We start from the raw sequence: 57,671 nt of genomic DNA on the forward strand, positions 1-57,671 counted from the left end.
ATTTTGTGATCTTTCCAGTACTGATTTGGCTTTGTTATGCCATTCGGAAATTTGATTTAGGTACAGAAGTTGTTCCCAACTTGGCTTTTGGTACTTTATGGGTCAGTTTCTTGGCAGTTCTGGCTTTATCACTTTGTGGTGTTTACCGCTTTATTGTCCGTACCTTCAATGAAGCTTTTATTGTAAAGCTTGCCATGGCGACAGTGTTTACTGTTATGGGGCTATATGCAATGGCATATTTTACCCCTGCATTTATTCCTACATCTATTCCAATGATGTTTGGTTTTATGATGTTCGCTTGGATCTGGTTTAGCCGTGGGATTATTCGTGCCATTGTAAAATCTCATTTACAGTCAGATATTCCGCGTAAACGCGTGGCAATTTATGGAGCAGGCAATGCAGGGCAGCAGGTTGCAGCTACGCTTTATCGTTCTGATGAGCATTTTCCGGTATTTTTTATTGATGATGACATTTCTTTATCAGGTCAAATGATTGGGGGATTAAAAGTTTATCACCCTTCACATGCTTTAAATTTACTTGCTAAACAAAAGATTGATGAAATCTTGATTGCCTTGCCGTCAGTCAATCGTATCCGCAAAAGTGAAATTGTTAAGTTTCTAGAACCTGCGCATCTTAAAATTACTGAAATTCCAGGTCTGACCAAATTGGTTGATGGTGAAATCCGTATTTCAGATATTCAAGAAATTGACATTATTGATTTATTAGGCCGTGATCCCGTTCCCCCTATTCCGGAACTTTTAGCGAAAAATATTCAGAATAAAGTGGTTATGGTCACGGGTGCAGGCGGTTCGATTGGTTCAGAACTTTGCCGTCAAATTATTAAAAACCAACCTAAAAAATTAGTAATTTACGAGCTTACAGAATTTGCTCTATATAGTATCGATAAAGAACTCCATTTAAATACTGCAATTGAAATTGTTCCTATTCTTGGTACGGTGCTCGACCAGGCAAAATTAGAGCGTATTATTGAACAATATCAGGTTCAAACTATTTATCATGCAGCAGCTTATAAACATGTACCTTTAGTTGAGTGTAATCCACTTGCTGGATTAAAAAATAATGCCGTAGGTACTGCTTTTAGTTTAAATGCAGCTGTAAAGAAGGGCGTTGAAACCTTCGTTTTGATTTCGACTGACAAAGCTGTACGTCCAACCAATGTCATGGGTGCCTCAAAACGTATGGCAGAACTATATTGTCAAGCCATGGCAGAAGCACAGAACCAGACACAGGTCAGTATTGTTCGTTTTGGTAATGTACTGGGTTCATCAGGCTCAGTGGTACCATTGTTTAAACAGCAGATTGCCAAAGGTGGTCCAATTACTGTCACTCATCCAGATGTTACTCGTTATTTTATGACTATTCCAGAAGCTTCGCAGTTGGTGATTCAGGCAGGCGCATTGGGTAAAGGGGGTGATGTCTTCTTGCTGGATATGGGAGAGCCGGTTCGTATTCAAGATCTTGCACGGCAAATGATTTCTTTAAGTGGATTAACAGTCCGTGAGTCAGGTACACAAAATGGTGATATTGAAATTCAGTATGCTGGTTTGCGTCCTGGAGAAAAACTGTATGAAGAATTACTGATTGATCAGGAAGATACTGAAATTACACAACATAGCCGTATTTTAAGGTCTTTTGAAAAACATCATTCCTTGGATGAACTATTACCTATATTTGACCGTTTGAATAATTTAACTGCTATCCAAGAAGATGTAGATTGGGCATTACAGCATTTAGAACAGTATGTTGATGGCTATCAGCGTGGAAAAGAAATTAAAGTAAATTAAAATCAAGTTGTTGGATTGCATTACTGAGTTGACGGTTAAAACTGCTGCTAATTTACTAGGAATATAGCCGTATTTTGCAGCACGATTTTATATACGCTTCGTCAACTCAGTATGTGTAGGCTAATCAAAATAGTTCAAATTATTATAAATGGTCATCACGGAAAATGAGCTTACTTATATCAACTAAATTTACAAAGAGTTAGGCCTTGCTGCATTGTAGCAAATTGTACTAAAGCATTATTACATTCTTTGCTTCCCTCCTATAAAAAGTATTTATGAAACTATAATTAGAAAAATTCTATTATTAAAGAATGGTTACAGATAGACAGTGGGAGAGATAAATTAGTTTGAAGTTCTTAAGTGGAATCCTGAAGTCTTAACATGTAAATTGTGCTATCTTATTAAATACCCAGAAAAAATAATCGAATGGGTTGTGACGCTTTTTAAAAATGCTCAGAGTTAATTTGAGACAAATAAAGTCAATTTAAAACTTTAAGAGATAATAGGGATTTCTTAAAAAATGAAAAGGTTAGTTGATATTAGTATATCGCTTATTGCACTTATTATTCTTTCTCCTGTTTTTTTAATAGTTGCATATAAAGTTCGAAAAAATCTCGGCTCGCCTATCTTTTTTTTTCAAGAACGGCCTGGAAAGGATGGAAAATTATTTAAGATTATCAAGTTCCGTTCCATGAAAGATGCGGTAGATAAAGAGGGTAATCTGTTACCAGATGACCAAAGAATTACCCCATTTGGACATAAGTTAAGATGTTCGACTCTCGATGAAATGCCTCAACTTATCAATGTGATAAAAGGTGATATGTGTATAGTTGGACCAAGACCACAATTATGTGAGTTTATGGAACATTATACACCCCATCAAATGCGTCGTCATGAAGTTAAGCCGGGTATGACAGGATTGGCTCAAGTGAGTGGACGTAATAACCTGTCTTGGGAAGAAAAGTTTAACTTAGATGTAGAATATGTAGATACTCAATCAATTTTTTTAGATTTTAAAATTATGTTTAAAACATTACTTGTGATGCTAAAAAGAGAGGGAATCAATGCGCCAGATCAGGTTGTTGGAGCAAGCCGGTTTTCACGTTCAGAATCTACAGATACAAAATCTTCTTCAATTCGTTAATTTTTTATAAAAGTAGTTATATGATGATCAAAAAAGCCATTCTCCCAGTTGCTGGTCTGGGAACCCGTTTTTTACCTGCCAGTAAATCTATTCCTAAAGAAATGGTGACAGTGGTCGATCGTCCAGCTATTGAATATGTGATACGTGAGGCTGTCGCGGCAGGTATAGAGCAAATCATCCTGGTGACCCATTCATCCAAAGCGTCGATTGAAAATTATTTTGATCGTAACTTTGAACTGGAAACAACGCTTGAAAATAAAAAGAAATTTGACTTATTAAAAGAAATTACAGAAATCTTACCTCCCCATGTTAGCGTGGTAAGTGTTCGGCAGCCGCAACCCTTGGGCTTAGGTCATGCAGTACTTTGTGCCAAAGATGTTATTGGTCATGACGATTTTGCCGTTTTGCTTCCCGATGTATTGGTTAAAGATAAAGATCCGATTAATGACTTAAGTTTGATGATTCAACGTTTTAACGCATCTCAAACTTCACAAATCATGGTGGAAGCGGTGCCTGAGCATCTGGTCGATCAATATGGCATTGTCGATGTGGTTGCATCACCTGCAGAAGGCGAAAGTATAGTGATGCAAGGGATTGTAGAAAAGCCTGCAGTGGGTACGGCGCCATCCAATCTTTCTGTCGTGGGGCGCTATGTATTGCCGGCCAAGATTATGCAGCTTTTGGCAACAACACCTAAAGGTGCAGGGAATGAAATTCAGTTGACCGATGCAATTGCAGAATTACAAAAAACGGAAGTGGTTGAAGCCTATCGAATGAAAGGTCAAACCTTTGATTGTGGTAGCAAATTGGGTTATCTCAAAGCAGTGTTACATTATGGAGTAGATCATCCTAAATTGGGTGAAGATTTTAAAGCACTCATTCAGGAACTTAAATTATAAGGCGAGAAAATAATGAAAGTTGCAGTATTTGGACAAACCCTTTATTCAGGTGTCCTGTCAGCATTACTGGCCGAATGTGGCCATCAGGTATATTGGTGTGATTTTCTAAAAAACCGTACTTTAGAGCATGCTTATGCCCAAGATGATGCAGTCAAACAATTGCTGGATAAACAGGAAAAAATTGGCTTTTTAAAATACTGTCACCTAAATGATATTGCCTTGGATACAGATGCCTATTTCTTTAGTTTTAATCCGGCTGAAGAAAATTCAGGTATAGAAATATTAAAAGAAATCGGCCAGCGTCAGATTATTCATCCCAAACTGATGATTAATGCTTCTACGCTAGGCTTGCATGGGACTGACAAATTTCAGAAATATTTACCTGAAGATGATTGGGTTTATTTACCTGACATTATTCAGGAGGGCGATGCTTTAGCCAGCTTTACCCAAGCCAAGCAGCTGATAGTGGGTACTACCCAGGCAACGGTTCAGCTGAAAGTAAAAGAGTTATTGCGTCCTTTATTTCCACTTCAACACAATTATTTGTTTATGCCGATTTTGGATGCTGAATTTACCAAGCTCAGCATTTCAGGCATGTTAGCAACACGTATTAGCTATATCAATGACTTAGCCGTAGTTGCGGAAAAATTAGGAATTGACATAGAACAGGTGCGGCAGGGCATGGGAGCCGATAGCCGTATCGGATTGTCTTATTTAAAGCCCGGAGCAGGTTTTGGGGGAGAAAACTTCTCTCATGACATTCTCACCTTGGCCAACACGGTTTCCGGTACAGGGACTAAAAGCCAGCTATTGGCACAGGTTTGGGAGATCAATGAGCAACAAAAAGAGCTGCTGTTTAGAAAGCTGTGGAATTACTATCATGGCGATTTAAAAGGTAAAACAGTAGCAATTTGGGGTGCTTCTTTTAAGGAAAATACTGCGCGGATTCAACAATCACCGATTCATACCATGCTTAAAGCCTTATGGGCGCAAGGGGTAACAGTCAAATTGCATGATCCGCAGGCATTGGCAGAAATTGAAAAAGTCTATGGGCATCGTGAGGATTTGATTTATTGTACTGACCAATACGAGGCCGTTAATGGCGCACATGCCTTATGCCTGTTAACTGCTTGGAAACAATATTGGAGTCCCGATTACCCGAATTTATTAAAAATAATGCAGCATCCACTGATTTTAGATGGTCGAAATATTTATGATCCAGACTATGTCAAAGCACAGGGATTTGCCTATATGGGGGTAGGGCGTTAATGATGAACCAAGCACAACCTTATCAAGTAGAAGAAATTGATACAGTTTTGACCAAGCTGTTGAACTTAAAAAATAAATTTGAGAATCAGCATTTAACCGATTTTTTTGCAGAAGATCATGACCGTTTTCAAAAATTTTCTGTAAATTTAGAAACCATTGTCTTTGATTTTAGCAAGCACCGGGTCAATCAGACTGTACTTGACCATTTGGTGGATTGGGCCAACGCACAAGAGCTCAAGCCTTGGATTAAACGGCTGTTTTCTACTGAAGCTATTAACTATACCGAACAGCGTGCCGCGATGCATTGGGCCTTACGTTTGCCTGCACGGGATCAACAGCATGCTGAGGTTGCAGCGCAAGTACATGAGCAACTTCAGCGCATGTATGCCTTGGTGGAAAAAATCCATGCCGGTCAATTTCGTGGTGCTACCGGGGAAGTGATCCAGGATGTGGTCAATATTGGCGTTGGGGGATCAGATCTTGGGCCATTGATGGTCAGTCATGCCTTATCCGACTTTAAAAAACAGACCACCAAACCTTTAAATGTACATTTTGTATCGACCATGGATGGCAGTCAGCTTTCAGAATTGCTGCATCAGCTGCGTCCTGAGACTACTTTATTTATTATCTCATCCAAGTCTTTTGGTACCATTGATACCTTATCCAATGCGCAAACCGTGCGTTTATGGCTAGAAAAAGCATTAGGTCAGTATCCGCATATTCTCAAGCATCATTTTATTGGGGTATCGACCAAACCCGAGAAAATGACCGAATGGGGAATTGCATCTGAAAATCAATTATTGCTTTGGGATTGGGTCGGCGGGCGTTATTCGCTCTGGTCATGTATCGGCCTGCCCATAGCACTCAGTATTGGGGTTGAAGGCTTTAAGCAGCTGCTTGCAGGGGCTTATATCATGGATCAACATTTCCAGAATGCCCCTTTTACACAAAATATACCGGTGTTAATGGGCTTGCTGGGTGCCTGGAATAACAACTTTTTAGATATCCAGACCCATGCCATTTTGCCTTATGACGGTCGTTTAAAATACTTTGCTTCGTATTTACAACAATTGGAAATGGAATCGAATGGTAAATCGATTCAGCGCAACAATGAAAAAGTTCAACTTGATAGCTGTCCGATTGTGTGGGGAGAGGTTGGACCCAATGCCCAGCATGCTTTCTATCAGTTATTGCATCAAGGCACACAAGCCGTAAGCTGTGATTTTATTGCACCAGTGCAACGTTATAATGCCCAGCAATTTACTTATGTAGACAATGCAGATGCCTTGATTGAGCAGCATCATCTGGCTTTGTCAAACTGTCTGGCACAGTCACGGTTACTCGCTTTTGGCAATCAGGCATTGGATCAGACCGAACTCAAGGATCTACCTACCTATAAACAATATGCAGGCAATCAGCCTAGCACTACCATTTTATTAAAAGAGCTGACACCGTATAGTCTCGGCATGTTAATTGCCATATATGAACATAAAGTGTTTGTACAGTCTGTGCTATGGAATATCAATCCCTTTGACCAATGGGGTGTGGAAAAAGGCAAGGAAATTGCCAATCAGCTCCTCCCGATTTTAAGTGGCAATAGCCAGGATATTTCAAATTTAGATGCCTCGACTCAAGGCTTAATAGATATCTTATTAGGAAAAACCCATGGCTAAAATTTTAGTAACCGGTGGTGCAGGCTATATTGGCTCACATACTTGTGTGGAACTGCTAAATTCAGGACATGAAGTCATTGTTCTGGATAATCTGTGCAATAGTTCGGAAGAATCTTTAAATCGTGTGCAACAGATCAGCGGAAAATCCCTCACTTTTGTACAAGGTGATATTCGTGATGCACAGGTTTTGGATCGGGTTTTTCAGCAGCATCAGATTGACGCCGTGATTCATTTTGCCGGTTTAAAAGCGGTAGGCGAAAGCCAGCAAATTCCACTGGCTTATTTTGACAATAATATTTCCGGCTCTATTCAACTGGTACAGGCCATGCAGCGCGCAGGAGTATTTAATTTAGTCTTCAGTTCATCGGCCACAGTATATGATGAGGCGAATGTATCGCCTTTAAATGAAAGTATGCCGACTGGTATGCCGACGAATAACTATGGTTATACCAAACTGATTGTTGAACAGCTTCTACAAAAGTTGTCGATTGCAGATGAACGCTGGTCGATTGCATTACTGCGTTATTTCAACCCGGTCGGTGCACATAAGAGTGGTTGTATTGGAGAAGATCCGCAAGGTATTCCAAATAACCTGATGCCTTTTGTCACTCAAGTTGCAGTGGGTCGCCGGGAAAAACTGGCGATCTTCGGCAATGATTATAATACGGTCGATGGTACAGGTGTACGCGATTATATCCATGTGGTCGATTTGGCGAATGCGCATTTGTGTGCCTTGAATAACCGTCTTGTGGCAAAAGGTTGTCGTGCCTGGAATATTGGCACAGGTCAGGGTTCCTCTGTTTTAGAAGTGGTGAAAACTTTTGAACGGGTCAATCATGTGCCGGTTGCTTATAGCATTGAGCCACGCCGTGAAGGAGATGTGGCGATTTCATTTGCAGATAATAGCCGTGCTGTGGAAGAGTTAGGCTGGAAACCTCACTATACTCTGGAAGATATGCTGGCGGATAGTTGGAACTGGCAAAAGCAAAATCCGCAAGGATTTAAGTAACACGGAATAATGAATGGATAGGTGTATTTGATGATCTTAAAATTAATTTTAAGTGATTTATATCGATATACAGGCAATCAAAAACTAAGTTCCTTGGTTAAAAATTATTTTTTTAATCGAGGATTTAATTTTTCTGTCTGGCTCAGAATTGCCAGTTCTAAAACCTGGTTCGCAAAGATTGCCTATCCTATTTTTTATTATAAAAAGAAAAAGTATGGCATTGATATTCACGCCAATACAAAAATTGGGTTTGGCTTATATATCGGTCATGGCGGACCACTGGTGGTCAGCCCAACGGCAACAATAGGCAATAATGTAAATTTATCGCAATATAGCACGATCGGTGCAAATTTAGGTCCAGCAGCGATTATTGGCGATAATGTCTATATCGGGCCGAATGTGTGTATTATTGAAAATGTAAAAATTGGCAATAATGTAACCATCGGTGCGGGTAGTGTGGTGACCAAAGATATACCTGAAAATGCAACAGCTGCGGGTAATTATGCCAAGGTACTCAATTTTGATCAGCCAGGAAAATTTGTGAATAAAAGATACAAAATTTGAATGACTGATTTTAAAATTACCTCTGTCTAGCTAATATTAAAAAAGCTTTATGTATCTGATGAATAGAAGAGCAATTTTAGCTTTAAACATAAAGATTATTTGCTCATTTTTGGAAATAAAAAGAGCTCAATTTGAGCTCTTTTTATAAAAATGGCAATGTACAAGCATTTGCCCTTTTATTCTTAATTATTGCTTTGAATTAACTGAGTCAATTCATCTACATACTTTTGTATCGGTTTAGGATTTTTGTCCGCATGACTTTCAATATTCAAGCGCATTAACGGTTCGGTATTGGAAGCGCGTACGTTTAAACGCCAAACGTCAAAATCCAGGCTCACGCCGTCTGTTTGATCAATAACCGGATTTTGATCGGCAAAGTGATCAAAAATCTTTTGAATAGTTGTTTGGGTATTTGCCACTTTGAAGTTGATTTCGCCTGAACATGGGAATTTTGCGATCATTTCTTCTACAAGCGTAGAAAGCGGCTTCTTGGTTTCTGACAATACAGACACCGCCAACAGCCACGGGATCATGCCGCTATCGCAATAGGCAAAGTCACGGAAATAATGGTGTGCACTCATTTCTCCGCCATATACCGCATTATGCTCACGCATTTTTTCTTTAATGAAAGAATGACCTGATTTAGATTGGATCGCTTCACCTTGATATTGCTCAATAATGTCAAAGGTATTCCATACCAGACGAGGGTCATGGACAATTTTCTCACCCGATTGTTTCAGCAAGAAAGCTTGAGCCAATAGACCCACAATATAATAGCCCTCAATAAACTGGCCTTTTTCATCAAACAGGAAGCAACGGTCAAAATCACCATCCCAGGCAAGACCCATGTCAGCACCATGTTCAATAACTGCATTACGCGTGCTGTCACGATTTTCGACGAGCAGTGGGTTGGGAATACCGTTCGGGAACGTACCATCGGCTTCATGGTGAATTTTAATAAATTCTACCGGTACATTCAGAACTTTGAATTTTTCTTCAATTGCATCGATCACATGACCTGCTGCACCATTACCGGCATTCACTACCAATTTCATTGGTGTGATTTGTGATGGTTCGATGTAAGTCATGAGGTGATCTACAAATTCAGGCAAGATATTATATTTTTCGGTTGTGCCTTTTTGCTCAACGTCTTTAAAGACACCTGATTCTGCCAAAAGCTGAATCTCTTTTAGCCCTGTATCTGCACTAATGGGACGTGCATTTTCACGCACTAGTTTCATCCCGTTATAGTCCATCGGGTTGTGGCTGGCTGTGACTTCTATACCGCCTTGAACGTCCAGGTGGAATGCACCAAAATAAACTTCTTCTGTGCCGGTCATGCCAAGGTCAAGTACGTTAACACCGGCATCATTTAAACCACGAATAGTTGCTTGTTTTAGGCCTTCACTACTTAGACGAATATCACAACCTATGACTATAGTCTTGGGTTGATAGATTTGACCATACGCCCGACCAATTTTATAGGCGATATCTTCATTTAATTCTTCACCCAATTTTCCACGAATGTCATAAGCTTTAAAACAAGTAAGTGTCATGGTTTTTTACTCTTTCCTTTACAAGAAAAAGGCCGGTTGCCCAGCCTTATATCAAAATTTATTATTCAACCGTTACCGATTTTGCCAAGTTACGCGGCTGATCGACATCCGTTCCACGTAAGACTGCTACATGGTAAGACAGCAGTTGCACAGGAATACTGTAAACAATTGGAGCAAGGAGCGGGCTAATACCTGGGATATGAACTACATGTTGACGCTCTTTGCCTTTAATGCCGCTGTTTTCATCGGCAAAGACGAACAGCTCACCACCTCGAGCCTGAACTTCTTCCATATTGGATTTTAGCTTGTCCAGCATGTCATCTTGCGGAGCAAGAATTACCACTGGCATGTCATTGTCTACTAATGCTAATGGACCATGTTTCAGTTCACCTGCCGCATAACCTTCGGCATGAATATATGAAATTTCTTTCAGTTTCAATGCACCTTCAAGGGCAATTGGGAACTCGGTACCACGACCTAAAAACAGGCAGTGCTGCTTTTCTACAAACAATTCAGATAAACGTAAAATGTCTTTATCGTGTTGCAAAGTATCTAAAATGACTTTAGGGGTATGCCATAAATCAGTGGTAATGGCTGTGATTTGTTCAGCTGAAATGGTTTGCTTGACCTGACCAATTTTGAGTACTAACAGCATGAGGGCTGCAAGCTGAGTGGTAAATGCTTTGGTTGAAGCCACACCAATCTCAGGTCCTGCCAAAGTTAACAGGCTGTGATTCGTTTCACGCACCATTGAAGAAGTGGCCACATTACAAATAGTCATGGTTGTAATGTTTAAATTTTTTGCAACAGCACGCTTTTGTGTGTCACGCAGCGCAGCCAAGGTATCGGCGGTTTCACCAGATTGAGAAATACACACATACAGGGTGTTATTCACAATCACTGGCGTGCGGTAACGGAATTCGCTGGCAATTTCGACTTGGCAAGGCAGGTCAATCAGTTGCTCAAACCAGTATTTTGCAATCATGCCGGCATGGTAACTGGTCCCGCAGGCAATAATTTGCACTTGCTGAATATTTTCAAAATCCGCAACTGCATTCTTTAAGAAATCTTCGCGTAAATCATTTCCATTTAATGCTTGGGAAATAGTTTGTTGAATCGCTTCAGGTTGCTCATAAATTTCTTTCAGCATGTAGTGCTTATATTCACCTTTAGACGCATTGCTGACTGTTGCATCCAGTTCTTTGACTGGACGATTCACCAATTGCCCATCCACAAATACTTCAATGCTATTGCGTGTTAAACGTGCAATATCACCTTCTTCTAGGTAAATAAAACGGTTGGTAATTGGAAGCAGTGCCAATTGATCCGAACTGATAAAGTTCTCGCCAATACCTACGCCAATGACCAAAGGAGAACCTTCCCGCACAGTAATCAGTTCATCAGGATGATCTGTATGTACGATGCCCAGAGCATATGCACCTTTGAGCTGAGGAACAACCTGTTGAACCGCTTCTAGAAGGCTGGAAGTAGATTTCAATGCATCATTGACCAGATGCGCAACAACTTCGGTATCTGTTTGTGAAGTAAACACATAGCCTAGAGCTTCAAGATCATCTTTCAGCTCTTGGTAGTTTTCAATAATGCCGTTGTGAACTACAGCAACCGTACCTGAAATATGCGGATGGGCATTATTTTCAGTCGGTTTACCATGCGTTGCCCAGCGGGTATGCGCAATCCCCAGTGAACCTTCGATATTCGACTCATTCACTGCCTGTTCCAGATTGATCACTTTACCCACACGACGTTCGCGTAAGACATGACCGCCATTGATCAGCGCAACACCAGCTGAATCGTAGCCACGGTATTCAAGGCGCTTTAAGCCTTCAATTAAAATATTGGTAATATTACGTTCTGCAACGCCACCGACAATTCCGCACATAGTTATAATCCTCTTATTTTTTCAATTTTTGGGGGCGTTGATAGTTTTCTTTAGCCACTTGTTTTGAGCGCTCAAAGGCCAAACTATTTTCTGCTACATCGCGTGTGATGACTGAGCCAGCACCTACAGTTGCGCCATTGCCTATACTGACCGGAGCAACCAGTGAACTATTCGAGCCGATAAAGGCTGAGTCACCAATAATGGTTTTAAATTTATTCGCACCATCATAATTGCAGGTAATGGTACCGGCACCAATATTTGAACCTGCGCCAACTTCGGCATCACCTAAATAAGTAAAGTGATTGGCCTTAGAGCCGAGTCCAATAATAGAGTTTTTCACTTCAACAAAGTTGCCAATATGGACTTCATTGGCCAATTTCGCACCTGGACGTAAACGGGCAAATGGGCCAATTTGCGTATCTTCACCGACAATCGCATTATCGAAAATACTGTAAGGCTGAACCTTAGTACCTGCTGCAATTTTGGTATTCTTAATGACGCAACCTGCACCAATTTCGACATTATTGCCAAGTTCACAATTGCCTTCAATGATCACGTTAATGTCAATACGGACATCTTGACCAACCACCAAGTTACCACGTAAGTCGAAACGGCTTGGATCAATTAAATGTACGCCTTGCTGCATCAGTTTTTTGGCCTGATAGGCCTGGAATTCACGTTCTAAAGCAGCAAGCTGAACACGGTCATTTACACCTTCAACTTCAAAGGCACGTTCCGGTTCAACAGAAGCCACTTCCAGACCATCTGCAATGGCCATTGCTACGATGTCAGTCAGGTAGTATTCGCCTTGGGCATTATTGTTGCTCAAACGTGGCAACCATTGATGCAGTTTGGCATTGCTGACACAGTAAATACCGGTATTGATTTCCTGAATTTGACGCTGTGTATCGTTGGCATCTTTATGCTCAACAATGGCTTGAATTTTATTGTTTTCGCGCACAATACGGCCATAACCAGTCGCATCGGCTAAGGTTAAGGTCACCAGACCAATTCCTGTTTCACGTGAAACAGCGAGCAGCTTTTCTAAGGTTTCTTGGCTAATACAAGGCACATCACCCGAAAGGATCAGTGAAACGCCATCGCTAGGAAGCACAGGTAATGTTACTTTTACTGCGTGTCCAGTTCCAAGCTGTTCAGCCTGTTCAACCCATTGCACATTTTCTTGTGCAAAGGCTTGCTGAACTAAATCACCGCCATGCCCAAAAATGGTAATGATGTTTTGTGCATTTAATTTTTTTGCTGTTTCAATGACATGACCGAGTAGGGGACGTCCTGCGAGCGGCTGCAATACCTTGGGTAAGCTCGAACGCATTCGAGTTCCTTTACCTGCAGCAAGAATAATCACAGAAGTTGACATAATACACCTTAAAAACTTAGCTTAAGCCATTGAAATGTTGAGGTACACGAGAATACAGATTGCGGCCCAAATGCCGGCAATAATATCGTCAAACATAATGCCGAAACCGCCACCGACTTGACGGTCGATAACACGAATAGGCCAGGGTTTCCAGACATCGAATAAGCGAAACAGGGCAAATCCAACCAGCACCCAAAGCCAGCTCATTTGTGCGAAGTAAATCAGCGGCAGAAAGGTAATCGATTGTCCTGCAAATTCGTCCCAAACAATACGGCCATCGTCATGTACACCCATGACTTTAGCGGTTTGTCCACAAATATAAATGCCTATAAGTGACATTAAAACCATGGCAATAATAGAGTTGGTAAAGCCAATTGCAAGCCAGGCAGGAATAAACAGTAATGCAAAGGCTGAACCAAAAGTGCCTGGTGCTTTGGGTAACAATCCAGAACCAAATCCGACACCGCAAAAAACGATAAAGCGGTTGTACCAGGACATGTCTTTAAGGTGAATCGCAGGTTTATGCAAAGTGTTGATATCCATAAAAATGTAGCGAATGATCTACGCCATTCTGCACAAAAGTTAATTCAGGTTGCTGAGCAATTTGCCCAATCTTACTAATGTTGACATCTAATTGTTGTAGCAAAAGCTTTTCATAATTTTGCGGGCTTATTGTAAAGCATAACTCATAGTCATCGCCACCCGCGAGAGCATATTGCCATTGCTGTTCTTGTTGTAATTTTTTTAAAGCAGCATCAATTGGTAGCTGGTCTAAATCCAAAATTGCACCGACATGTGATGCTTTAAGAATATGCCCTAGGTCTTGGGCTAAACCATCAGACACATCAATCATGCTGGATGCCAAGCCTTTTAACTTTTGACCAAGCTGGCAACGTGGCGTTGGATAATCCAGACGCTTTTGTAGCAGATGACCTAAATTGTGCAAAGCAAATGCCGCATCACCGACTGTGCCAGAGACGCAGACATAATCGCCGACTTGTGCGCCTGAACGTGTAACGGCTTTGCCCGTTTCAACCCAGCCAAGCGCTGTGACAGAAATGGTCAGATGAGGACTTTGCGTGGTGTCCCCACCAATTAAACTCACACCAAATTGATCGCAACAATCATATAAACCCTGACTAAAGCCTTTAAGCCAGTCATGATCAATTTGGGGTAAGCTCAATGCGAGTAGAATACTGTGCGGTTTTGCACCCATTGCAGCAATATCAGATAAATTGACAGCCACAGATTTCCAGCCGATGGCATGTGGATCGGTTTCTAAAGGAAAATGGCGTCCAGCAACCAGTGTATCGGCACAGATGACCAGTTGTTGCTGTGGAGGAGGGGTGAGCAAGGCTGAGTCGTCACCGACACCTAAATCGACAGACGCAGAAGTCTGACGATTGAAATAGGTGTCAATAATCGAAAACTCAGCCATACAACAAATCTACTGAAAAATTAGTCGGCTTGTTGCTTTTCTGCTGCACGTAAGCTGGTTGCTAAACGGTCCAATACACCGTTGATGTATTTATGGCTGTCTGCACCGCCAAAATGTTTAGCAAGCTCAATCGATTCATCTAGAACCACGCGATATGGAATTTCAAGATGTTCTTTCAATTCATACGCACCAAGACGAAGCGTTGCGAGTTCAACGCCATCAAGCGCATCAATTTCGCGATCAAGCACAGGGATTAAGAGCGCATCCAATGCTTCATGATTGGCAACCACTTGAGTCAACAATTCATGATAATAGCCGAGATCCACTTTGTGCATGGCATTTTCCACACGTGTACGTGCTTCAATCTCATGTACCGGATTGTGGCTCATCTGCCATTCATAAATTCCTTGTACAGCAAAGCGACGTGCTTTACGTTTTGCTGCATAAGTTGCTTGAAGTGTTTGCGACATAGCGTTAAATAGCCTTTAACAAGTTAACCATTTCAATTGCAGTAAGGGCAGCTTCACCACCTTTATTACCTGCTTTTGTACCCGAGCGTTCAATCGCTTGTTCAATACTATCCGTAGTCAATACACCATTAATTACTGGTAAGCCAGTGTCCAGACCAACCACGCCTAAACCTTTGGCACATTCACCAGCAACAAAATCGAAGTGAGGCGTGCTACCACGAATCACGGCGCCAAGTGCAATAATTGCATCAAAACCATTTGAAGCTGCCAATTTTTTAGCAACCACAGGAAGTTCCCAGGCGCCAGGTGCGTGAACAACAGTGATATTATCCTCTGATACACCATGACGTTTCAATGTATCAATTGCACCTTCTAATAGATGTTCGACAACAAAACTATTAAAACGACCCACTAAAATCGCGTAACGGCCTTCGCTCGCGAGATGTAACATACCTTCAATACGGCGAACTGCCATAGCAACCTCGATTATTTCTCTGTTGTTTGATGTGCGGTGATGTATTCCACCACTTCTAAATTAAAACCTGATAATGCATTAAAACGTAATGGCGAGCTGAGTAATTTCATTTTCTCAACCCCTAAATCACGTAAAATCTGTGCACCTACACCAATGGTCTGATACTGCTGAGACAGCGCAGCACTTGATTTGGTTGGTTTTGGTGTAGTTAAACTTTCCAGCGCAGGGCCAAGATCCTGTAAATGACGTTGACCAATCCAGACCAGTACACCACGATCACTGTTGGCAATCTCTTTCAATGCACGGTCTAAGTTCCATGCAGGCTCGCCATCTTGCTTATTCAGTTTAAGCAAGTCACGTGCCGGATTAAAGCCATGAACGCGAACGGTGGTTACGCCGTCTTTCGGTTGACCTTTCACTAAAGCTAAATGAATGTCTGGATTGCCAATTTCGCGGTAACGATATAAATCAAATGTACCGTATTCAGTATTTAGAGTTTGTTGATCAATACGTTCAACCGTTTGTTCATTGGTCATGCGGTAGTGGATCAGATCCGCAATGGTACCGATTTTTAAACCATGTTTTTCGGCGAAAACTTCAAGATCAGGACGGCGCGCCATGGTGCCATCTTCATTAATAATTTCACAGATCACCGATGCTGGTTCAAGACCAGCCAAACGTGAAAGGTCACAACCTGCTTCAGTATGACCGGCACGGTGCAATACGCCACCTGGCTGTGCCATCAGCGGGAAAATATGACCCGGTTGCACAATGTCTGCAGGTTTGGCATGCGCTGCCACGGCTGTTTGAATCGTATGGGCACGTTCAGCAGGTGAAATTCCGGTAGAAATTCCTTTCGCAGCTTCAATCGAAAGCGTGAAGTTAGTACCGTGCTGGGCGCCGTTGGCATCCACCATCAAGGGTAAATTGAGTTGCTGGCAACGCTCTTTACTTAAAGTCAGGCAGACCAAACCACGTGCATGGGTGATCATAAAGTTGATGTCTTCTGGACGCACGTGTGTCGCAGCAATAACTAAATCACCTTCATTTTCACGATCTTCATCATCCATCAGGATGACCATTTTTCCTGCACGGATATCTGCTACGAGCTCTTCAACGGTATTGAGCGGCATCTACCTTCACCTTCTTTTTGTCTCAAATGACATTTTGCTTGCATTGATTGTTGCATAGTCTACCGTTTTTTTACGATGTTTGCCTATGCTTATTGGTTTCCATTCCCGGTTCATTGTTATACACAGTGCCTGAACACTTGAAAAGAGGACTTTATTTTAAAAAGCAGTGATTATGCTGAATCTTTAAGCAGTTGAAATACATAAATAATGACAAGCTTATGCAAAATGATGCTGATTTACAGGCTGGCAAACGCGACTGGTATAAAAAAAGCCCCCATCTTTCGATGAGGGCTTTTTTGAATCTGGAGCGGGAAAGGAGACTCGAACTCCCGACCCCAACCTTGGCAAGGTTATGCTCTACCAACTGAGCTATTCCCGCGGAGTCTATAAAGTTTTTTAAATGAAAAAACTAAATGAAAAAATTTTGAGCGGGAAAGGAGACTCGAACTCCCGACCCCAACCTTGGCAAGGTTATGCTCTACCAACTGAGCTATTCCCGCATGCCGTGTATAATACAGTATGCAAAAATAGGGTCAATAACTTTGTGAAAAAACTTGTATCAATTGCATAAAATAAAACCATTTTGTTCAAGTATGCTGCTTTTATAAACAATATTGAGATTTAAAAAGAAGTTTTTATTTTGAAATAGATCAATGATGGGTTGGGCAGGCACAACGATTGAAGCGGAACACGGTATACTGAAGCCAGAAAAGTAGTTATTTGAATTTGGAGTATCTTCATGAATTTAGAACAACAGTTGATTCAACGCCTGCAAGAGTTATCACCCGTTCATTTGGAAGTAGTGAATGAGTCTTCGGGTCATGGGGGCTATTTCCCGGGCAAAGAATCGCATTTTAAAGTAATTGTAGTGAGCGACATTTTTCAAGGCTTGCGTTTAGTGCAGCGTCATCAAAAAATTTATGCAGCAGCCGGGGATTTGCTTGCGCCCAGCCGTATTCATGCACTGGCTATTCATGCTTTTGAGCCATCGGAATGGCAAGGACAAGCCACGCCAAGCCCTGAATGTGCCCATGCACCAAAAGCTGAATAATAAGGAATCTTAGACAATGGATATGCAGCTGACAGTCAAAATTGTGCATATGATTGCTGTGACCCTGTTGATTGGGGCCATCATCGCACGCGGTTTGACTTTATTTGTTGGGGTGAAAGACAATCAGCCGAATCCGGCTATGCGGACACTTTTGGTCGCATGGCAGCATCTTGCGATGACCATCATTATTCTGACCGGATTGACCTCATTGGTGATCAAGAATTTTGAAGTCCAAACGTGGTTTTATGCCAAGATCATTCTGTTTCTGGTGTTATTTTCTTCCTTGATCAAGGCCTATAAAAAAGATGACCGTATTTTATTGGTCCAACGTCGCGCGGGTTTAATGATTGCAGTTGTTGCTTTGATTGCCATTATTGGGTTGGTAATGATTAAGCCGAATTTTGGCTAATTGTTAGACATGATTGTTCTAGACATCAGGCGTGTAGGGTAAACTGCAATATATAAATAACTATAAATGATAGGGGATTTTAATGCTGATACGTGTGATTTTTAATCAAAAAGGTGGGGTAGGCAAGTCCAGTATTGCAGTTAATTTGGCTGCGATTAGCGCACATCAAGGTTTGAAAACCTTGCTGATTGATCTCGATCCGCAAGCCAATTCCAGTCAATATCTTCTGGGAGATGATGCGACCTATACGGCGGATAAACCTGCGCTGGAACCCAATATTGAAAACTATTTTGAAGAAGTGCTGGGTGCAACCCAAAGTAAAGGACTGTTAGGCAATGCCATTGGTTCGATTTTAAAGAACCGGGATAAAGGTTTGGAGCGCTATGTACATCAATCTCCTTTTAAAAATCTGGATGTGATTCCTGCAAGTCCGACGTTGGGTGCACTGGCACATGCTTTAGAGTCAAAACACAAGATTTATAAATTACGTGATGCCTTGCAACAACTGGAAGGGCGGTATGATCGGGTGTATATCGATACACCACCAGCTTTTAACTTCTTTACCTTAGCGGCGCTGATTGCAGCCAGTCGCGTGCTGATTCCTTTTGATTGTGACGTATTTTCAAAGCGTGCATTACAGACCCTGATTGAAAATGTCATTGAAACCCAAGATGATCATAATGATCGTCTGGAAATTGAAGGGATTGTGGTCAATCAGTTTCAGGCACAGGCCAAATTACCGCGCGAAGTGGTACAACAGCTAAAAGATGAAAGCTTGCCTGTGTTGGACAGTATGTTGCCGCCGTCAATTTTAATGAAGGAATCGCATCTTAAGAATCAGCCCCTCATTCATTTGGCAACGGATCATAAATTGACGCAAGCCTATCAATCGTTGTTCAATGAAATTGAGCATATATAAGTATCGAGATTTCTCATGAAAACGATTTATCTAAGCCTCCTTCTGGGAAGTACGTTTTTATTGGCTGCATGTGCCACTACGGTGAAACCGAGTTATGTTTCTCCAACCCAATATCAAGCGCTCAATTGTCAGCAACTGCAAAGTGAATATAACCGTATTCAGCAATATATCGATAATGGTGTGCAGGCACCAAAACGCACTGGCGTCGGTGTGGGTGTTGGTGTTGGCGGTGGTTGGGGCAGTCATGGTGGTTGGGGAATTGGTCCGAGTGTTTCTGTGAATATGGGACAATCTGCAAATACCAAAAAAACTGAATTATCACGTCTATTGGGTGAACAGGAAGCTGTAGTTCAGGCGGCACAATTTAAGAGTTGCCCAATTATTGTTCGTAATAAAGTTCAATAATTCATCAATTTATCACCCGGTTATTGCTCTAAAATTAATAGCCGGGTGATAAAATCTTAGCAAAATGTTTCAAGATAAATAATTTTAATATCAATTAGTTATTGTTTTTTGATGTGATCTTTAAACGCATCAGGTGATGCTTTTTATCAATGTAATACTTGTTACTTTTCATCAGTTTCATATAAGGTGTGCCCCTGTTTAATGGTGATGTCAGGTATGTATGATTGAGAGTTGGCTTTTTGTATTGGCAGTGATTGCGGTGCTGATGATTCCGGGTCCAACCAATGCATTAATTGCAAGCTCGGCACATCAACAAGGCATTGCCAAAACTAGCCTGTTTATTCCGGCAAAATTGCTTGGCTATTTTTACACGATTAATTTATGGGCATTGCTGATTCATTTATGCAGTCCGGTTTGGCCGAATTTTATTCATATCCTGCATGTTTGCAGCGCTATTTATGTCGGCTGGCTGGCCTTCAATTTATGGAAAACTTCCGATTTAGAAAAGCATAATCAACATCATCGTTCGATCCGACCGCGGCAACTGTTCTTTTCTACTTTTAAAAATCCTAAAGCCTTATTATTTGCTGCGGGTATTTTACCGATTGAAACCTGGAGTAATCCCGCCAATTTTGTTTTGGTCTTTGCGCTGTTCAGTCTGGTGCTGTTGCCTGCGGTGGTGTTCTGGATGTTTTTTGGGCGGGCAATTTTGTCGGGTCAGTCCAGACAAATAAAAGCCGATCTCTTATATAAAGGATCGGCCATGTTGCTGATTATGTGTATGTTGCCTGTGGTGGTGCGATTTTTTTAATTTGTATTCGTTCTAAAGCCCAGTTGTTTAAGGGGTCTTTTTCAACTTTTGCCGAATAAAACCAATAATGCCCGGCAAGACACTGATAATAATGATACCAAAAATCAAATGGGTAAAATTGTCTTTAACAATCGGCATATTGCCAAATAAATAGCCCAAAGTAATAAATGAACCAACCCAGCATATTGCGCCAATCAGGTTATAGCTCAAAAAGAATTTGTAATTCATACTGCCGGCACCCGCTACAAAGGGAGCAAAGGTACGCGCAAAAGGCACAAAGCGCGCAAAAATAATGGTTTTACCACCATGTTTTTCAAAGAACTTTTGCGTATACATTAAATGCTGTTTATTAATAAAACGTGATTCGATTTCAAATACACGCGGTCCAATGAATTTACCAATATGATAATTCAGGGTGTCACCCAGTACGGCCGCAGTAAATAGCAAGATGACCAGTACATAAGGATTCATTGCACCTGTGGATGCTGCTAAGGCCCCAGCTGCAAACAGCAAACTGTCCCCCGGCAGAAATGGCATCACCACCAAACCGGTTTCGACAAAAATAATTAAAAACAGAATGGCATAAATCCATACGCCGTAATTGGTGATAAATTCGAGCAGATGGGCATCAACATGTAAGATAAAATCAAGCAGTTCCATGGCGCTACAGACAGCAAAAATGTGCTGAAATCCTAGCAGTCCGGGGCATGAAAGTCAGTACCAAAAAGAAAATTAATTGCGTTTTCATCCTTCTCTTTTTCCGCAATGATTTATCTTACAAATTATTTTTTGCTCCTGATAAAACAGACTTAGGATGAACAGGTCATTAAAATAAAAAATAACAGGTGACCTCATGTTTAATCCGAATGCTTTTATAAAAAATCTGGCGCAAGGTGCGCAGACCGTGCTTTTATTGCGCTGGTTGCGCGTGTATTGATGGCCTATATTTTTCTGATGTCTGGCTGGATGAAGATCAATGCCTATGCTGCAACTGCCGGATATATGGAATCGATGGGTGTCCCCGGAATGCTGTTACCTTTAACCATTTTGGTTGATTTTGGTGGTGGTTTGGCTTTGTTGTTCGGTTTTCAGGCGCGTTTGGCCGCATTTGGTCTAGCCGGATTTAGTTTAATCACTGCTTTGCTGTTCCATGGTGGGGCTGAAGATGCGATTAACTTTATGAAAAACATGGCCATGACCGGCGGACTATTGTTTATGATGTTGCATGGTGCAGGAAAATTCAGTGTAGATAACATGCTTGAGAAATCCTCAGTGTAATTGAGCAAATAGCAGGATCATCTCAGCGCCGTTATTTCATTTTTGTAATGATATAAAGGCTGCGTATAAATTGCCCGAACTTTGTTTTAATAAAGCTTGATGAAGCGATCCTGGTAGAGTCAATGATGAAGCAAATATTCTCTTTATCTCTAGTTCAATCGAGATTGACGTGGATGATGATTTTTGCAAACCGATGGGCTTAAAAGCCGGGGATCAGGTAAAAGTGATGGGTGAGGTCGATGCCCAGCGTGGTAAATCAAGCAACATCGATGTCGTTAAAATCGAAAAAATGGCAAATCGAAATGATAAATGAATGTGGTACAACTAGGAGTGAGCATCAAACTGATTGTCCTCAATTTACCTATATACAGGTAGTTAAAATAAAAAAATGGCAACATAAACAAAGCATCCGACAAGGTATTTTGTTATGCCAGAAATATAATGCAATCAACGAATTGAAAGCCTTGTGCGAATAGTGTGCTTAATGCGCCGAAAAATGATAGAATGCAGCGCTTATTTCGTTTGCTTTGCATAGTTGTTTGTCATGACTACCAATACTCAAATCACTGAAGACCGCATCCTGATCTTGGATTTCGGTTCTCAATACAGTCAGCTTATTGCACGTCGTGTACGTGAAGCTGGTGTATATTCTGAAATGTATGCCTATGACATGTCTGAAGAAGACATTCGCGCATTTAAACCAAACGGTATCATCTTGTCGGGTGGTCCGGAAAGTGTTCATGAAGAAGGTAGTCCACGCGCACCTGAAGTTGTATTCAACTTGGGCGTACCTGTACTGGGTATTTGCTACGGCTTGCAAACCATGTCAGAACAGCTTGGCGGTAAAGTAGAGCCAGGTACCGTGCATGAATTTGGTTATGCTGCAGTAGATGTTTTAGTGCGTGACCAGCTTCTTGGTGATTTAAACGATGGTGAAAACAAACTGAATGTTTGGATGAGCCATGGCGATAAAGTAAGCGCAATTCCAGAAGGTTTCCAGGTTACTGCAAGTACGCCAAGCTGTCCATTTGCAGCGGTAAGCGATGAAAAACGTCGTTTTTACGGTGTACAGTTCCATCCTGAAGTAACCCATACTGCAAAAGGTGCCGAGTTATTATCTAACTTTGTACACGGTATTTGTGGTTGCCGTAATCTTTGGAACTCTGAAAATATTATCGACCTACGTGTTGAACAGTTACGTGAACAAATTGGCGACCAGAAAGTTCTTTTAGGTCTTTCAGGTGGTGTCGATTCATCTGTAGTCGCTGCTTTGCTGCATAAAGCAATTGGCGACCAGTTGACTTGCGTATTCGTTGACAACGGCTTGCTACGTTTAAACGAAGGCGAGCAAGTGATGAACATGTTTGCAAAAAACATGGGTATTCGCGTGATTCGTGCCGATGCTGAAGATCGTTTCTTATCTGCACTTGCAGGTGAAGTTGACCCTGAGAAAAAACGTAAAATCATTGGTCGTGAATTCATTGAAGTATTTGCTGAAGAAGCACGTAAGCTTGATGGCGTAAACTTCCTTGCTCAAGGAACAATTTACCCGGACGTGATTGAATCCGCTGCGACCAAAAATGGTAAAGCACATGTGATTAAATCACATCACAACGTGGGTGGTTTACCGGAAGATTTAGCCTTTGAACTGGTTGAACCAATCCGTGACTTGTTTAAAGATGAAGTACGCCGTTTAGGTACCACTTTAGGTTTGCCACACGAGATGCTTTATCGTCATCCATTCCCGGGTCCAGGTTTGGGCGTGCGTATTTTGGGTGAAGTGAAAAAAGAATATGCTGACATCCTTCGTTTAGCTGATGACATTTTCATGCAGGAACTTCGTGCCAGCGGTTGGTATGACAAAACTGCTCAAGCCTTCGCTGTATTTCAGCCAGTTAAATCTGTGGGTGTAGTGGGTGATGGCCGTCGTTATGCATGGGTGATTGCACTTCGTGCAGTTGAAACCGTTGACTTCATGACAGCACGTTTTGCGCATCTTCCATATGAATTAGTAGACAAGATTTCGACTCGTATCATGAACGAAATTAAAGATGTTTCACGTGTAGTTTATGACGTGTCATCTAAGCCACCAGCGACAATTGAATGGGAATAACTTTCAGCATAGCTGAAAGTCTTGCGAGGTTCACCTCTCAGGGTTTCACGAAGCACTGCTTCGTGCCAGTTTTACGCCAAGCGCTGTGCGCGCGGCAGTGAGGGATTTCACAAAGTGAAACTTTTTGCCAGTTTTATGTCAAGCGCTGTGCGTGCGGCAGTTTAGTGAAAACTAAACCTCTCAATTAAAAAGGACGCTTCGGTGTCCTTTTTTATTTTTATAAATTAATTTTTTAAAGCATAGAAATAAACATTTTGAATGATTGAATTTGGCTTGGGTGTTCAAGTGGAGCGTAGTTTTCATATTTATAAAATCGACCAAGACCGTTTCGATGAAGATAATTTTTAATTATTGATGTGTATAAATCGCCACCTGATTGCGTCCATTTTTTTTGGCTTCATAGAGTGCAATATCGGCATTTTTGATCAGCAGGTTTAAATCATTTTGATTAGGCTGCAGTTGAGATACCCCAATCGATACACTGAAATTAAAGAAGAACTTATCTTTAATACAAATTTGATGTTTTTCAATTTTTCGGCACAAACGGTTGGCAATGCTAATTGCATCTTCTAAGGTGGTATTCGGCAGTAAAGCAATAAATTCCTCTCCGCCAAAACGGGCCAACACATCAGTATAGCGCATCTCCCGACGGGCAATATCCGCCAGTACCCGCAGCACTTCATCACCGACATCATGTCCATAGGTATCATTAATATTCTTAAAAAAGTCGATATCAAACATCAATAAGCAGGTCAAATTATATTTTGACCATTGCTGGATGCTATGTTCGGCAAGCTGCATAAATTGCCGACGGTTATTGAGCTGGGTCAATTCATCGGTATGTGCCAGTTTGCTTAAGGTGTAATAATTCCAGTCATTCAGTAAAACCCGCAAAAAATTGCGTTTTGAATTTATAGTGTTATTCCAGCTGATATACATACTGAGTAATAAGACCGGTGTGTAAATGAGTGAAAATAAGATCAGTTCCTGAACACTGGCTAACCTGAGTATGCCGTTAAAAATCACCACGCTAATCAGCAAAGAAGTAAAAAGTGAATTGCGAAAAACCACCTGTACGCATAAATTACCCAATAAAATAAAAATGATACTGGCGTATAGGTAAGTGTCCACGAGGGGACTTTGCGACAAGTACAACAGCTCAAGCCATATTGCTGCTGCCGCTGCAACATAGATCGGCAGCAGGCTATCCAGAATTTTAATACTCTTGCAGTAGCGGAAAGCCAGCCAGTTGATCAATAGGGTAAAGACCACAAAACTTAGCCGTGCAATACCGGAAAGCATGCCAATATCGGGTAATAAAATCAGATCGACGAAAAAATAGCTTAAAAAAGTCAGTTGCCCAATAAAATTGACGCATTTTAAAAATTGGCGTTGATGGGTATTTTGATAGTCCAGATAGTATTGTTGAAATTGCTCCGGGATACGGGTGATGGGATGTTCTAATTGTTGTTTGATTAAATTTTTATTGTCGAGCGTACACAACTGCTTGGGTAAAATAGCAGCTCCGATATTTGAATATGAATCTTCATTGTCCCGAATATAATTATGTTCTTGAGCATCGGGGTAATGTGAGTCTTCCTGCTGTCCTTGGGACATGATTATCTTCATTTATGGCAGATTGGTCAGGGACAAATATTATGCTGAGGAAAAATATCTGTATACAGGATACCCAGCAAGTAGCAGGCATAATTGTGACAAAAAATTTTTTTCCTATAAAATTCATATGAATAGGTTATAAATAGTCAAAGACTTACAGCCTCTAGACCTTGTTTTATGAGGAAAAATTTCAAAAATAACATTGTCCTATATCCAGTATTCAGCGTATTAACTTAACTATAGGCTGGAGCATAAAGAGTCTATATGATTGATAACAATAGATAGGATCTACAAGAACAGACGCGTTCATGAAATGCAGGATAGTCATATGACCAATAGCAACTATACAGAGCTTTCCAATTCGGACGATTGTGAAAAATACGTAAATCAGTTTATCCAGGAATTTCCTTTGCGTAGTGCTGAAATTGGACAGGGCACCGTGATCAAGCGTGCCTTGCCAAGTCGGCATAAGCGTTTAATTGGGGCGTGGTGCTTTCTGGATCATGCCGGTCCCGTGGTTTTTCCTCAAGGCGATGGTCTGGATGTTGGTCCGCATCCGCATATTGGTTTGCAGACTTTTACCTGGATGATTGAAGGCACCATGATGCATACCGACAGTCTGGGGACAAAGCAACTGATTCGTCCCAAACAGGTCAATTTAATGACTGCAGGTTATGGGATTTCACATACTGAGGTGGCACCGGAAAGTGAAACCCATATGCATGCTGCCCAGCTCTGGATTGCTTTGCCGGATGACAAGATCAATATGGCGCCGCGCTTCGATCATTATCCGGAACTTCCTGTAGTGGAAAGAGATCAGGTTGAATTCACCGTATTGGTAGGGGAATTCTTACAGACCCAGTCACCGGTTGCGGTGCATAGCGAATTGCTGGGTGTGGATTTAACTGCACTGGAATCCACCACCACTCGAATTCAATTGAATCCAAAATTTGAATATGGTTTTATGGCACTCGAGGGTGTTGCTGAAGTCAATGGACATGAACTGACGGAAGACAACATGGTGGTGCTGGAGCTAGGCATGACTGAAATTGACATCCGCTTGCATAAAGGCAGCCGCGTTTTATTGTTGGGTGGGGAACCCTTCGAGTCACCAATATTACTGTGGTGGAACTTTGTCGGGCGGACTCAGGAAGAACTTTGCCAAGCCCGTGACCACTGGATTAATCAGGACCAGCGTTTTGGTACCATTCCTGACTATCCTGGCCCCCGTCTGGAAGCACCCGCATTCCCCGATAAAATGCGTGCTTCAAAATAACGATAAAATTCAGGATTTTGTGAATATGGCAATTATTGCAAATGCAGAAGTACAAAGCCTGGCTGAACCCTGGTCAGGCGAAGTGAAAAGCGGAAAACACCAGTTAATTACCGATAAACCCGAATCCTTTGGCGGGCAGGATCAAGGTCCTGCACCTTATGATTGGATTTGTTCAGGACTGATTTCTTGCACCATGATTACCTTGCGTATGTATGCCCGTCATAAAGGCATAGAGCTCGGTCAGTTTTCAGTAGAAGCCGATTTTAATGCCAATAAGGAAGGCAAAGAATGGATCGAGCGGCGCTTGTCTTTTGCTCAGCCCTTATCAGATGAGCTACAGCAAAAAGTTTTAGACATCAGCAGTAAAACACCAGTCACCAAAACACTGTTACGCAGTCTGGACATTAACACGGTTCTGCTTTAAATACGTGACCCGATACACCTGAGATTGTGGGCAAAGCAGAATGTCATTTTTTAACATGACCGGTCATAAGCAAAATATAAAAATAGGGATCAACAGATAATGATTACACTTCACCATTTAGATCAATCGCGTTCTTTTAGAATTTTATGGGCCTTGGAAGAGCTGGCGCAAGATTACCAGGTCAAATTTTATAAACGTCTGCCTACAATGGCTGCACCGCCTGAATTAAAACTGGTTCATCCTTTGGCTAAAGCACCCATCTTGACCGATGAAGACCAGACTATTGTTGAATCGGCTGTGATTTTGCAACATCTGCAGGAAAGCTATGATACAGCGCAGAAATTTAAACCGACGGCCAAAAAAGATCAGCAACAATACCGCTACTGGATGCACTATGCCGAAGGTTCATTAATGCCTTTATTGGTGATGCAACTGGTGATGAGCAATGTGCCCAAAAATGTGCCTTGGCTGATTAAGCCGGTCGCACACAAAATTACGGCCGGGGTGAAGGCAGGATTTATTCATCCGCGCTTAAAAGACCATATTGCTTACCTGGAAGATTACTTATCCAAACATGAGTATTTTGCCGGGTCATTTTCTTTTGCTGATATTCAGATGTGGTTTCCGCTCGATGCCATTCAGTCCAGAACCTCAGGTTCATATCCGAATATCGCCAAATATCTGAAACGCCTTGAGGAACGTCCTGCTTTTCAGCGAGCCAAGTTTAAGGAACAAAACCTGGCTTAATCCAGCCAGGTAGATGGGTGAAAATGAGGCTGAACCGGGGAGTGTTTAGTTTGGTTTGTACAGGCGTTCTTTCGGGAAAATCACTTTAAAGGTCGAGCCTTCATTTTCTTTGGATTCAATTTCCAAATGTGCGCCGTGCTGCATCAACACATGTTTGACAATAGCCAGACCTAAGCCGGTTCCTCCGGTTTGACGGCTGCGCGCGCTATCTACCCGATAGAAACGTTCGGTTAAGCGCGGCAAATGTTTGGGGTCAATCCCGATCCCGGTATCTTCAACGGTAAAGATGCCGTGTTCACCATCATCATGCCAACCCATGGTGATGGTGCCGCCTTTAGGCGTGTATTTAATGGCATTGGTGATCAGGTTGCTAAAGGCACTGGCCAGTTCCATATCCGAACCAATCAGGTCGCAATGACTGTCGATATCCAGATTCAAGGTATGGTGATAGTCCACGTTATAAGCCTGTGCATCATCAAACAGCTGGTTCATCAGGCTTGGCATTTCAATAATCTGGTTTTTAGCAATTTTTTTGTCATTTTCCAGGCGTGACAACAGCAATAAATCATTCACCAGGGCATTCATGCGTTTGGTTTGCGCCTGCATCTGATCAAAGGCACGTTTCCAGCGCGGATTTAAATCTTCCTGATCGGTAAAGGTTTCAATATAACCACTGAGTACCGTAAGTGGTGTGCGTAATTCATGGGAAATGTTGTCGACAAAGTCCTTACGCATTTGTTCTAGGTTATGCATCCGAGTGACATCATAAGCCACCAGCAGCCGGCTTTCGCCCCCAAAACGGGTCATTTTGACTTGTACATAATGGTCTTCAAAGGCGGAAGATTTCATTTTCAGACCATCAGGTGCCTGATCAATATTGTTGAAATATTCAATAAAATTCGGCTGACGAAGCAGGGTTAAAATATTGCGACCACGGTCTAGCGGTTGAATACCGAGTAATTTTTCTGCAGCCGGATTCCACCATTCAATCTGATGCAGTTCATCAATCAGCACCACTGCTTCAGCCAGCGCCACCAGTGACGATTGCGCGCGATCAATCAAGCCAACCATTTCCGCCTGTACAATACGTTCCTGACGCTGGGAACGGTAGACGTTGAACAGTAAGGCCCCCCAGATGCCATCCAGATTGGGTGGAACATCATAAGGACGATTGGAAATCCATTCATTGACCAAATACAGTGAACGTAATTGCAGAATAAAAAATGTTGCGAAGGCAATGAGGATAAAAACCCAGAAATACCCGATCCCTAAGCCAATTAAACCTGCAATGAGCAGTAAAAAGGCCAGCAGACGTAAATCTTGTTTGGCAAAAGTCCATAAACTGCTGTAACGGAATCGTTTATGTTCTCGTGCAAGTTCAGGGATGGGGTAGGGTTCATACATAAAACACGGTTTACCTAGAAAACGACTAACCTAATGCGACATCTGCGCGGGTAGAAAAACGATAACCTGTGCCACGAACGGTTTGTACATAGCGGTCTGCACCAAAAGGCTCTAGCACTTTACGCAAACGGCGAATATGTACGTCAATGGTACGGTCTTCAATGTATACGTTACCACCCCAGACCTGATCCAGCAATTGAGCGCGGGTGTAGGCCCGTTCCGGATGGGTCATGAAGAATGCCAGCAAACGGTATTCAGTTGGTCCCATTTCTAAAATATTTTGACCATGACTGACGCGCTGACTGACCGGATCCAGTATCAGGCCATTGGCATCAATAGTTTTTTCGCCACTCAAGGCATTGGCACGGCGTAATACGGCCTTAATACGTGAAACCAGTTCCCGAGTAGAAAAAGGCTTGGTCATATAGTCGTCAGCACCGGCATCCAGACCTTGAACTTTATGGTCTTCCTCACCGCGAGCCGTCAACATAATGACTGGAATTTCGGACAGGGTTTCATCGCGTTTCAAGCGGCGGCACAAATCGACCCCACTTACGCCACCCGGTAACATCCAATCCAATAAAATAAGCGCAGGACGTTGATCCACAATCATCTGGTGAGCCTGTTTTGCATCTTCGGCCTGTAAGCATTGAAAGCCTGCCATGTCTAAAGATGTATGGATCATCTCTCGAATGGGAAGTTCGTCATCGACGATTAATATATAGTCATCTTTCACAACGCAATATCCTATTTGATGTTAACGGTGAACCGTTTTTTATTTATGACAGGCTTATTACAAAGATTAATTATGACAGTATCATTGCAAAAGAGGTTGCTCTGGCGAATTTCGCAAAAAATTGTGACAATTTTTATACTGCAACATAAACAATTTAAGAAAAATCAGTGATCTAAATTTAATGAATTCAAGGCATTGTATAGGTTTTAAGTTTTAAATCAGGAAGAACTTTCTTTTTTCAATATTTTTTCTTTTTCTGAAAAAGTATCCAGCAAAGACAGAAAAACAATACTGCAAGATGACAAAACCTCTTGCATTGATTGCTTAAAGCCACTGACCACCCAGCGAATGGCAATTTGTGTAACATAACCATTCAGTCCGGTTGCGACGAGTGAAATTTCCCGTTCAGAACGGTCAATATGCGGCATCATTAACATGACAAAGGCATGAATCATGCGGTCAAAACGTAACATGGTTTCATGAATGGTGGCCTGATTATGCAGCTCTTGAACCAGCATGGCATCGATATAAATAATTCGGGCCATACCCGGATTATCTTTTAAGGTAGTGAGCAGAGCAGTTAAACCGGCTTCGATCATTTTCCGCGGATCAGTCGAGGCCTGCATGATCGCCTGCATGACATTATGCTGCAATTGATCAATCAATTTTAAGAAGATGGTTTGAAACAGTTCATCACTTTTCTTAAAAGATTCATAGAAATAACGTTCAGTAAGTTTGGCTTCATTACAAATGTCTTTCACCGTCACTGCAAAAAAACCCTGTGAGCCATACGCTTCTATCCCGGCTTCAATCAGCTTTTCCCGACGTGCCTGTTTACGTTCAGTTAAAGACAGGCCTTTAAATTGACGTTCTTTGCTTTTTAACGGCTTATTTTGTTGTTGTTCAAGATTTTGCTGTGGTTCAGTCATAAAGGTGATGTGCCAAATGAAATCGAGATTTTGAGCTATGTTAACAAGAATTTGTCTGTAGACCTATGCTGTAAATAGATGAATGGTCTTTGATTTTAGCATTGGTCATATATTATATTGACAATGATTATTGTCAAAATTATATTGGATGAATGAACTGCACCTCAACGCAGCAGAAAAACAATCGAGATGTTTAGGCGAATGAGGCAGAAAACTGAATAAGGATGGGTCATGAAAAATTTTAAAAATAAGGTCGCAGCAATTACCGGCGCGGGCTCGGGTATTGGTCAGCAATTGGCGGTACTTTTAGCGAAACAGGGCTGTCATTTATCCTTAAGTGATGTGAATGAACAGGGTTTGGCAAACACGGTTGAACTGGTCAAAGACAGTCACGTCCGTGTAACGACGAAAAAAGTCAATGTGGCCAAACTTGAAGAGGTACGCGACTGGGCTGCTGAAACCGTGAAGGATCATGGCTCAGTCAACATGATTTTTAACAATGCCGGTGTGGCATTGGGTTCAACCGTAGAAGGCGCTTCTTACGAAGAACTGGAATGGATTGTGAATATTAATTTTTGGGGCGTGGTCTATGGCACCAAAGAGTTTTTGCCTTTAATCAAGAAATCGGGTGAAGGGCATATTATCAATATTTCCAGCCTGTTTGGTTTAACCGCACAGCCGACCCAGTCTGCTTATAACGCGACCAAATTTGCGGTACGTGGTTTTACTGAATCCTTACGTCAGGAACTGGACATGGAAAACTGTGGCGTGAGTGCACTCTGTGTACACCCGGGCGGTATTCGTACCAATATTGCCAATGCGGCAAAAATGAATGACAGCATTCGAACCCTAGGCATGCATCCGGAAAAATCCGCTAAATCTTTTAATAAATTATTACGTTGCCCACCTGAAGAAGCTGCCCGTCAAATCATTGAAGCGGTACAAAAAGACAAGCGCCGTTTACTCATCGGTAATGATGCCAAAACCCTGGATTTAATCCAGCGTATTTTGCCGACCGGTTATCAGCGTATTACCGCATTCGCGACCAAATTAAGCAATAAAGGCAAATAATTTGCTGAAAATTATCCCTTTAAAAAGCCCGCAAATTGCGGGTTTTTTTATGCTTAAAAATTGGAATATTGTGAGATCTAAAAAATGATTTTTACTTAAGTTTCAGTGCCTAAATTGAAAGGGGAACAGACATTTAAAAAAGCAGAGCTATATCCAAAAATAAGAAATAAAAATAAAAAAACCAGCTGAATTTAAATAAGCAAGTGTTGAAAGATCAACACGGATATCGCGTTAAAACCAACATAGTAAGTAGGAATAAAATTAATAAGTTTATATAAAACAATAATTTAAATTGTTGGCATGGTTGTTGCCAAATAAGAGCTACAGAACAATGAAAATTAGAGGCATAGCCATGACCCGTTTACACGATTTAAAAGCCCGACATTCCCGTTCAGCGGAAGTCAAAGCGCAGCTGGATTATCCGGTGATTGATACCGATATTCATACCAATGAATTCAGTCCATTGCTGGAAGACTATATTGCCCAGTACGGCGGTTCAAAAGTGGTGGATCTGTTCCGTGAACATTTAAACAGCAATGGTTTAAATGTCCTGGCTGCAGAGTGGTATAAAACCACACCGCAAGAACGCCAGGATAAACGTTTATTCCGTCCGCCTTTCTGGGCGCTGCCAGCACAGAACTCATATGACCTGGCTACAGTATCTTTACCGTCATTACTCAATGAACGTCTGGAAGAATTGGGAACTGATTATGCAGTGCTTTATCCAAATATCTCGTTATTTCCGATTAACTCAAGCAATGATGATTTACGCCGTACTTTAACCCGTGCGGTCAATCATTATCATGCCGATATTTATCGTCCTTATGCCGACCGTTTAACCCCAGTTGCCGCGATTCCCTTACATACCCCTGAAGAAGGCATTGAAGAGCTGGAATATGCGGTCAATACTCTCGGCTTAAAAACCGCCCTGATTCCGGGTGCAATCCGTCGTCCAGTGAAAGCGATTGCCGACAAATATCCAGATGATCAAGAGCTGCGTCGCTATGTCTATTGGCTGGATTTCTTTGGAATTGATAGTGCACACGACTATGACCCGTTTTGGCAGAAGAGTATTGAACTGGGAATCAACCTATCCACCCATTCAGGCAGTCAAAGCTGGGTGGCACGTAATTCGCCATCGAATTATATGTTCAACCATATTAACCATTTTGCCGATGCCTCTGAAGCTTTGGCCAAAGCGCTGTTTTTTGGTGGTGTGACCGAACGTTTCCCACAACTGCGCATTGCGCTATTGGAAGCGGGTGCAGCCTGGGGTGCAAATGTATTGACCCATCTGGTCGACCGTTTTGAAAAGCGTGGCAATGCGCATGTGCAGCAATATAACCCGGCCAATATCGATCGTCAGTTGATTATTGACTTATATCGTCAGCACGGACAGGAACTGTTTAAAGGCCGTGAATATAGTGACGATCAAATCATTGAAAGTGTATTTGGAGTGGCATCAGCATTCCGTTTCCGTGAACAGAAAGCTGAAGATATTAACGATTTTGCTTTGGCTAAGATCCACAACAAACAAGATATTTTTGATCGCTGGGTGCCGAATTTCTATTTCGGCAACGAAGCCGATGACCGCACCATTGTTGGCGCATTGCATCCACAGGCAACGCCGTTTAATCAAAAAGTAAATGCTTTATTTTCATCAGATTCAGGTCATTGGGATGTACCCGAACTGACGGAGCCTTTGGCGGAAACCTGGGATTTAGTTACAGAGGGGGCAATTACTGAACAGGATTTTAAAGCCTTGGTGTTTGATAATCCTTACCGTTTTTATACCGCAAACAATCCTGATTTCTTTAAAGGCACGCAAGTGGAACAAAAACTGAAAAAGAAACAGGCCGCATAACCCGTATTTCCCACGCACTACATTTACCCCCAGGTCCTTGGCTTGGGGTTGGGGGCAGCTTTGCGCTTTGGGGCACAAAAAAGAAGTGAAATGAGAGTATGAAAAGAACGTCGTTAAACCTTGCAGTGGCATTAATTTTATCTGCAAGCAGTCCATTGAGCTTTGCCAGTGACGCTGATTTACAACAGCAGCTGAGCAGCTTGAAACAGCAGATTGAAAGCCTGCAACAACGCTTACATGCTGTTGAAGCACAACCCCAAGCCAATGCTGCTGTTGTTGCACCCGTGAATGAAAGTGTAACAAGTGAAAGTACTGCAGGTGCTGAGGAATCTGAACTGGCTGCTGGCCCAACGCCGGCAACGTCGGATGATATTGAAGGTTTACGTACCGATTTAGAAAACTATAAATATGACCAGTCGCGTCAGTATGAACGCCAAACGGTCAAGTCGACACGTGATACGACTTTATTTGGTACGGTGCAACTGCGTGCCAATGTTCAGGACAATAACACCGCACCCAATACTCCAAAATCGACTTTTGATATCGGAACAGCGTTGCTTGGCGTGCGCGGTAATCTATTTAAAGATTACAACGAAGGCAAAAACCTCGATTATCAAGCCTCTTTTGGTTATTCAAAACGTAATGACGGCAGCAATAACAGCAACTTTAACCTGCTCGATGCTTACTTGCGCTATCACGTGTTGTCGACCAATGGGGGGGCAGAAATTTCCAAGTTGAATCTCACCCTAGGTCAGCAGCTTTTGCCGTTCGGTCTAGATGTGCAATCACCTGAAGACTTGCGCCCAACCATTAGCACCGCAACTGCTCCAACTTACTTAGGTTTATTTACCCGCCAAAATGGCTTGATTGTGCGCGGCGATGCCAAGCCCTTTGTGGACTATGGTGCGAACTATCGCGCACCGTTATTTGAATATGCGATTGGGGTGACTAACGGCAATGGCAGCAACAAAACCGATGACAATAACGGCAAAGACTATATCGGCCGTGTGGCATTCACGTTGCCGGTCGACTATGCCAGCTGGTTACGCGAATTCAAAGTCGGTGCGTCTTATATCAAAGGCGAAGCAAAATTATCCGGCTCCGGCATCAACGATAACAAGGCAAAACGTGATCGGCTGGGTTTCGATATCTATTACAACCATGCACCCTTTGGTGTGACCTATGAATATCTGCAAGGCAAGACCGATTATATCGACACGACTGTACCTTCAATAAAAGAAGCCAAAGCAGAAGGGCATACCTTTACCGCGTTCTATACCTTGGGTGACCAGTTCTATAACAGTATTAAATCCAATGCCAAATTTGATGATTTCTGGCCGAAATCGATTCAAGGCTATTACCGCTACGACAGTTATAACCCCAATAAAAATCAGCAAGATTATCTCGATAGCGCCAGTGGCCGCATCGGTGAATACGACATTCACTCTCTGGGTTTAAACCTGTTTTTTGCGCAGACCACCAAATTTCAGTTACAGCTTAATCATTATATCTATGACATAGAAGCTGCCGCCCAAAAAGACACCAATGAACTGCAAGCGCAATTCCAATATACCTTCTAATTCAATTATTTAATTTATATAGGACTGTTAAATATGAAGCTTTTCTCTAAAAAAATTGCCACTACATTCTTGGCCTTATCGGCATTGGGACTTAGTTTGCAGCTGCATGCAGCCAACCCGAAAGAAATTCGTATTTCTATGTCAAGTGCAGGTGAGGGGGGCAAACCTAAAGTGGGTGGGAGCTTTGCTGCTTCAGCCCATTTACGTGGTGTGTTGGAACAAGAATTTAAAAAAGATGGTATTAAAGTCACCTGGTTATTCTTTCCGGGTGCAGGCCCTGCCACCAATGAAGCCTTAGCCAACGGTAAGGTCGATTTTGCTTTACATGGTGACTTACCGTCATTGGTGGGACGCTCGACAGGACTGAAAACCAAAGTATTGTTTTCTACTGGACATTTTGGTCCCGTGTATGTGGCCGTACCAGCCGGTTCTGGCGCGAAGTCTTTTGCTGATCTAAAAGGCAAAAAATTCTCAATCTTTAAAGGCACCAATGGTCAAATCGTATTTAACCGTGTATTAGCAAAATATGGTTTTACCGAACGTGACCTGCGTGTGATTTCGCAAGATAGTTATTCTGCTCGTACATCTCTAGCAACAGGTGATATTGATGCCACGATTACTTCACCATTTAGTTTGGTTTCACGTGGAGTCGCAAAAACCTTAATTGAAATTAAGGATCCAAAAGTTGCAGCCGTGGCGCATTTTTGGGTGACTGAGAATTTCGAAAAACAATATCCAGAAATCACACAACGTGTTGTTACGACATTCATTAAACAAGCACGGTGGAGTTCAGAAGAAGCCAACCGAGTCACCCAATATAAGCTCTGGTCACAAAGTGGTATTCCATTGGTCGACTACCAGAAAACCTGGGATGGCTGGAACCTCAAAGACCGTAACAGCCCCTTACTGGATGAATTCCATCGGTCGCAAATCGACAGCGCATTAAAAATTGCCAAAGACGCAAAACTCATCCGCCGCGATGTCGATACCAAAACCTGGTATGAACCGAAGTATTTGAATAATGCCTTGAAAGAACTGAATTTACAGAACTATTGGCGTGCATTTAATGCCAATGGCCAGCCAAAATAATTCAGGAACGTGGTTATGAATCCAATTGAAAGCCATGTGATCACTACACCGTTAACCGCAAAGTTCATGAGCAGTTTTGTGCTGCTGACGATTATTGCCGGGTTAGGGGTGGGCGTTGCCCGTATTCTGATTTCATTGTACGCCGTGCAACTTGAGGCGACTGAGCTTCAGTTGGGACTGATTGCGGCAGCGCAAAGCATCGGCATCTTGTTTATGGCGCTGCCGATTGGGGTTTTGGTGCAGCGTCTCGGTTCACTGAAAGTTTTTAGTCTTGGCAGTGTGATGGGTGCAGCTTTATATGCACTGACTCCGCTGCAGGAAAGTGCCTGGTATCTACTGGCGCTGACAGCCTTGGTGAGCTTTGTTTTACCGATGCGCTTTGTCTCGATTAATACGGTTTTCCTGAGCAATCTAAAACGCCTTGGGCCAGCCAAAGCAGGCTGGTTCCGTGGTTCGCACATGATGGGTTTTTTCCTGATTGCGCCGGCTTTAACAGTATTGCTGATCCAGTATTTTGGTTATGGCGGCAGTTTTTACTGTGTCGCTGTGATGTTCCTGGCCACGTTATTTTTTGCCCCGTTTTGCTTTCAGAAAACTTATCAAACTGCGGCTAATGCACCGAGCTTTCAATGGCGTGATGTGCTGGCTCCATTGGCATTACTGAAAACCCATGCAGCTTTACGTGTGGTCTGCGCTTTAGAGTTTTTAAGCAGTATCGCAAATAACTATTTTGGCTTTTTTATTGTGGTCATCGCTATTCAAAGTTTCTCTATGTCGGAATCGGTCGCGGTGATGTTGCTCACCACCCAAGGCATTGTGTTTGTCGGCTCACTTTTCACCCTGGGTGGCTTGGCTGAACTGATTGGCTATTCGAAATTTTACTGGATCGGTTTGAGTTTGATCAGCAGTGCCTTACTGATTTTGGCCATCACGCCGATTATATTCTGGATGTGGCCGGCATCGCTGATGCTGGGACTCGGTTTGGGCATGTTGCACATTGCCAACTTTATGTCCTTTGCCAAAGTTGGCGAACAAACCGCGATGGCAAAAATTTCGCCGATTGTAGCGCTGGTTGGCCCGGCCGGTGGCTTGTTTGGTGGCTTTTTAGGCGCAGCATTTGGCGCCAGCATCGGCTTGCAAAATCTGTTTTTCCCCATTGGTCTGGCGTTTATCGGACTGATTTTATTGATCTCTCGTGATCAGGCATTTATCTCATTTTTAAAACCTGATGATTCACAACAACTCGCAGAAGGACAAGAATCATGAGCCTTACGAATGTAAGCACACATTCGGTACAGTGGCAAAGTTACCGAAGTGCATTTGAATTTTTTAAGAAATACCTGAAAGTAACCTTGCAATTGGCTTGTGGTCTGCTACTACCGGTGTTGTTGTTGGCGGTGTGGCATGTGGCAACCGTGCAGCAGTGGTTGCCAGAGCAAATTTTGCCAGCGCCACAATTGGTGTGGAGTACCAGCGTTGAACTTTGGCAGTCTGGCGATTTGCAATTTCACTTTGCCACTAGCGCCAAACGTATTTTCTGGAGCGTGGCTTTAGGGGTGAGCGTAGGCTTAAGTTTGGGAATCTGGTTTGCCTTGTCCCAACGCGCACAGCGTTTTGTCTTGCCGAGTATCAACTTACTGATCCAGTTCCCGATCATTGGCTGGATTCCACTGCTGATGATCTTCTTGGGTATTGATGAGGCCTTGAAGATTGTGGCGATCTCGCTTGCAGTCATTTCTCCAGTCTTGATTGCGACATTTAAAGGGATCCAACAAGTACCAAGCCGTTTACTAGAAGTGACGCAGGTTTATAAATTTTCCAAACTTCAAACCTTTTCTAAAGTGATTTTACCGGCAAGCCTGCCTGCGATTATCAGCGGTTTACGTCAAGGCGTGATGCAGGCCTGGTTGGCTTTGGTGTTTGTCGAGCTGCTGGCAAGCAGTGAAGGCATCGGCTTCCTGATGGTGTGGGGACGTCAATTGATGCAGATGGATATTATTTTCATGGGCATCATTTTAATTGGCATCACGGGCTTTGTTCTGGACAGCGTATTGGCTGCCTTTGAACGCCTTGCTCGTTTTTACGCAACACGCGTGGGAGGCTAATCATGTCAGAACTTAGTTTTGAAAAATCAGTAACCTGGAGAAATCCACGTCTGGAAAAAAGTATCAGAGTGCTGCAAGCCTTGATTTTACCCCTCGCATTTATTGCACTCTGGGCGCTAGCTTCCACTTTACAGTGGCTCGATCCTAAATTGATTCCATCGCCACTCACGGTATTAACGGGTGCTATGCAGAGCTTTAACCAAGCTGAATTCTGGCAAGGTTTCGCGGCCAGTTTAAGTCGTAATTTTGTCGGCTATGCGATTGGCGCAACGCTCGGTGTTGCCTTTGGCGTGGCGTTAGGTACCACGCGCTGGATCAACTGGCTATTTGCACCGGGCTTTAACGTATTGCGTCAGGTCTCGCTGTTTGCTTGGTTACCGTTAATTTCAACCTTTTTAGGTTATGGCAACGGTGCAAAAATCCTGTTTATTAGTCTTTCGGTATTCTATCCTGTCGCGCTGCATAGTTTAGAGGGCGTGAGCAGCATCAGCGCGAAATATAGCGAAGTCGCAAGAGTCTATCAATTTCCCAAACTCTACACCTACCGCAAGTTGATTTTACCGGCAGCCAGTCCACAGATTTTTGTTGGTCTGCAACTGGGTTTAATTTTCGCCTGGCTGGCAACCGTGGGTTCGGAATTTTTACTGGCAAATTATGGCGTTGGACTGGGTAATTTGGTCATCCGTGGTCGTGAGCAATTTAATGTGTCTCTAATTATTTTAGGCATGCTAACCATTGGTGTTGTCGGGGTGATTTTAAACAGCATCCTTGCGCGTATAGAACGAAAAGTACTGCGCTGGCAGCAGCGGAGCTAGGAGAAATAACAATGAAAATACTTCCTCATTTTTGGCAAAAAGCGATTCTAGGCGCAGTGATCGGTGCAAGTGTAGTTGCAGGCTGTAGCACACAACAGCTGGAAAAAAATCCTGCTACTGCAGTGACGCATTTACGTTATCAAAGTTACCCCGGTCTGGTGTCGTTGCCTGAATTGGCACAAGACTTGGGCTACCTGGGCAAAATTAAACTGGATTATGTCGGTACGGTACAAGGTGGCCCACAGGATTTATTGACCCTAGTTTCAGGTGATGTTGATTTTGCTTCAGCCTTTAATGGCGCCGTGGTGAAAGTCATTGCTGCGGGTTTAGATGTGGTGCCTGTGATCGCATCTTATGGCAGTGATGAAGACATGAACGTGGGTTTTTATGTTTTAGAGAACAGCCCGATTCGTAGTCCACGCGATTTTATTGGTAAAAAAGTCGCGGTAAATGCCTTTGGCGCCCATTACGAATTTATCGTGAAAGATTATTTACTGCGTCATGGTTTAACTGAAAAAGAAATTCGTGATGTTGAACTGATTGTCTTGCCGCCGGTGAGTTCCGAGCAAGCTTTACGTAATGGTCAAATCGATATTGCCGTGTTCTCGGGCATTCTAGAAAAACGTGCGTTAAAGAGCGGTGGTGTGCGTCCGATCTTTAAAGATATTGAGTTATACGGACCATTCACTGCCGGCAGTTATTCAATGCGCCGTGATTTTATTAAACAGAACCCGGAATTGGCTAAAACCTTTGTCAATGGTGTCGCACGTGCACAAGAATGGTTACATCACACCCCGAAAGAACAAATCGTGGCGCGTATGGAAAGCATTATTGATAAACGTCAGCGCAACGAAACCAAAGTCCTGATTCCCTATTACACCGGAACCGGTGTACATGCAGTGGGTGGGGTTCAAAAAGATCAGGACTTCGCGCCTTGGATCAAGGCTTTGGTACAAGAGCAGAAATTAAAACCGCATCAGCTCAATGTCAGCACGCTGTACAGCAATGAATTTAATCCTTATGCAGCGCAAAAAAATTAAGATTAAAAAAGGAATACAATAATGACCAGTGCTTTAAATTTAGATCATGTGCGTAAGGTCTTTCCTGCACAAAATCATCCCAATAGCAAAAATTACAAACCTGAATTCGTGGCGGTCGAAAATGTCACTTTAGATATCCAACACGGTGAATTTGTTTCTATTGTTGGACCGAGTGGTTGCGGTAAATCGACTTTACTTGACCTGATTGCCGGCTTAACCAAGCCATCTTCGGGGCAAATTTTACTCAGCGGCAAACAGATTACCCAGCCGGGTTTGGACCGTGGCATCGTGTTTCAGCAATACGCGCTGTATCCCTGGCTGACCGCTTTAGAAAATATTGAATTTGGTCTGGAAGCCAAAGGTGTCGACAAGAAAACTCGCCATGAAAAAGCCCAGTATTATTTGCAACTGGTTGGACTTTCAGGTTTTGAAAAGCATTATCCGAATGAGCTTTCCGGTGGGATGAAACAACGTGTGGCGATTGCGCGCAGCCTTGCCTATGAGCCGGAAATTTTGCTGATGGATGAACCCTTTGCTGCACTGGATGCGCAAACCCGTGAAACCTTGCAAGAAGAGTTAATTAAAATTTGGCAAAGCTCGAAAAAAACCATTGTTTTCATCACCCATAGTATTGATGAAGCGATTTTCCTCAGTCAACGCGTGGCGATTATGACCTCCAGGCCAGGGCGAATTAAGGAAGTCATCGATATTCCCGCCAGCCTGAAAGCCAAAGCTGAGGACATTCGCTCCACCGCCGAATACGGCAAAATTCGTCATCAAATCTGGTCGCTCTTAAGCGAAGAAGTGATTAAGGCGCAAGCACTCGAAAAAGACAAACAGCTTGCTCACGCATAAATAAAATTGAGGATTATTCATCATGTCATCGACTCAACAGGCGATTCCGCATAGCCCGACCTTTAGCCCGTCAAAACCACGCTTGGAACTCAGCTGGCTGAACACCATTTTTAAACGCACCATTGCGATTGTGCTGTTTTTATTATTATGGGAAACCTTACCTCGAGCAGGTGTGGTCAGCCCGGCATTTTTACCACCGTTATCCACAGTTTTGGAAACGGCCTGGCAACTGTATCAAAGTGGTCAATTGGGTACGCATTTCTTTGCCAGTATCCAGCGCTCGATTATTGGTTTTGTCCTGGCACTTGCCATTGCCATTCCATTGGGGCTGGTGATCGGCTGGTACAAACTGGTCGCGGAAACCTTAAACCCATTATTGGAACTGTTTCGTAATACCACTGCGCTGGCATTAATGCCGTTATTCATTTTATTTTTAGGGATTGGTGAAGCTTCTAAAATCAGCTTGCTGGTTTACGCATGCACCTGGCCGATTCTGTTAAATACCATTACCGGTGTACAAACTGTTGATCCACTATTGATTAAATCGGCGCGCACCATGGGTTTAAAACCGTATCAACTGTTCCGTAAAGTGATTTTACCCGCTTCTGTCCCGACCATTTTTGTCGGCATCCGCTTGGCTGGAGCGATCTCGATCCTGGCGCTCGTGGCGGTGGAGATGTTTGGCGCCAAAGCTGGTCTGGGTTATCTGATTATGTATTCACAATTTAGTTTTGAAATTCCACAAATGTTTGTCGGAATTCTGGTGATTACTTTAGTGGGCTTATCTTTTAACTACATTTTGATTGGGCTGGAAAAATACTTTACTGCCTGGAAACATAATCCATCTGAATAATATTAATACCTCAGAATTAAAATGCAAAAAAGCAGTGTTAATTCACTGCTTTTTTATATTTGCTAAAATAATAAATATTTGAGTTTTAAAATAAATAAAATATTAATTTTTTTAGTTTGAATTAAAATAAAACTCTAAAATAAATTATGTATTTTTTAATATAGTGTCTGATTTTTTTTAAAAAATACATTTAATTATAATAATGCATATTTCATTAAACGCGTACGAATCACATTTCGTGTCACACCCAATAACCTTGCGGTATGCACCTGATTGTATTCGCAGTAAGTATAGGCACTGCGAATAAATTGCTCTTCAATCAACTCATTGATATTGAGTTGCGGCAATTGCTGCGAAGCTTGAAATAAATGCTGAAAGGTGGATTGCAATAATTTTTCCGCATCGGCATTGGCCAAAATTTCCGGCAATGCAGTTATATCTAAATCGTTTTGCTGTGTACTTGGATTTTGTCCTTTGCTACGGCTATGTAATAGGTTGGAAAAGCGGATATCGTCCGGTTCAATCACCCCATTTTGACTGACCAAAACTGCATGGTGAATGGTATTTTCCAGTTCACGAATATTGCCGGGCCAGCGGTGCTGATGTAACTTTTTAAGTGCCAAAGGCGAGATGCGTAAAGGGGTGGCATGCGGGTCGGTTTGGTAGCGCTCCACAAAGAACTTTGCCAGGGGTGAAATATCATCTCGGCGCTCTGAAAGCCTTGGAATACGCAGTAAAGCCACATATAAGCGGTAAAATAAATCCTCACGAAATTTACCTTCCAGCACTGCTTTTTCCAGGTCAACATTGGTCGCGGCAATAATCCGTACATTAATCCGAATCGGCTTGAGCGAGCCGACCCGGACAATCTCGCGTTCTTGTAAAATCCGCAGTAATTTTACCTGCATCGGTAGCGATAAATCACCAATTTCATCTAAGAACAATGTGCCATTATGCGCCGCTTCAAACCAGCCAATGCGCTGATTGATTGCACCGGTAAAGGCACCTTTTTCGTGTCCGAATAACTCGCTTTCTGCCAAAGATTCGGTTAAGGCGCCGCAATTGACCGCAATAAAAGGGCCTTTGGCACGGTGACTCAAGGCGTGAATTTGTCTGGCCACCAATTCCTTACCCGTACCGGTTTCGCCAATAATCAAGGCATTGGCATCGCTTGGCGCAATTTGTTCAATGCGCTCCAGTAACGCCTTTGATAGAGGATCTTCAAAGACGGTCGCTCGGGCGCGTTCGTAGCGAACCGTCTGACTGACGCTAGGATGCGTTAATATAGACATATGATTTGCTTCATTATAAAAATTGAACTCATCATGAAATATTTAATATCGAAAAATAAATAATAAAACGATATTTAATTATCTGTTTTGCTGCATAAATACTTTTTGATAAATATATCTGTTAAATAGATAAATAAAGCATGCATAACTAAATATTAAATCGAGATAAATGATCAGCTAAAAATATTTTATATTAAGTAAATCATAAACACAGAGTAATTATAATGACAATCACAGCTGTTAACGTACGCAATCAATTTAAAGGCGTTATTCAAGAAGTATTAGAAGGTGACGTTGTTTCAGAGATCAATGTGGAAACCAAAGCAGGTCTGTTCACTTCAATTATTAGTACCCGTTCAGTCAAAGACCTCGATCTTAAAGTGGGTTCTGAAGTGGTGGTATTGATCAAATCGACGGAAGTGTCCTTGGCGAAGCTGTAATTCGCCATAACCTCAAGCTTTACAGGAGAATTGAGAGATGACACAGCAACAGACTGGCCATATATCTGTTCAGCAACTGAGCAAAACCTATCCAACGCAAAATAATGACGAGCTTACCGTACTGGACGATATTAATTTAGACATCCAACCGGGAGAATTTATCAGTATTGTCGGCAGCAGTGGCTGTGGTAAATCCACCCTATTACGCTTATTGGTTGGACTGGAAAATAGCTATCAAGGCCAGATCCAGGTGGATGGCAAAAAGATTTTTGGTACCAGTTTAAACCGTGGGATTGTATTTCAGGACCATCGTCTTTTTCCGTGGTTAAGCGTGCGTGAAAATGTGCGTATTGCACTGCATCAAAATAAGCTGACCCGTGCTGAAGAAGACAAGCTGATTGATGAACATCTGCAACTGGTTAATCTGACCAGTTTTGCCAATGCCTATCCATCGCAGCTTTCAGGCGGCATGAACCAGCGTGTTGCTATTGCGCGAAGTCTGGTGAATCGTCCAGAAATCTTGTTTCTGGATGAGCCATTTGGCGCACTGGATGCCTTAACCCGTCAGAACCTACAAGATGAATTGCAGCGGATTTGGCAGGCAGAAAAAATCACCATGGTGATTGTGACCCATGATGTGGAAGAAGCGGTATTTTTAGGTGATCGCGTGGTGGTGATGCAGCCGCATCCGGGTCGAATTAAACGCATTGTGGATGTGCCCGTTGCGCATCCACGTAAACGTGAAGATGTGCGTTTGCACAATATTAAAAATGATATTTTGCTCGATTTTAGCGATCCTTTAAAAGACCAATTACACAATAACAAACAACCAGCGAAGTTTTCCGATTATCAATTTGCTTGGTAATTGGGTTGTATTTGCTATCCAAAAGCCTGCGTAAAGTGGGTTTTTTTTATGTCTGCTTAAAACAGCCCGACATAAAAAAATCCCTCACTAAAGATAATGGAGAGCAGATAAGAAATTGACTGATTTCTATTATTTTAATTCATGATGATATGGGATACGCGGAAACGTCATCCACAACTGTCTGAGGCAGGACCAGATTAGAAAATAATTGTTTCTGCGATAAATTAAAAAAATGAGCGGTAGTGAACGAGTTTTGTGGATGACAAATGGTTTTGGCTACTTTTGCCGAAACAAAAGTAGCATATAGCTTACAAGCATTTAATTTAAAATGGAAAATACCGTTGTTCACTGATCATAATTAAGAAGTTTATTTCTAAACTCCTTAATTGACACTAGCATTACTCACCAAGAAGGGATATTCAACTGGTTTTAAATTAAGACGCTTTCACTTGCTTACTTGCCAAAACATACTGGTTTTCTGGACGCTTCAAACCTAAGTTTTCACGTAAAGTTTTGCCTTCATATTCGGTACGGAACAAGCCACGACGCTGCAGTTCAGGCACAATAAATTCAACAAAGTCATTCAGACCGGCAGGGGTGGTCGGTGGCAGGATATTAAAACCATCTGCCGCTTCATTTTCAAACCAGTTTTGCAGCTGATCGACCACTTGTTCAGCTGTACCAATCAATGTCCAGTGACCGCGTGCCGAGGCAATATATTCATACAGTTGGCGAATGCTGAAATTATGCTTACGCGCAATATCAATCATCATTTGCTGACGGCTGGAAAAATTAATGTCGGCATCTTCCAGTTTAGGGAAGGGTGCATCCAGATCATATTTATCCAGGTTAATGCCACCAGATAAACCCGACAGTAAACTTAAACCGACTTTAGGATGAATCAGGCTGTTTAATAACTGATATTTTTCTTGCGCTTCCTGCTCAGTTTTCGCGACAAAAATAGACACGCCCGGCATGATCTTCAAGTCATCTGCATGACGGCCATATTTCAATAAACGACTTTTGACATCGCGATAGAATTCCTGGGCATCTGCCAGGTTCTGTTGCGCGGTGAAAATGACTTCGGCATATTTACCCGCCAGTTCACGACCATCTTCAGACTGACCGGCTTGGACAATCACTGGATAACCCTGGACTGGACGAGAGACATTGAGTGCGCCCTGTACACTGAAATATTTGCCAGTATGTTGAGGCTCGTGAATTTTATCGGCATGGAAAAATTGACCACTTTCTTTGTTGTAAATAAAGGCATCATCTTCCCAAGAATCCCAAAGCTTCTGCGTCACTTCAATAAATTCATCCGCGCGTTCATAACGTGTTTTAGGATCTGGATGTTGTTCTAAGCCGAAGTTACGCGCGGTATCGGGGGATGCTGTAGTCACCACATTCCAGGCAGCGCGACCTTTTGAAATATGATCTAAAGACGCAAATTTACGTGCCAACAGATAAGGGTTTTCATAGGTAGTTGATGCGGTCGCAATAAAGCCCAGATTTTTGGTCACTGCAGACAGCGCAGCAAACAAGGTCACCGGTTCAAAGCCAACGCCTTTATCCCCTAAACCCAATTCACCTTCAATTGCCGAACCCCAGCGAACGGATAAGCCATCTGCTAAAAAGTAAGCATCAAATAAACCTTTCTCTGCGGTTTTTGCCAGCTCGATAATGTAATCAAGATTCAAATGGTCCTGAGGACGTGATTCAGGATGACGCCAGCCAGCAGCATGTTGAGCGGTCGCGGGAATAAAGGCACCGAGTTTAATTTGACGTTTTGACATTGTTATATCCTATAGATTGTATTTTTCTCAACAATGCGTATTTCAAGATATATGCCAATTAAAAAATATAATTAAAACAATAATATAAAATACATATGATTTTTATATGTTTAATAATCAGCAGAAAAAGGGCAGCTTTGTTTAAAAGCAGACAGTAGAAAAAATGCAGTGCTTATATAAAAAATAAGCAAGACTCAAGAAAGCATAGATCTGTGGTTATCGGCTTTTTAGAAAGATCAAAAGCGATGTCATTTTAAAACGGCATAAAAAAATGCCCCGCAGGGCATTTTAAATTGTTCTTGAATTAAGATGCCTGCGCTTGTTGTCGTTCTAGTACATACTGGTTTTCAGGACGTTTTAAACCCAGATTTTCACGCAAAGTGTTTCCTTCATATTCAGTACGGAATAAGCCACGACGCTGCAGTTCAGGCACAATAAACTCCACAAAATCATTCAGACCTGCTGGAGTCGAAGGCGGCAACACATTAAAACCATCCGCTGCTTCATTTTCAAACCAGTTTTGAATCCGATCCACCACTTGTTCAGCTGTACCAATCAATGTCCAGTGACCGCGTGCCGAGGTAATATATTCATACAGCTGGCGAATACTGAAATGATGCTTTTGGGCAATCTCAATCATCATTTGCTGACGGCTCGAGAAGTTGATGTCGGCATCTTCCAGTTTTGGAAATGGCGCATCCAGATCAAATTTTGAAAGATCAATATGACCAGCTAGACCGGACAATAAACCTAGACCGACATCAGGATGAATCAGGCTATTTAATAACTGATATTTTTCTTGCGCTTCCTGTTCGGTTTTAGCGACAAAAACCGACACACCCGGCATGATTTTCAGGTCATCAGCGTGACGGCCATATTTAGCTAAACGCGCTTTCACATCACGGTAGAAAGCCTGGGCATCGCTCAGGTCTTGCTGGGCAGTGAAAATCACTTCGGCATATTTGGCAGCCAGTTCACGCCCATCTTCCGACTGGCCGGCTTGCACAATCACCGGGTAACCTTGCGGCGGACGAGGCACATTCAGTGCACCCTGTACATTAAAATATTTGCCTGTATGTAGCGGTTCATGTTGCTTGGTTGCATCAAAGAATTGACCGCTTTCTTTATTATAAAGGAAAGCATCTTCTTCCCATGAATCCCAGAGTTTTTGCGTCACTTCAATAAATTCATCGGCGCGTTCATAACGGACTTTGGCATCCGGATGGGCAGTAAAACCAAAGTTACGTGCAGTATCGGCTGAAATGGTGGTGACCACGTTCCATGCCGCACGACCTTTGCTGATATGGTCTAAAGAGGCAAATTTACGTGCCAAAAGGTAAGGTTCTTCATAAGTGGTTGAGGCCGTGGCAATAAAGCCGATATTTTTGGTCACGGCAGAAATAGCCGCAAATAAAGTCACCGGTTCAAAGCCAACCACCTTGTCGCTATAACCAATACTTTGCTTGCTTTTAGACGCACCATGACTCCAGTTCACCGATAAGCCATCAGCCAGGAAGTAGGCATCAAATAAGCCTTGCTCGGCGGTTTTTGCCAGTTCTATGGCGTAATCAAGACTTAAATGATCGTTTGGACGCGACTGTGGATGACGCCAACCTGCTGCATGTTGCGAGGTGGTGGGAATAAAAGCACCCAGTTTAATTTGTCGTTTAGCCATGATCTTGCCCTGTTATCATCATTTATTTTCAACAGATTTATAACAAGGAATCAAAAGCTTGAAAAATACGATAAAATTAAATCCTTATAAGGAATATGGGATAAGCTGATCCAACGCCAGCCTGCACTTTTATCACTTCTTTTAAACGACTGACATTTTCTAAATTAAAGCTTTTACAGTTTTTTTCTTCCAGACAAACTGATAATACAGCCCTTGTAGAATACATAAGCAGACAAAGGCCAGGGCATAAGCATACCAGATGCCTTGCAAGCCCCACCATCGGCTAAACAGGTAGGCACAGGGCACTTCAATCAATAAAATTGCGGCAATATTAATCAGCATCGGTAGGGTTACCGTACCGCTGGCACGCATGATGGAAGCAAAAATGGCACTGGCGCCAAAGAACAGGATGGACCACAACACAATAAATAACAGTTGCTGTCCCAGTACAACCACCGTCGGGTCGGTGATAAACAGTGCCATCAGATATTTTGAGAATAAATAGGCTAATGCCACTAACCCACCGGTAATGACGATATTCATAACGAGCGCCGTACGCGTAACTCTGTTGAGTAGATCCGATTTTCCGGCCCCAATCGCTTGTGCGGCAAAAATCGACGCGGCAATAGATATAGACAGGGCGGGAAATTGAATGTAATTCAGCACCTGATTGACGGCACCATAAGCTGCAGTGGCATGCGAACCGTAACGATTCACCAAGCCGACAATGACCAAGCCTGCAACGGATGTCGTCACCATTTGAACCCCAGTTGGAATGCCGAGTCGCAGAATGATTATACTGAGTTCGCGTTGATGACGAATATGGCTGAGCAAATGACGGTCAGGCTTGAGCGGATGATCTTTTTTATTTAAGTACACGGCTAAAAAGATCAGTACCGCAAGGTAACCGACAATGGTGGCAATGGCAGGCGCGACAATGCCCATTTTCGGAAAGCCAAAATATCCTGCAATCAGTACCGGGGTAATGAATACGCCAATCAGAATGGTCATGCCGGATGCAATCAGCGGGGTGGTGCTGTCACCGACACCGCGTAAAATGGAAGTATAAATAATATAGATAAACAGCAATGGACTACCAGCAAGCATCCACTGTACATAAGGCAGGGACAGGTGCATGACGTCAGGATCTGTGCCTAAGGCAAGCAAGATATGTTCAGCAAAAATCACCCCCAACAGGGCAATGATACTGCCGCCAATTAAAGTCATAAACAGGGTTGAACCGACTACACAGCGGACTTTTTCAACATTTTTCGCCCCCCACGCCTGTCCAACCAATACGGTTGCGCCTGCTGAGAGACCAATCACGAAAGCCATCAGACAGAACAAAATCGGGAAGAACACAGCCACTGCTGCAATGGCATTTACCCCCATCATTTGCCCAACAAAAACGGTATTAATCGTTCCTGAAAGATTTTGCAAAATATTGGTCGCAATCAACGGCAACAGGAAAATTAAAAAGGTTTTCCATAATTTCTGTTGAGTGAGCAGTGATTGATGTTGAGGCATGGAACATCCTGTAAAGATATTTTTATCATTTTCAGATTTAAGCTAACCCTAGCTGAATTAGCTTAAAATAGCCTTAGCTTTTAGGTAACTGAGGCTGAGTTTTTATGGAAAATTATAAGTTTATACCGCAGATAAAATGGCAGTAGCCTGTTCTAGCGTTTCATCTTTTTTGGCAAAACAGAAACGGATTAAACGTAAATTTTCTGGTGGGCGCTGATAAAATACTGATATTGGAATAGCGGCAATCCCGTGCTGTTCAGCCAGGAATTTACACATCTCGACATCATCCAGGTCGGGCCGAATAGCACTATAATTCAGGTTCTGAAAATAGGTGCCCTGTGACGGAGTAAAATGAAAGCGTGAATTACGCAGGCCGGAATTAAACAGGTCACGCTTATCCTGATAAAAGTCTGCAAGCCCTTCAATATGCTCAGGATGCTGTTGCATAAAAGTGGCCAGGGCCATTTGTACCGGCGTCACGCCGCAGAAGCTGACAAATTGGTAAATCTGGCGAAATATTTTCATCAGTTCTGGTGAGGCCACACAATAACCGGTTTTCCAGCCAGTGACATGGAAGGTTTTACCAAAGGAACCGACCACAATGCTGCGGTCACGCAATTCAGGGAAAGACAGCGCCGAATAGTGCTTTTGACCATCAAAGACCAGATGTTCATAGACTTCATCGGACAGCACCACAATATTTTTATCCCGAATCAAGTCAATTAAATTTAACCAGTCCTGACGTGACCAGATGGCACCGCTTGGATTGTGCGGGGTATTTACAACGATCATCCGGGTGTTATCGTTGATGGCATCTTTCACCCGGTTCCAGTCCACGGAAAACTCGGGCGCAGTTAAGGCAATATGAACCGCTTTGCCGCCCACCAGCTGCACGCTTGGTCCATAACTGTCGTAGCAGGGATCAAAGATAATCACTTCATCACCGGCATGAATCAGGGCTTGAATGGCAACAAAAATAGTCAGGGTGGCCCCAGGCGTAATGGTGATTTCAGTCAGCGGATCAATCACCAGTTGATCGCGTTTTAAAAATTGCTGGGCCAATTGTTCACGCAAGGAAATTAAGCCATCACCAGGTGCATACTGGTTAAAACCATCCAGAGTGGCTTGGCTTAAGGCTTTAAGTAGTGCCGGAGGAGCGGCAAAATCGGGAAAACCTTGAGAAAGATTTAAGGCATTCAGACGCTGTGCCATCGCTGTCATTACGCTGAAAATAGTGACACCCTGTGCCGGTAGTTTGGAATGAATCTCAATCATGACCCGAACTCTTCAATATTCTTATGCTTTCCAGTTTAACAGCAAGCGTCTTCCAGCAGAATCAAAGGATGAGCTAAAGCTCTGCACTTTTTTAACTAATTTCATTCATTTAACTGAATAGTGCTAAGAGATAAAATTAACAAAAAACCTACTAGACGAAAAAAACAACATTTTCTAGAATGCGTCTCAAATTAAAATAAAGCTATAACAACAATAAATGATCATGTTTAAAAATATCCATACTGTTATGGAGGGGATGGGCTTAGGTTTGCAAAAGCGTGCCCTACATATCCAATTTTCTCATCAAGTGCTGAATTCCCAGGTTTTTATTCAACGCATTGAAGGGCAACATCGCATCAATCAGGGGCTTAAGGCTGAACTGATTTGCTTGTCGACCAACGCACATATTCCGCTAAAACAATTTATTGGCGGCCAAGTGGCAGTTGATCAGGTAACCGATGCAGGCCAGCTATCTCGAATCACCGGCATCATCACGGGAGCCAGCCAAGGTCAAAGTGACGGTGCACTCACTCTATATAAACTGACTGTTGAAGATGCGACTGCGCTCTGGCACAAACGCCGGAACAGTCGCGTATTTATGAACAAAAGTGTACGGGATATCAGTGAAATCCTGTTTAAGGAATGGCAAACGAAAAGTGTCTTGTTTGCAGCCAGCTTAAGTTTAAATACTCAAGGTTTGAGCAGAGAATATGATGTGCGTCCTTTTGTGATGCAGGCCAATGAAACCGACTACGAATTTTTAACCCGACTATGGCGTAGTGAGGGCATTAACTGGCTGATTGATCAAGCGGAACAGGTTGTAGCGACGTCATCAGCTGCCATACAGCCACAGAAATTACGCTTAATTGATGAAAATTCTCAATACGGTGCTTTAAGCAGAAGATCGATCCGCTTTCACCGTAGTCATGCTACAGAGCAATTCGATAGCATTACCAGTTTTATTGCTGAGCGTCATTTGCAGTCAACCGCAATTCAGGTGCAACGCTGGCAAGCCAACAGTCTGTCTCAGGACCAAGCCAATATCAGGTTAAGCAATCATCAGCATACTGATCTGCACGACAATGAAACCTTAAGTTTAGAGCAGGCCTGGAGCATCAGCCCGGCTTGGACTTCGGATTTAACCGGTGCTGATCAAAGTACGGTTTCAGGCAGCCAACAGTTAGATAAATTCAATCAGCAGTTATCGCAATATCAAGATTTGCATTCCAAATATTTTACGGCCCAGAGTAGCGTACGGGATGCGCATGTCGGTTACTGGTTTGAATTGCTTGATCATCCGGAAATTGATCTGCATTCAGGTTCAGATAAAGAATTCCTGATTTTGGGTAAATCTTTTTATAACCAGAATAATTTGCCTAAAGACATGCTGCGTCAGTTAGAAACATTGCTCAGCTTAAGTCGTTGGCAAAATTTAGGGGAAGAGCGACAGGGTAATAAGTTATATCTGGTACGGCGCAATATTGCTGTAGTTCCTGAATATCATCCTTTGGTACATCGACCTCCTGCTTATCCACAACGGGCCAGAGTGGTAGGTCCTGAAGGGGAGAGCATTTTTGTAGATGCCTGGGGACGCATCAAAGTACGCTTCTTGTTTACTCGTAGCGATGATCATAGTCATGATGGTGGAGCGGGAAGTAATGACAATGACAGCGATTCTGCTTGGGTAGATGTGTTAACCCCTTGGGCAGGTGAAGGGTATGGTGCACGTTTTCATCCGCGGATTGGTGAAATTGTGGTAATTGACTTTTTTGAGGGGGACGTGGATCGGCCTTTCGTGGTGGGGCGGATTCATGAAGCAGAACGCCATCAGACTAAATTCGATCTGAAAGGTCAGTTACCGGAGACTAAAAAGCTCAGCGGTATCCGCTCGCAAGAAGTGGATGGAACCGGTTTTAACCAATTACGTTTTGATGATACTCGCGATCAGATCAGTACCCAGTTACAGAGTAGCCATGGTACCAGTCAGCTGAATTTGGGCAATTTGAGTCATCCTAAAGATCAAGAAACCAGTGAGGGCCGTGGTGAAGGCTTTGAATTAAGAACAGACCACTGGGGTGCTGTTAGGGCGGGTAAAGGCTTACTGATTTCGACCTATCCTCAGGATCAAGCCAATGGTCATCATCTCAGTACAAATGAGGCAAAAGCTCAACTGCAATCAAGTATGAATAATGCTCAGGCATTGAGCCAAATCGCAAAGAATCAGCTAACAGATCCCTTAGACGTTTTAGAACAGTTGAAGGTTTTTCTTGAGCAAATTGAAAGTGGGGAAAAAGAACAAGCAGACAGTTTTAAACAGGCTTTAATGCTATTGGCTGCGCCTCATTCGATTGCCCTTGCAACAAATAAGGATATTCATATTTCAGCAGATCAACAGATTCATCATAGTGCGGGAGAGAGTATTAACTTCAGTACACAGAAGTCTTTGATTGGACATGCCAGTCAGAAAATTAGTCTTTTTGCCGCACAAGAAGGAGCAAAGTTATATGCAGGAAAAGGAAAGGTTGAATTACAAGCACAGGATGATGCCATTGAAGCCATAGCCCGTAAGGTTGTTAAGCTGATTTCGACCGAAGATAAGATTGAAATAACTAGCCCTAAAGAGATTGTACTGACTGCTGGCGGTTCACAATTAAAAATTAATGGTGATGGTATTTTTACGACCACGGGTGGCAAGTTTGAAAGTAAGGCGGGGCAGCATAGTTTTGTAGGAGGAGGGAAGGTGGCGTATGAGGTACCTCAGCTTCCCAATAACGCTTTCTATAGTAATAGGCTGGATGTATATGATTTATTTTGGCAGTCTGATTTCAGTTCACTACGCTATAAAGCTTTTATTCCCGACACGAATTCGTATGTTTTAGGTCAGCTTGATGAGCATGGCCGTACTGGCAAAATTACTACATCAGACCCTTCTAAAGTGGAAGTCTTGGTGGGCTTAGATGAGGACTGGGGATTAAGTGTCCAAGGCTACGACATAGATGATTGGATAGAACATAATAATAAATAGGGTATAAAAAGAAAAATGAAGAATAAGTCTTTAGCAACAGTACAAATTTTAGATCTGTTAGGCAATCCGATTTCTAAAGTCCAATATGAGGTTAAAAACAGTACAACAGGCCAGCATGTAGTACACGGCTCTACTAATTCTAAGGGATGTATTTATGAAATTCAAAGGGATAAAGGAACAGTTCTAGATATATATATTAAAAGCCTTTTTGGCGGAGGCATGAAAAAAGTCCAGACATTCACCATGTCGAAAGACCGTATATTGGTCACAGTGATCAGTCCTAAAATTCTTTTAGACTTGAAAACAGTAGAGAATAAAGGAAGTCAGGGGAGTTATAAGCGTAAAACACATACGGTTAAAAAGGGTGAAACCTTATCTTCTATTGCGCAGCAGCATCATACAACGGTTCGAATGCTGGAAAGGCTGAATGGAATAAAAGATACTAATAAAATTAGTATAGGGCAGATAATTAAGCTTCCGGTTAATATGCCTGCTACAGGCAATAATACTAGCACTGAGAGAAAATCGAATTCTCAAAAAGATAATTCTCAGAAGACTCAATTACAACAAATAGAAGAAAGTAAAAAAGAAGATAAAAAGATTGATAAGGGAATTCCTACTACGACTAATAAAGGCACTGCTGTTATATTTGAAGAATACCAAAAGAAAGCGTTAGGTCAACTTAATGAATGGTATGAAGAAGGAAAAAAAACACTTTCAGAAGCGGTAAAAATTGATTTCAAAGAGGGCCGTAGCCAAGAAGGTGGAACCCCTAAAACTAATACTACTAATTTGTGTGAAAAGAATCCTCAATGTATTTCGCAAGGTAAAAGTGAATTAATTAGAGAAGTTAATATTAGGTTAGCGGGGTTTGGGGGAGCTTTGCCTACAGATGAGTTTACTCCCTTAACTGTCGAATGCATTAAGCAGTTCCAAAGAGATTACATGGGAGTTCCTGAAACTGGAAAAATATGCGGAAGTGTTTTAGCTGCTTTAGATAAATTTTACTATGAGTACCCAATTTCAAATTTTATGGCTAAAGCTAGTTGTCCTTGTGGACAATGTTCAGGCTATGGTAATAATAGAAGAGGTGTAAAGTCTGGTTTAAATACTGCCAATGAATATCCTGGATTACATAGATCTTTAATATGGATATTAAAAGCATTAAATTTTTATTTAAAAAATGAATTTAAATCTAAAAACCTTGAAGTAGCTTATATCGAATCTGGCTATAGATGTATAGAGGATAACAAGAAAAAAGGAAGGACTACGGTAAACCATATGGGTTTGGCTTTAGATATACATGTTAATAAAAATGGGAAAAGAACTAAAGCTGAGTCAGATATGGAATTTATTAGAAAAAGTATTTTTATATCAAAAATGAAAGCTTCAGAGCAAAGGATTGATAATAAAATATATTTAGAACCAAAAAAATTTAATAATGGTTCTTTAGGAGCAGACACATGGGTGCATTTTGATGTTACAAGATTTTTCTCTATATATAGAGAAGATATATATTTTAAAAATAATATATCTGATTTAAATGGAGAATTGTTCAGAAGAAATATATTAAAAATGAAGAAAGAGTCTTTATTTAGCTGTTCAGGCATTATTAATCTTTCAGATAGATCACCTTCAGAAAAAATAATGGATAAACTTGATCTTTCAGAACAAGATATTATTGATATTATGAAAGTAACTGAAACTGAGATAATTAAATTTAAGACAGAAAAATATTTTTATGAGCAAGCAGCTGGTGTTGTAGATACGATTTTAAATCGAGTAAAATCTGGTGTCTGGGGGAGTTCAGTAAGAAGTGTAGTGAATGCACATAGACAATTTTCGAAAATTACTGGTCCACAAAATTTAAAGCCTTATGGTTTAGTACAAAAAATGCCCATGTCTGCAGTTAGCGCAAGAATTAGAAATTTTGTTAACACTTATTTAATAGAGAGAGCTAAAGGAAAGAAATCAATAATAGGTGAGCATTTAAATTATGCTAATAAATATTATTCTGATGAATATAATAGAAAAACATGGGTAAATAATTTTCATGATCAGGCAGAAAAAGAGGGGTTAATATTCGGTAATGGTAAAGCTATTCATGCACATGGTACGGTAGAAGAGCTAAGGAAGTATATACCAAAACCATTTAAAATTGTTTTGCCTGAAAATTTTAAAGGAATTTAAAGTAATGATTAAATATTTTAATAAATTTATAATAGTTTTTGTTTTAAGCTTTTCAAATATCACTTGTGCAGAAAACAAAATATTAGATTGTAATTTTTCAAATGTTAATGAGAGTCTTCAATGTGTTTTAGAAGAAAATAAAAAACTTTTAAATAAACTTGATAATTTAAATAATAGTAAAAAAAGTGATTACAAAGATTGGAAGGGTAAAATTAGAAATACTTGTGAAAGTAAGATTAGATACTCTATGGGAGAGGGTGCAGCCTTAGCTAAAGAACAATGTTTAAGAGATGAATATATTTTAAGAATAAAAGACATTTCTAAAACTTATAGTAAAAAAAATAATTTGAAAAAAAATGATGATGGATTTTTAATAACTTCTCTTCCTTATAACTCAGATAATCATTCAAAATGTATCTTGAAAAGTGATAAAAATAGTTGTAGAAAAATTAATTTGATTAATGTTTCAGAATTGTCTAAGGTTTATAATTTTTTAAATAGTAGTTTCGGATCATCTGTAGTCTTGCCTGAGTCAAATAATGGGTTATTAATTGTGATTTCTCCATTTTCTGAAGAAAATGGAGAAAATTTTATTAATTTAGCTATAGTTAATAACTTGGGGGTAGTAAAGAATATTACTCTAAATGCTTCAAATAATATTATGATTAATAAAAATTATGAAGTTATTTTTTATAAAGGAAAAAATAAGTCTAAAATTATATTAAAATAAAGCGTGTTTTTTTAATTTATATTAATAATCGTCAATCATTTTGGATTTTTATAAAAAAAACCGACTCTCGTCGGCTTTTTTATTTTCACCCTTCCAAAACTTCTTCCAACAACTCTTCACTTGGAGCGAAGTAGTAAGCGCCATCCATTGGAGTTACAAATTGAAGTAAACGGTCATGAATACCATCGCCCGCTGTACCAAACATATGTTCTAACATATGGTCGATAATGTTTAAGTTTTTGGTATAAGCAATAAAGAATAAACCCTGGTCACCTCGACCTTCTCCATAAGGAAGAGAATGACGTAAAATTTCCATTTCTTCGCCTTCTTCATCTTCAATCACTACACGGGCAATGTGAGCATTTTTAGGTTTAACTTCATCGTCCAGTTCAATGGACTCTAACTTGGTTCGACCCATCACATTTTCTTGAGCATCGACTTTTAATTGTTTCCATTTTTCCAAGTTATGGGCATAGCGCTGTGCAAATACAAATGAACCATCGGCAAAAATACCGGCATCTTCACCCAATAAAGCAACTTCGGCACGATCATCAGGGAACTGCGGGTTTTCAGTACCATCAATAAAACCGGTAATATCACGTCCATCGAAATATCGGAAACATACCCGTTCATCTAGTACTTCTATTTTTTCTTGAATGCCTTCAAAGAATGACTGGCTTAATGCAAAACAAATGTCTGCACGCGCACTGGCAATATGAATGAGAAGGTCTGCCGGAACAACAGGCATTTGA

At 41.9% G+C, this 57,671-nt stretch carries 51 protein-coding genes, 2 tRNA genes and 2 pseudogenes (2 of these 55 cut by a window edge); 34 read left to right on the forward strand and 21 right to left on the reverse strand.

The annotated features are described in order from the left end of the window. The 7 genes from B4C48_RS10965 to B4C48_RS10995 form a co-directional block, all read left to right on the forward strand. Positions 1-1,805, forward strand: partial view of a polysaccharide biosynthesis protein gene (locus tag B4C48_RS10965; RefSeq protein ID WP_291356417.1) — the 3' portion only. It extends 70 nt beyond the left edge of the window; 1,805 of the gene's 1,875 nt are visible here — the last part of the coding sequence; the start codon falls outside the window, past its left edge; the stop codon is at positions 1,803-1,805. A gap of 520 nt (positions 1,806-2,325) precedes the next feature. Continuing rightward, complete coding sequence (locus tag B4C48_RS10970) at positions 2,326-2,949, forward strand: sugar transferase (protein WP_291356419.1); 624 nt, start codon at positions 2,326-2,328, stop codon at positions 2,947-2,949. Positions 2,950-2,972: 23 nt separating this feature from the next. Next, entirely contained in the window at positions 2,973-3,848 is an 876-nt protein-coding gene (gene galU, locus B4C48_RS10975) for a UTP--glucose-1-phosphate uridylyltransferase GalU (protein ID WP_291356564.1), read from the forward strand. 12 nt (positions 3,849-3,860) lie between these two features. Continuing rightward, a complete protein-coding gene (locus B4C48_RS10980; protein ID WP_291356421.1) occupies positions 3,861-5,117 on the forward strand; it encodes a nucleotide sugar dehydrogenase in 1,257 nt (418 codons plus the stop codon). After that, the gene (gene pgi / locus B4C48_RS10985) at positions 5,117-6,790 is read left to right on the forward strand and encodes a glucose-6-phosphate isomerase (RefSeq protein WP_414631507.1); all 1,674 of its coding nucleotides are present in this window, start codon (positions 5,117-5,119) and stop codon (positions 6,788-6,790) included. Before B4C48_RS10980 ends, pgi begins: the two co-directional genes overlap by 1 nt. Continuing rightward, positions 6,783-7,799, forward strand: a complete 1,017-nt coding sequence (gene galE / locus B4C48_RS10990; protein WP_291356424.1) for a UDP-glucose 4-epimerase GalE — start codon at positions 6,783-6,785, stop codon at positions 7,797-7,799. The genes pgi and galE overlap by 8 nt, the downstream gene beginning before the upstream one ends. A gap of 30 nt (positions 7,800-7,829) precedes the next feature. After that, positions 7,830-8,363 carry a serine O-acetyltransferase gene (locus B4C48_RS10995; RefSeq protein WP_291356426.1) on the forward strand — a complete coding sequence of 178 codons (534 nt, stop codon included), beginning with the start codon at positions 7,830-7,832 and terminating at the stop codon, positions 8,361-8,363. A gap of 182 nt (positions 8,364-8,545) precedes the next feature. Here B4C48_RS10995 and B4C48_RS11000 read toward each other — a convergent pair whose 3' ends face one another. From B4C48_RS11000 to B4C48_RS11045, 10 genes are all read right to left on the reverse strand, one after another. Beyond that, positions 8,546-9,919 carry a phosphomannomutase CpsG gene (locus tag B4C48_RS11000; RefSeq protein ID WP_291356428.1) on the reverse strand — a complete coding sequence of 458 codons (1,374 nt, stop codon included), beginning with the start codon at positions 9,917-9,919 and terminating at the stop codon, positions 8,546-8,548. Between the two features lie 61 nt (positions 9,920-9,980). Next, entirely contained in the window at positions 9,981-11,819 is a 1,839-nt protein-coding gene (gene glmS, locus B4C48_RS11005; RefSeq protein ID WP_291356430.1) for a glutamine--fructose-6-phosphate transaminase (isomerizing), read from the reverse strand. 13 nt (positions 11,820-11,832) lie between these two features. Next, a complete protein-coding gene (glmU, locus tag B4C48_RS11010; protein ID WP_291356432.1) occupies positions 11,833-13,197 on the reverse strand; it encodes a bifunctional UDP-N-acetylglucosamine diphosphorylase/glucosamine-1-phosphate N-acetyltransferase GlmU in 1,365 nt (454 codons plus the stop codon). Positions 13,198-13,218: 21 nt separating this feature from the next. Then, positions 13,219-13,740, reverse strand: a complete 522-nt coding sequence (locus tag B4C48_RS11015) for a phosphatidylglycerophosphatase A family protein (protein ID WP_291356434.1) — start codon at positions 13,738-13,740, stop codon at positions 13,219-13,221. Further along, positions 13,718-14,635, reverse strand: coding sequence for a thiamine-phosphate kinase (gene thiL / locus B4C48_RS11020; protein ID WP_291356436.1), 918 nt, complete (start codon positions 14,633-14,635; stop codon positions 13,718-13,720). The genes B4C48_RS11015 and thiL overlap by 23 nt, the downstream gene beginning before the upstream one ends. Before the next feature lie 20 nt (positions 14,636-14,655). Then, the gene (gene nusB, locus B4C48_RS11025; RefSeq protein WP_291356438.1) at positions 14,656-15,105 is read right to left on the reverse strand and encodes a transcription antitermination factor NusB; all 450 of its coding nucleotides are present in this window, start codon (positions 15,103-15,105) and stop codon (positions 14,656-14,658) included. 4 nt (positions 15,106-15,109) lie between these two features. Continuing rightward, positions 15,110-15,580, reverse strand: a complete 471-nt coding sequence (gene ribE, locus B4C48_RS11030) for a 6,7-dimethyl-8-ribityllumazine synthase (RefSeq protein ID WP_174560379.1) — start codon at positions 15,578-15,580, stop codon at positions 15,110-15,112. Positions 15,581-15,591: 11 nt separating this feature from the next. Further along, positions 15,592-16,713 (reverse strand): bifunctional 3,4-dihydroxy-2-butanone-4-phosphate synthase/GTP cyclohydrolase II, encoded by a 1,122-nt coding sequence (gene ribBA, locus B4C48_RS11035; protein ID WP_291356442.1) that lies wholly within the window; start codon positions 16,711-16,713, stop codon positions 15,592-15,594. Between the two features lie 303 nt (positions 16,714-17,016). After that, positions 17,017-17,092 (reverse strand) — tRNA-Gly (locus tag B4C48_RS11040). Between the two features lie 48 nt (positions 17,093-17,140). Next, positions 17,141-17,213, reverse strand: a tRNA-Gly gene (locus tag B4C48_RS11045). Positions 17,214-17,452: 239 nt separating this feature from the next. Between B4C48_RS11045 and B4C48_RS11050 the strand changes: the two genes are divergently transcribed. The 5 genes from B4C48_RS11050 (at position 17,453) to B4C48_RS11070 (ending at position 20,308) form a co-directional block, all read left to right on the forward strand. Further along, positions 17,453-17,764, forward strand: a complete 312-nt coding sequence (locus B4C48_RS11050) for a BolA family protein (protein WP_291356444.1) — start codon at positions 17,453-17,455, stop codon at positions 17,762-17,764. 16 nt (positions 17,765-17,780) lie between these two features. Beyond that, positions 17,781-18,173: a SirB2 family protein gene (locus B4C48_RS11055; RefSeq protein ID WP_291356446.1), complete on the forward strand. Its 393-nt coding sequence runs from the start codon at positions 17,781-17,783 to the stop codon at positions 18,171-18,173. 82 nt (positions 18,174-18,255) lie between these two features. Beyond that, entirely contained in the window at positions 18,256-19,092 is an 837-nt protein-coding gene (locus tag B4C48_RS11060; RefSeq protein ID WP_291356448.1) for a ParA family protein, read from the forward strand. A 15-nt stretch (positions 19,093-19,107) separates the two neighbouring features. Continuing rightward, positions 19,108-19,497, forward strand: coding sequence for a hypothetical protein (locus B4C48_RS11065; RefSeq protein WP_291356450.1), 390 nt, complete (start codon positions 19,108-19,110; stop codon positions 19,495-19,497). Between the two features lie 220 nt (positions 19,498-19,717). Continuing rightward, the gene (locus B4C48_RS11070; protein ID WP_291356452.1) at positions 19,718-20,308 is read left to right on the forward strand and encodes a LysE family translocator; all 591 of its coding nucleotides are present in this window, start codon (positions 19,718-19,720) and stop codon (positions 20,306-20,308) included. Positions 20,309-20,335: 27 nt separating this feature from the next. Here B4C48_RS11070 and B4C48_RS11075 read toward each other — a convergent pair whose 3' ends face one another. Further along, positions 20,336-20,968, reverse strand: a complete 633-nt coding sequence (locus tag B4C48_RS11075; protein ID WP_291356454.1) for a DedA family protein — start codon at positions 20,966-20,968, stop codon at positions 20,336-20,338. Positions 20,969-21,161: 193 nt separating this feature from the next. Here B4C48_RS11075 and B4C48_RS11080 point away from each other — a divergent pair. The 4 genes and pseudogenes from B4C48_RS11080 to B4C48_RS11095 form a co-directional block, all read left to right on the forward strand. Next, positions 21,162-21,586 (forward strand): annotated as a pseudogene (locus tag B4C48_RS11080) (DoxX family protein). Between the two features lie 169 nt (positions 21,587-21,755). Beyond that, positions 21,756-21,899 carry a hypothetical protein gene (locus B4C48_RS11085; protein WP_291356456.1) on the forward strand — a complete coding sequence of 48 codons (144 nt, stop codon included), beginning with the start codon at positions 21,756-21,758 and terminating at the stop codon, positions 21,897-21,899. 231 nt (positions 21,900-22,130) lie between these two features. Continuing rightward, positions 22,131-23,699, forward strand: coding sequence for a glutamine-hydrolyzing GMP synthase (guaA, locus tag B4C48_RS11090; RefSeq protein WP_291356458.1), 1,569 nt, complete (start codon positions 22,131-22,133; stop codon positions 23,697-23,699). Between the two features lie 258 nt (positions 23,700-23,957). Then, a pseudogene (locus tag B4C48_RS11095) lies at positions 23,958-24,047 on the forward strand (restriction endonuclease); the annotation flags it as partial. On the opposite strand, the gene B4C48_RS11100 reads toward B4C48_RS11095, so the two are convergent. Then, complete coding sequence (locus tag B4C48_RS11100; RefSeq protein ID WP_291356460.1) at positions 24,048-25,316, reverse strand: GGDEF domain-containing protein; 1,269 nt, start codon at positions 25,314-25,316, stop codon at positions 24,048-24,050. A gap of 328 nt (positions 25,317-25,644) precedes the next feature. Here B4C48_RS11100 and B4C48_RS11105 point away from each other — a divergent pair, with 328 nt between their 5' ends. From B4C48_RS11105 to B4C48_RS11115, 3 genes are all read left to right on the forward strand, one after another. Further along, on the forward strand, positions 25,645-26,592 hold the full coding sequence (locus tag B4C48_RS11105) for a pirin family protein (RefSeq protein WP_291356462.1): 948 nt from the start codon (positions 25,645-25,647) through the stop codon (positions 26,590-26,592). A 25-nt stretch (positions 26,593-26,617) separates the two neighbouring features. Beyond that, positions 26,618-27,016, forward strand: a complete 399-nt coding sequence (locus B4C48_RS11110; protein ID WP_291356464.1) for an OsmC family protein — start codon at positions 26,618-26,620, stop codon at positions 27,014-27,016. A gap of 99 nt (positions 27,017-27,115) precedes the next feature. Further along, positions 27,116-27,763, forward strand: a complete 648-nt coding sequence (locus B4C48_RS11115) for a glutathione S-transferase (protein ID WP_291356466.1) — start codon at positions 27,116-27,118, stop codon at positions 27,761-27,763. Positions 27,764-27,808: 45 nt separating this feature from the next. Here the strand turns inward: B4C48_RS11115 and phoR are convergent, their stop codons facing one another. The 3 genes from phoR to B4C48_RS11130 all read right to left on the reverse strand — a co-directional run bounded on the left by phoR (position 27,809) and on the right by B4C48_RS11130 (position 30,832). Beyond that, positions 27,809-29,167 (reverse strand): phosphate regulon sensor histidine kinase PhoR, encoded by a 1,359-nt coding sequence (gene phoR, locus B4C48_RS11120; RefSeq protein ID WP_291356468.1) that lies wholly within the window; start codon positions 29,165-29,167, stop codon positions 27,809-27,811. A 25-nt stretch (positions 29,168-29,192) separates the two neighbouring features. After that, positions 29,193-29,903, reverse strand: a complete 711-nt coding sequence (gene phoB, locus B4C48_RS11125; RefSeq protein ID WP_291356470.1) for a phosphate regulon transcriptional regulator PhoB — start codon at positions 29,901-29,903, stop codon at positions 29,193-29,195. A 218-nt stretch (positions 29,904-30,121) separates the two neighbouring features. Next, positions 30,122-30,832, reverse strand: coding sequence for a TetR/AcrR family transcriptional regulator (locus B4C48_RS11130; RefSeq protein WP_291356472.1), 711 nt, complete (start codon positions 30,830-30,832; stop codon positions 30,122-30,124). A 231-nt stretch (positions 30,833-31,063) separates the two neighbouring features. On the opposite strand from B4C48_RS11130, the gene B4C48_RS11135 reads away from it, so the two are divergent. The 10 genes from B4C48_RS11135 (at position 31,064) to B4C48_RS11180 (ending at position 42,104) form a co-directional block, all read left to right on the forward strand. Continuing rightward, entirely contained in the window at positions 31,064-31,903 is an 840-nt protein-coding gene (locus tag B4C48_RS11135; protein ID WP_291356474.1) for an SDR family NAD(P)-dependent oxidoreductase, read from the forward strand. Positions 31,904-32,255: 352 nt separating this feature from the next. Further along, positions 32,256-33,767, forward strand: a complete 1,512-nt coding sequence (locus B4C48_RS11140; protein WP_291356476.1) for an amidohydrolase family protein — start codon at positions 32,256-32,258, stop codon at positions 33,765-33,767. Between the two features lie 98 nt (positions 33,768-33,865). Beyond that, positions 33,866-35,347: a DUF3138 domain-containing protein gene (locus B4C48_RS11145; RefSeq protein WP_291356478.1), complete on the forward strand. Its 1,482-nt coding sequence runs from the start codon at positions 33,866-33,868 to the stop codon at positions 35,345-35,347. A gap of 33 nt (positions 35,348-35,380) precedes the next feature. Further along, the gene (locus tag B4C48_RS11150) at positions 35,381-36,436 is read left to right on the forward strand and encodes an ABC transporter substrate-binding protein (protein ID WP_291356480.1); all 1,056 of its coding nucleotides are present in this window, start codon (positions 35,381-35,383) and stop codon (positions 36,434-36,436) included. 15 nt (positions 36,437-36,451) lie between these two features. After that, complete coding sequence (locus tag B4C48_RS11155) at positions 36,452-37,702, forward strand: MFS transporter (protein ID WP_291356482.1); 1,251 nt, start codon at positions 36,452-36,454, stop codon at positions 37,700-37,702. Continuing rightward, on the forward strand, positions 37,696-38,541 hold the full coding sequence (locus B4C48_RS11160) for an ABC transporter permease (RefSeq protein ID WP_414631508.1): 846 nt from the start codon (positions 37,696-37,698) through the stop codon (positions 38,539-38,541). The genes B4C48_RS11155 and B4C48_RS11160 overlap by 7 nt, the downstream gene beginning before the upstream one ends. A 2-nt stretch (positions 38,542-38,543) precedes the next feature. Next, entirely contained in the window at positions 38,544-39,356 is an 813-nt protein-coding gene (locus B4C48_RS11165; protein ID WP_291356486.1) for an ABC transporter permease, read from the forward strand. Positions 39,357-39,367: 11 nt separating this feature from the next. Continuing rightward, a complete protein-coding gene (locus B4C48_RS11170; protein ID WP_291356488.1) occupies positions 39,368-40,396 on the forward strand; it encodes an ABC transporter substrate-binding protein in 1,029 nt (342 codons plus the stop codon). A 21-nt stretch (positions 40,397-40,417) separates the two neighbouring features. After that, positions 40,418-41,251 (forward strand): ABC transporter ATP-binding protein, encoded by an 834-nt coding sequence (locus tag B4C48_RS11175; RefSeq protein ID WP_291356490.1) that lies wholly within the window; start codon positions 40,418-40,420, stop codon positions 41,249-41,251. A gap of 22 nt (positions 41,252-41,273) precedes the next feature. Continuing rightward, positions 41,274-42,104 carry an ABC transporter permease gene (locus tag B4C48_RS11180; protein WP_291356492.1) on the forward strand — a complete coding sequence of 277 codons (831 nt, stop codon included), beginning with the start codon at positions 41,274-41,276 and terminating at the stop codon, positions 42,102-42,104. 194 nt (positions 42,105-42,298) lie between these two features. Here the strand turns inward: B4C48_RS11180 and B4C48_RS11185 are convergent, their stop codons facing one another. After that, positions 42,299-43,396: a sigma-54 interaction domain-containing protein gene (locus tag B4C48_RS11185; protein ID WP_291356493.1), complete on the reverse strand. Its 1,098-nt coding sequence runs from the start codon at positions 43,394-43,396 to the stop codon at positions 42,299-42,301. A 224-nt stretch (positions 43,397-43,620) separates the two neighbouring features. Between B4C48_RS11185 and B4C48_RS11190 the strand changes: the two genes are divergently transcribed. Both B4C48_RS11190 and B4C48_RS11195 read left to right on the forward strand, forming a co-directional pair. Beyond that, positions 43,621-43,836 carry a TOBE domain-containing protein gene (locus tag B4C48_RS11190; protein WP_086193917.1) on the forward strand — a complete coding sequence of 72 codons (216 nt, stop codon included), beginning with the start codon at positions 43,621-43,623 and terminating at the stop codon, positions 43,834-43,836. Positions 43,837-43,873: 37 nt separating this feature from the next. Next, positions 43,874-44,701 carry an ABC transporter ATP-binding protein gene (locus B4C48_RS11195; protein ID WP_291356496.1) on the forward strand — a complete coding sequence of 276 codons (828 nt, stop codon included), beginning with the start codon at positions 43,874-43,876 and terminating at the stop codon, positions 44,699-44,701. Positions 44,702-45,135: 434 nt separating this feature from the next. On the opposite strand, the gene B4C48_RS11200 is transcribed toward B4C48_RS11195, so the two are convergent. From B4C48_RS11200 to B4C48_RS11215, 4 genes are all read right to left on the reverse strand, one after another. Beyond that, entirely contained in the window at positions 45,136-46,497 is a 1,362-nt protein-coding gene (locus B4C48_RS11200; RefSeq protein WP_291356498.1) for an LLM class flavin-dependent oxidoreductase, read from the reverse strand. A 304-nt stretch (positions 46,498-46,801) separates the two neighbouring features. Continuing rightward, positions 46,802-48,172 (reverse strand): LLM class flavin-dependent oxidoreductase, encoded by a 1,371-nt coding sequence (locus B4C48_RS11205; RefSeq protein ID WP_291356500.1) that lies wholly within the window; start codon positions 48,170-48,172, stop codon positions 46,802-46,804. A 159-nt stretch (positions 48,173-48,331) separates the two neighbouring features. Beyond that, positions 48,332-49,699 carry an MATE family efflux transporter gene (locus B4C48_RS11210; protein ID WP_291356502.1) on the reverse strand — a complete coding sequence of 456 codons (1,368 nt, stop codon included), beginning with the start codon at positions 49,697-49,699 and terminating at the stop codon, positions 48,332-48,334. A gap of 120 nt (positions 49,700-49,819) precedes the next feature. Further along, positions 49,820-50,974 (reverse strand): methionine aminotransferase, encoded by a 1,155-nt coding sequence (locus tag B4C48_RS11215; RefSeq protein ID WP_291356504.1) that lies wholly within the window; start codon positions 50,972-50,974, stop codon positions 49,820-49,822. 223 nt (positions 50,975-51,197) lie between these two features. Here B4C48_RS11215 and B4C48_RS11220 point away from each other — a divergent pair, with 223 nt between their 5' ends. From B4C48_RS11220 to B4C48_RS11230, 3 genes are read left to right on the forward strand one after another with little or no spacing between them, the layout of a single operon-like run. Next, the gene (locus B4C48_RS11220; protein ID WP_291356506.1) at positions 51,198-53,999 is read left to right on the forward strand and encodes a type VI secretion system Vgr family protein; all 2,802 of its coding nucleotides are present in this window, start codon (positions 51,198-51,200) and stop codon (positions 53,997-53,999) included. Between the two features lie 15 nt (positions 54,000-54,014). Beyond that, positions 54,015-56,189, forward strand: a complete 2,175-nt coding sequence (locus B4C48_RS11225) for a LysM peptidoglycan-binding domain-containing protein (RefSeq protein WP_291356508.1) — start codon at positions 54,015-54,017, stop codon at positions 56,187-56,189. Positions 56,190-56,193: 4 nt separating this feature from the next. Next, the gene (locus B4C48_RS11230; protein WP_291356510.1) at positions 56,194-56,919 is read left to right on the forward strand and encodes a hypothetical protein; all 726 of its coding nucleotides are present in this window, start codon (positions 56,194-56,196) and stop codon (positions 56,917-56,919) included. 85 nt (positions 56,920-57,004) lie between these two features. Here B4C48_RS11230 and B4C48_RS11235 read toward each other — a convergent pair whose 3' ends face one another. Next, positions 57,005-57,671 carry the 3' portion of a Dyp-type peroxidase gene (locus tag B4C48_RS11235; RefSeq protein WP_291356512.1) on the reverse strand. It continues 254 nt past the right edge of the window, so the window shows 667 of its 921 coding nt (coding positions 255-921); its start codon lies off the right edge, out of view — the gene reads right to left on this strand; the stop codon is at positions 57,005-57,007.

This window comes from Acinetobacter sp. UBA3106, assembly GCA_002365595.1.
Lineage (GTDB): Bacteria > Pseudomonadota > Gammaproteobacteria > Pseudomonadales > Moraxellaceae > Acinetobacter.

Coding starts and splice junctions, on each gene's coding strand:
- B4C48_RS10970 (WP_291356419.1), top strand. CDS start 2,326: ATGAAAAGGTTAGTTGATATTAGTATATCGCTTATTGCACTTATTATT.
- galU (WP_291356564.1), top strand. CDS start 2,973: ATGATCAAAAAAGCCATTCTCCCAGTTGCTGGTCTGGGAACCCGTTTT.
- B4C48_RS10980 (WP_291356421.1), top strand. CDS start 3,861: ATGAAAGTTGCAGTATTTGGACAAACCCTTTATTCAGGTGTCCTGTCA.
- pgi (WP_414631507.1), top strand. CDS start 5,117: ATGATGAACCAAGCACAACCTTATCAAGTAGAAGAAATTGATACAGTT.
- galE (WP_291356424.1), top strand. CDS start 6,783: ATGGCTAAAATTTTAGTAACCGGTGGTGCAGGCTATATTGGCTCACAT.
- B4C48_RS10995 (WP_291356426.1), top strand. CDS start 7,830: ATGATCTTAAAATTAATTTTAAGTGATTTATATCGATATACAGGCAAT.
- B4C48_RS11000 (WP_291356428.1), bottom strand. CDS start 9,919: ATGACACTTACTTGTTTTAAAGCTTATGACATTCGTGGAAAATTGGGT.
- glmS (WP_291356430.1), bottom strand. CDS start 11,819: ATGTGCGGAATTGTCGGTGGCGTTGCAGAACGTAATATTACCAATATT.
- glmU (WP_291356432.1), bottom strand. CDS start 13,197: ATGTCAACTTCTGTGATTATTCTTGCTGCAGGTAAAGGAACTCGAATG.
- B4C48_RS11015 (WP_291356434.1), bottom strand. CDS start 13,740: ATGGATATCAACACTTTGCATAAACCTGCGATTCACCTTAAAGACATG.
- thiL (WP_291356436.1), bottom strand. CDS start 14,635: ATGGCTGAGTTTTCGATTATTGACACCTATTTCAATCGTCAGACTTCT.
- nusB (WP_291356438.1), bottom strand. CDS start 15,105: ATGTCGCAAACACTTCAAGCAACTTATGCAGCAAAACGTAAAGCACGT.
- ribE (WP_174560379.1), bottom strand. CDS start 15,580: ATGGCAGTTCGCCGTATTGAAGGTATGTTACATCTCGCGAGCGAAGGC.
- ribBA (WP_291356442.1), bottom strand. CDS start 16,713: ATGCCGCTCAATACCGTTGAAGAGCTCGTAGCAGATATCCGTGCAGGA.
- B4C48_RS11050 (WP_291356444.1), top strand. CDS start 17,453: ATGAATTTAGAACAACAGTTGATTCAACGCCTGCAAGAGTTATCACCC.
- B4C48_RS11055 (WP_291356446.1), top strand. CDS start 17,781: ATGGATATGCAGCTGACAGTCAAAATTGTGCATATGATTGCTGTGACC.
- B4C48_RS11060 (WP_291356448.1), top strand. CDS start 18,256: ATGCTGATACGTGTGATTTTTAATCAAAAAGGTGGGGTAGGCAAGTCC.
- B4C48_RS11065 (WP_291356450.1), top strand. CDS start 19,108: ATGAAAACGATTTATCTAAGCCTCCTTCTGGGAAGTACGTTTTTATTG.
- B4C48_RS11070 (WP_291356452.1), top strand. CDS start 19,718: ATGATTGAGAGTTGGCTTTTTGTATTGGCAGTGATTGCGGTGCTGATG.
- B4C48_RS11075 (WP_291356454.1), bottom strand. CDS start 20,968: ATGGAACTGCTTGATTTTATCTTACATGTTGATGCCCATCTGCTCGAA.
- guaA (WP_291356458.1), top strand. CDS start 22,131: ATGACTACCAATACTCAAATCACTGAAGACCGCATCCTGATCTTGGAT.
- B4C48_RS11100 (WP_291356460.1), bottom strand. CDS start 25,316: ATGTCCCAAGGACAGCAGGAAGACTCACATTACCCCGATGCTCAAGAA.
- B4C48_RS11105 (WP_291356462.1), top strand. CDS start 25,645: ATGACCAATAGCAACTATACAGAGCTTTCCAATTCGGACGATTGTGAA.
- B4C48_RS11110 (WP_291356464.1), top strand. CDS start 26,618: ATGGCAATTATTGCAAATGCAGAAGTACAAAGCCTGGCTGAACCCTGG.
- B4C48_RS11115 (WP_291356466.1), top strand. CDS start 27,116: ATGATTACACTTCACCATTTAGATCAATCGCGTTCTTTTAGAATTTTA.
- phoR (WP_291356468.1), bottom strand. CDS start 29,167: ATGTATGAACCCTACCCCATCCCTGAACTTGCACGAGAACATAAACGA.
- B4C48_RS11130 (WP_291356472.1), bottom strand. CDS start 30,832: ATGACTGAACCACAGCAAAATCTTGAACAACAACAAAATAAGCCGTTA.
- B4C48_RS11135 (WP_291356474.1), top strand. CDS start 31,064: ATGAAAAATTTTAAAAATAAGGTCGCAGCAATTACCGGCGCGGGCTCG.
- B4C48_RS11140 (WP_291356476.1), top strand. CDS start 32,256: ATGACCCGTTTACACGATTTAAAAGCCCGACATTCCCGTTCAGCGGAA.
- B4C48_RS11145 (WP_291356478.1), top strand. CDS start 33,866: ATGAAAAGAACGTCGTTAAACCTTGCAGTGGCATTAATTTTATCTGCA.
- B4C48_RS11150 (WP_291356480.1), top strand. CDS start 35,381: ATGAAGCTTTTCTCTAAAAAAATTGCCACTACATTCTTGGCCTTATCG.
- B4C48_RS11155 (WP_291356482.1), top strand. CDS start 36,452: ATGAATCCAATTGAAAGCCATGTGATCACTACACCGTTAACCGCAAAG.
- B4C48_RS11165 (WP_291356486.1), top strand. CDS start 38,544: ATGTCAGAACTTAGTTTTGAAAAATCAGTAACCTGGAGAAATCCACGT.
- B4C48_RS11170 (WP_291356488.1), top strand. CDS start 39,368: ATGAAAATACTTCCTCATTTTTGGCAAAAAGCGATTCTAGGCGCAGTG.
- B4C48_RS11175 (WP_291356490.1), top strand. CDS start 40,418: ATGACCAGTGCTTTAAATTTAGATCATGTGCGTAAGGTCTTTCCTGCA.
- B4C48_RS11180 (WP_291356492.1), top strand. CDS start 41,274: ATGTCATCGACTCAACAGGCGATTCCGCATAGCCCGACCTTTAGCCCG.
- B4C48_RS11185 (WP_291356493.1), bottom strand. CDS start 43,396: ATGTCTATATTAACGCATCCTAGCGTCAGTCAGACGGTTCGCTACGAA.
- B4C48_RS11190 (WP_086193917.1), top strand. CDS start 43,621: ATGACAATCACAGCTGTTAACGTACGCAATCAATTTAAAGGCGTTATT.
- B4C48_RS11195 (WP_291356496.1), top strand. CDS start 43,874: ATGACACAGCAACAGACTGGCCATATATCTGTTCAGCAACTGAGCAAA.
- B4C48_RS11200 (WP_291356498.1), bottom strand. CDS start 46,497: ATGTCAAAACGTCAAATTAAACTCGGTGCCTTTATTCCCGCGACCGCT.
- B4C48_RS11205 (WP_291356500.1), bottom strand. CDS start 48,172: ATGGCTAAACGACAAATTAAACTGGGTGCTTTTATTCCCACCACCTCG.
- B4C48_RS11210 (WP_291356502.1), bottom strand. CDS start 49,699: ATGCCTCAACATCAATCACTGCTCACTCAACAGAAATTATGGAAAACC.
- B4C48_RS11215 (WP_291356504.1), bottom strand. CDS start 50,974: ATGATTGAGATTCATTCCAAACTACCGGCACAGGGTGTCACTATTTTC.
- B4C48_RS11220 (WP_291356506.1), top strand. CDS start 51,198: ATGTTTAAAAATATCCATACTGTTATGGAGGGGATGGGCTTAGGTTTG.
- B4C48_RS11225 (WP_291356508.1), top strand. CDS start 54,015: ATGAAGAATAAGTCTTTAGCAACAGTACAAATTTTAGATCTGTTAGGC.
- B4C48_RS11230 (WP_291356510.1), top strand. CDS start 56,194: ATGATTAAATATTTTAATAAATTTATAATAGTTTTTGTTTTAAGCTTT.